Source organism: Luteibacter mycovicinus (assembly GCF_000745235.1).
GTDB lineage: Bacteria > Pseudomonadota > Gammaproteobacteria > Xanthomonadales > Rhodanobacteraceae > Luteibacter > Luteibacter mycovicinus.
In genome coordinates this window covers 3,889,295-3,942,722 of the sequence record NZ_JQNL01000001.1, presented here as the reverse complement: position 1 = coordinate 3,942,722, position 53,428 = coordinate 3,889,295, and the positions used below count along the sequence as shown (strand labels likewise).

The following is a 53,428-nucleotide window of genomic DNA, read 5'->3' as shown; positions in this document are numbered from 1 at the left end:
ACGCAGCCAGACGCAGCCAAAGGCAGGCAAATGGTCGCGACGTTGCCGTCAAATCGCCTCGAGATGCGTCACCAGCAACCGAACACTCTCCCTGCCCTGCCAGTCGTTGACGGACAGTTCGTAGGCGACACGCATCCGCGCGGGTGGCGGCGTACCGTCATAGCAGTTGAACATCACCGCATCCAGCGGTGCACCGCCCTGCGTGTGGCGCAGCTGCAAACGCAGATGCCGGCTGCCCATCGGCTTCCATGACGCGCATTCGAAGCGCGCCTCGAACACCGGCGGCGGAAACGCCTGCCCCCACGGCCCGGCGTGCCGAAGCTGCTTCGCCAGATCGAGTGTGTGGTCACGGTAGTCGAGTTCACCATCGGTGTGCACGAGTGCCTGCAGATGATCGTCGTCGAGATGCTTGCGGGCGATCGCGTCGAACGCGGCGGCGAAGCGCTCGAAGTCGCGCGCCTGCATGCTCAGGCCTGCCGCCATCGCATGGCCGCCGAAGCGCAGGATCAGACCCGGATGCTTCGCGTCGATCTCGGCCAGCGCATCGCGGATGTGGAACCCGGGAATCGATCGTGCCGAACCGCGCAGCTCATCCGTGTCGTCGCCGGCCGGCGCGAACGCCAGCACGGGGCGATGCAGCTTCTCTTTCAACTTCGAGGCGACGAGACCGACGATGCCGGGATGCCAGCCTTCGTCGAACAACGCCACGCCCACCGCATCGACATGTTTCGCCAGCGAGACCATGCGCTCGGCTTCGTCGACCATGCCCGCCTGCATCTCGCGGCGTTCCTGATTGATGGCCGAAAGCTGTTCCGCGTAACGACGCGCGATGCCGACGTCATCGGTGAGCAGACAGGCGACGCCTAGCGACATGTCTTCCAGTCGGCCGGCGGCGTTGAGGCGCGGGCCGATGGCGAACGCGAGATCGGTCGCGGCGATGGTGGACAGCGATCGGCCACTGGCTTCGATCAACGCGGTGACACCCGCGCATGCCTTGCCCGCGCGCATGCGCTTCAGGCCGGCTTCGACCAGTACGCGGTTATTGAAATCCAGCGGCACCAGATCGGCCACCGTGCCGAGCGCGACCAGATCGAGCAGCGCGCTGAGGTCGGGTTCGCCGTTCGGAAACTGCCCGGCGTCACGCATCGATGCGCGTAACGCCAGCAGCAGGTAGAACATGACGCCGACGCCCGCCAGGGCCTTGCTCGGAAAACCATCGCCATCGAGGTTCGGATTCACCATCGCATCGGCATCGGGCAAGGTATCGCCCGGCAGGTGATGGTCGGTGATCAGTACGCCGATACCACGCGCTCGCGCGGCCGCGACACCGGCGACACTGGCCACGCCGTTATCGACGGTAACGATCAGGTCCGGTGACGGTTGCAACGATTCGACCAGCGCTTCGCTGAGGCCATAACCGTGGACGAAGCGATTGGGCACGACATGGGCGACGTGTTTCGCACCGAGCAGGTGGAGGCCGCGCACGGCGACCGCCGTGCCCGTCGCGCCATCGCAGTCGTAATCGCCGGCGACGACAATGCGCTTGTCGCTGGCGATGGCGTCCATCAGTACGGCGACGGCGCGATCCATGCCACCGAGCAGGCTGGGCGACAGGAGCCGCGCGAGGCGATGCTCGGCGCCGTCAGGGGTGCTTACGCCGCGTGCGGCGTAGATACGCTGGATCACGGGATGGATGTGCGCGGGCCAGCCGCTGGGTGCGGCGGTGGCGATGCGTTGTCGCCAGACGCGGGTCGTCATGCCTTGCGCCAGAAGCGCAGGCGGTGGTTCTTCTTCAGGACCACGCGGAGGCCGTCGGCGAAGGCGAGGCGGAGTTCGGTGCCTTCGGTCAGGTGGGTTTCCAGGGCGGGCCACCAGGTCTGGTCGAAGTCGTGGGGCTGGGTGTCCTGGAGGTCCAGCAGGGTATAGGGGGAAAGTGCTGCGTGGGTTGTGCCGTCGCCAGCACCCTTCGCCAGCAGGCTGGCTCCTGCAGGAGCGGGCCCGGGACCTGCAGGAAAGGCAGTGCGGGCCTGGACGTCGACGTTGGCTTTGTGGCCGAGGGCCCAGGGCAGGAGGTCGTCGCTGTAGATGCGGCTGAGGCCGCATTCGACCCAGTCGGGGAGGACGCCGGCGCCCCACAGCCAGACGCTGTTGACGGGCGGCAGGTGGCGCGAGGCACGCGACCGGTTGACCGGGTGGTTGTGCAGGACGACCTGCGCTTCGTTGATCAGGGCGCGCCAGCGACGACCAGCCTCGCCTTTGGGCAGTTGCTCGAACAGGTCGGCGCCGAGGGCTTCTTCCGGCTCGGGGAAGGCGGGTACGTCGATATAGCTGGGCAGACGCAGCTGCCAGTGCTGTGCGTCACCGACGTGCAGGCTCATGCCTTCCGCTTCGAAGGTCTCGGCCAGCGCGGCGACGAGGCTCGCGGACTCCTCCACCGTGAGGCCGAGGTTGCCGCAGGCGAGCAGCCGCGCCCCGCTCAGTTCGGGCTGCACCCAGGCGGGATCGGCGGACAACCACAGCGCGTCGCCCGAGTCGCCCGCGACCGACTGACGGATGACCGCCGCAGCCGGAAGTGCGCCGCCGGGCCAGCGGAAGTGCTCGGCCATCGCGACCATATAACCGGGCAACGCCGCCGGCAACGTCGTGCCGCGCGCCATCCAGGCGGCGAACGGCGCGATGTGGGCGAGTTTGTCGCGTCCCGGCAACAGGACGTTGAGGACGGCGGCCATGCTTACTCCTCGATCTGTTCCAGGATGCCGAGCCATTCGAGCTCGAGGGTTTCCTTTTCGCCGCGCAACGCGGACTGCCGCTGGCTGAGCTTCATCATCTCCGCGGTCGGGCCGTCGTAGACCCTGGGGTCGGCGAGCTGGCTTTCGATCGCGGTGAGCTCCTTGTCCATCGTGGCGATGAGGGTCTCGATCTTCTTCACCCGGGCGCGCAGCGGCTTTTCCTTCTCGCGCTCTTCGGCGCTGAGCTTGCGCTTTTCCTTGGCCGAGGCCTGGATCGGCGCTTCCGGTGCGGCCGAGGCGACGGCGGCGGTCTTGCGCGTGGTGGCGCGCGTGCGCAACCATTTGGCGTAATCGTCGAGATCGCCATCGAAGGCTTCGACGTCGCCGTCGGCCACGCGCCAGAACTCGTCGCAGACCATGCCGAGCAGATGGCGGTCATGGGACACCAGCACCAGCGCACCGTCGAAGCCAGACAGCGCATCGGCCAGCGCTTCGCGCATGTCGAGGTCGAGATGGTTGGTCGGTTCGTCGAGCAGCAGCAGGTTCGGCTTGTCCCACGCGATCAGCGCAAGCGCGAGACGCGCGCGCTCGCCACCGGAGAACGCATCTACCGGCTCGAAGACGCGGTCGGCGGGGAAGTTCCACGTACCCAGGTAATCGCGCAATGCCTGCTGACCGGCAGTGGGTGCCTTTTCCTGCAGGTGATCGAACGCGCTCCAGCCTTCGTGCAGGCTTTCGACCGTGTGCTGGGCGAAGTAGCCGATCTTCATGTCCTTGTGGAAGGACCGCTCGCCCTTCAACGGTTCCAGTTCGCCGACCAGCGACTTCACCATCGTGGATTTACCGGCGCCGTTCGGACCGAGCAGGCCGATGCGGTCGCCCGACTCGAGACCGAAGGCGACGTCGCGCAACACCACGTGATCGCCGTAGCCTGCGTCGATGTGATCGAGCTGAAGCATCGACGTGGGCAGACGATCCGGCGCCGGGAACGAGAAGCTGAAGCTGCGCTCGGCGCGCACCGCTTCGGTACCGGCCAGCTTTTCAAGGCGCTTCATGCGCGACTGCGCCTGCTTGGCCTTGCTGGCCTTGGCCTTGAAGCGGTCGATGAAGGATTGCAGGTGAGCGCGCTCGGCCTGTTCGCGCACATGCGCGATCTGCTGCTGACGCAGATGCTCGGCACGCTGGCGTTCGAACGCGGTGTAGTTGCCGGTGTAGAGCTTGGCCGTGCCGTCATGCAGATGCATGGTGTGCGAGATCACGCCGTCGAGGAATTCGCGATCGTGCGAGATGATCAGCAGCGTGCCCGGGTAGCGGCGCAGCCATTCTTCCAGCCACAGCACCGCGTCCAGATCCAGATGGTTGGTCGGCTCATCGAGCAGCAGCAGGTCGGACGGCGCCATCAGCGCGCGAGCCAGGTTGAGGCGCACGCGCCAGCCGCCGGAGAAGGAGGACACGGCGCGCTCGTGGGTTTCCGGACTGAAACCCAGGCCATGCATAAGGCGACCGGCGCGGGCACGTGCGTCGTAGCCGTTGAGTTCCTCGATACGGTGGTTGGCCACGGCGGCGGCCTCGTAGTCTTCGCGGTCATAGGCCTCGGCTTCGGCCTTGAGTGCCGCGGCGACCTCGACGTCGCCACCCAGCACGTAGTCGATGGCGGGATCGGGCAGCGACGGAGTCTCCTGCGAGACGGACGCCAGCCGGACCCTGGAAGGCATGTCCAGCTCGCCCACCTCCGGCTCCAGCTCGCCCTTGAGGGCGGCGAACAGGGTGGATTTGCCACAGCCGTTACGGCCGATGACACCCAGGCTCCATCCACTCTGGATGGTGAGGTCCATCTGCGACAGCAGGGTGCGGCTGCCCCGGCGAAGGGCAAGATTGCGAAACGAGATCATGGATTGGGAAGACTGGCGGCTAGCGACCGTCCATGATAACTGCCCCGCCCTGCCCGCGTCCGGAAACGCGACGCAGCACACAGCCGTGAAGGCGGCGCGGCGCGCCCCATGGCGTGGGTGAAGGCGATCTGTTAAAACGACGTCCTGCGCCGCATGGGGAGCGCGACGGAGCCATCATGAACACCTTCAAGCCTGTTTTCACCGCGATCGCCCTGGCGCTCGTGTCCGCCGCCATGGTCCCGGCCGCTCACGCGGGCGACAGCCTGCTGGTCAACCGCGTCCAGCAGGAGCAGGCCATGAACCTGCCCAGGAAGGGCATGAGCATGGCCCAGGTGGAACGCCAGTTCGGCGCGCCGACGTCCAGACTCGACTCGCGCGGCGGCGGCAGTGCGAAGCAGCCGGTCATCAACCGCTGGATGTACCCGGGCTACATCGTCTATTTCGAGCGCAGCCACGTGGTCCACACGGTGCTCAATACGCCTGCCGGCAACAACCTGAATCCGCAAGCCGCCAGGTAACCGGCGGATTACAGCAGCGGTAACGAGGAAGCCCTACAATAGCCGGCTTCCTTTGCTGCCCCGTTGTCCGCCATGACCGACCGCACTTCGTATCGCCTGCCCGCCGAATGGGAGCCGCAGGCCGGCGTTCTGATCGCCTGGCCGCACGCGGATACCGACTGGGCCGACCGTCTGGCCGAGGTCGAGAGCACCTATGTGGCGCTGGCCGCCGCCGTGACCCGCTTCGAACCGCTGCACGTCATCGTCGCCGATGACGAGCTGCGTGAACGCGCACGGCTGCTCACCGGGCAGGCCGGCGCCGACATGTCGCGCCTGCACTTCATCGAACTGCCCTACGACGATACCTGGCTGCGCGACTCCGGCCCGATCACGCTGACCGGCCCCGACGGTGTGCTGCTCAACGATTACCGTTTCACCGGCTGGGGCGGCAAGTTCGGCGCCGAGCAGGACGACGCGCTGATCTCCGGCCTGCTCGAGCGTGGCGTGCTGTCCGGTCTGCCGCACAAGCGGATCGACTGGGCGCTGGAAGGCGGCGGCATCGAGAGCGACGGTCGCGGCACCATCCTCACCACGTGGAAGTGCCTCAACCAGCGTCACCCGGACCTGTCGCGCGAAACCATGACCGAAACGCTGGCCACCACGCTGCACGCCAACCGCGTGCTCTGGCTGGACCACGGTTACCTTGAAGGCGACGACACCGACGCCCATATCGACACGCTGGCCCGCTTCTCCGAAGACGGCGGCATCGTGTATCAGGCGTGCGACGACGCCAGCGACCCGCACTTCGAGGAACTGGGCCAGATGGCCTCGGAACTCGCCGAACTGCGCACTCCGGATGGCAAGCCGTACCCGTTGCACCCGCTGCCCTGGGCGCAGCCGATCCTCGACGATGGTCGTCGACTGGCCGCGTCCTATGCGAACTACCTGATCGTCAACGGCGCGGTGCTCGTGCCGGCGTATGGCGATCCGGTGGACGCGGAAGCGGCACGGATCATCGGCCTCGCCCATCCGGGCCGCGAGATCGTCCAGGTACCTTGCCGTCCGTTGATCTGGCAGAACGGAAGCCTGCATTGCATCACCATGCAGCTGCCCGCCGCCATCGCCAAGTAAGGAAGAAGTCATGTCCCGCAAGACTCTCAAGGTCGCCCTCCTCCAGGAAACCGACCGCGGCAGCCGCGACGCCAACCTCGACGCGATCGAGCAGGCCCTGCGCGACGCGGCCGGAGCCGGCGTCGAGCTGGTGCTGCTGCAGGAACTGCACAACGGCCCGTACTTCTGCCAGCACGAAAGCGTCGACCTGTTCGACCTCGCCGAGACCATTCCCGGCCCGAGCACCGAGCGCCTGGGCAAGCTTGCTGAAGAGCTCAGGCTCGTCGTCGTCGCCTCGATCTTCGAGAAGCGCGCCACCGGCCTGTATCACAACACCGCGGTGGTCTTCGATCGCTCGGCCGCCATCGCGGGCAAGTACCGCAAGATGCACATCCCCGACGATCCGGCGTTCTACGAGAAGTTCTACTTCACGCCGGGCGACCTGGGCTTCGATCCGATCCAGACGTCGGTCGGCAAGCTCGGCGTGCTCGTCTGCTGGGACCAGTGGTATCCCGAAGCCGCGCGCCTGATGGCGCTGGCCGGCGCCGATATCCTGTTCTACCCGACTGCGATCGGCTGGGATCCGAAGGACTCCGACGAAGAAAAAGCGCGTCAGCGCGAGGCATGGATCACCGTGCAGCGCGGCCATGCCGTCGCCAACGGCCTGCCCCTGCTCTCGTGCAACCGCACGGGCTACGAGGCGGACCCGACCAGCGTCGGCAACGGCATCCAGTTCTGGGGCTCCAGCTTCGTCGCCGGTCCGCAGGGGGAGTTCCTCGCCCAGGCCGGTACGGACGGTCGTGAACTGCTGATCGTCGATGTCGACATGGAACGCAGCGAGCACGTGCGCCGCATCTGGCCGTTCCTGCGCGACCGTCGTATCGACGCCTATGCCGATCTCACCAAGCGCTTTCGCGATTAAGACATCCAACGGACACCCGAGCGCATGATTCCTGCCGAGAACGACGTCACCCTGCCCGCCGCCCTGGAAGGCCAACCCATCGAGCGCATGACGCGCGACGGCGTCGACTACGTCATTCTCGGCACGGCGCACGTGTCACGCGCCAGCGTGCAGGCGGTGGATGCGCTACTGGAAACGGAGCACTTCGACGCGGTGGCGGTGGAACTGTGCGCCAGTCGTGCGCATGGCATCCGCGATCCGGAAGCGTTCAAGCAGATGGATCTGTTCCAGGTCATCCGTCAGGGCAAGGCCGGCATGGTCGCCGCGAGCCTCGTGCTCGGCGGCTTCCAGAAACGTCTCGCCGCGCAATACGGCATCGAGCCGGGCGCGGAAATGAAGGCCGCGATGGACGGCGCCGACGCGCGCAACCTTCCGGTGTGGCTGGTGGATCGCGAAGTCGGCACCACGCTCAAGCGCGCCTGGCGCAGCGTCGGTTTCTTCCAGCGCTTCGGCCTGATGGCCGGCATGCTCGGCAGCGTGTTCGAGCGTGAGGAGATCCCCGAGGAAGACATCGAGAAACTGAAGCAGGCGGATCTGCTCGAAAGCGCCTTCAGCGATTTCGCCCAGGGCTCGGCACCGCTTTACCGCGCACTGATCGCCGAGCGCGACGAATACATGGCCGCGCGCCTGCGCGAAAACGGCCAGCGGATGGATGCTGCCGCGCCATCGCGCAAGGTGCTCGTCGTCATCGGTGCCGGCCACCTGAAGGGCATGAGCAGGCAGCTTGCCGATCAGCAGGGCGATGCCCGTTCGACGGCGGATGACCTCGCTGTCACGCCACCCGCCTCGCACTGGCCGAAGATCGTCGCCGTAGGCGTGGTGCTCGCGATCTTCGCCGCCATCGGCTTCGCCTTCTACCGCAGCCCGAGCCTGGGCGCCGACGCCGTGAAGAGCTGGATTCTGCTGACAGGCGGCCTTTCCGCGCTCGGCGCCCTGATCGCGGGCGGTCATCCGCTGTCGATCATCGCCGCGTTCATCGCCGGTCCGCTCAAGCCTTTCCGGCCCGGCATCCCGTCCGGCGCCTTCAGCGCCATGGCCGAAGCGTGGGTCCGCAAGCCGCGCGTGCTCGACTTCGAACACCTGCGTGACGACATCACGCACTGGACCGGATGGTGGAAGAATCGGGTGGCCCGCACCCTGCTCAACTTCTTCCTGGTCTGCGTCGGCACCATCGCCGGCGAGTACATCGCGGGCTTCCACATCATCAAAAGTCTTCTCTGACGCGGACTTACGCCTGAGTTGTTCCCCGTTGCGACAGCCCTCTATACTTCGACGGCTGTTCAACCCCGGCCCCGCCCGGCACCCAGGGAACTCTTAATGAAGCGTCTGCATCTGGTTGGTCTGATCGCTGTAGCTCTGTGTGCCGCATCCGCGGCGCATGCCGAAGGGGATAAGGCCCGGGGACGGACGCTCGTCTACACCTGCAATGGCTGCCACGGCGTGCCCGGCTATGCCAACGCCTACCCCGAATACCATGTGCCGCACATCGTCGGCCAGAACGAGCAGTACATCGTCAACGCCCTGAAGGCGTACAAGAGTGGCGAGCGCACGCACCCGACGATGGGCGCCCAGGCGCAGAGCATGTCCGATCAGGAAATCGAGGACATCGCCGCCTACCTCTCCAGTATCGCCAAGTAAGCCGCCGAGGACGAATGATGATCCGTGGTTTCTCCCTGATTGCCATGGGCGCGCTGCTCGCGCTGACCGCCACCCAGACCTTCGCCGCCGGTGACCCGGCGCGCGGCAAAACCAAGATCGCCACCTGCGTCGCCTGCCATGGGCAGGACGGCAATTCCGTCGACCCGCAGTATCCCCGCCTGGCCGGCCAGTACGCCGACTACCTCGCGCAGGCCCTGCACGAGTACAAGGACGGACGCCGCGGCAACGCCATCATGAAGGGCTTCGCGGCCACGTTGTCCGATCAGGACATCGACGACGTGTCGGCGTATTTCGCGACGATGCCGTCGAAACTGCAGGGGCTCGAGCACCACATCCAGGGCGACTGACCGCCCTGCAGGAGCGCGCCCTGCGCGCGATGTTTTTCATTCTCGCGCGTCATTCGCGCGCGGGGCGCGCTCCTACATTTAGCCCGCTGCTTTGGCGAAATAGGGGGCGTCGCCGGTTTCGTGATCGGTGACGTCGCGCACTTCCGTAATCTCCGGCACGCGCTCGCGCAGGGTCTTCTCCACGCCGTTCTTCAGCGTGACGTCGACCATGCCGCAGCCGTGGCAACCGCCACCGAAACGCAGCACGACGATGCCGTCGGCGGTGACCTCGACGAGCGAGATGCGACCGCCGTGCGAGGCGATCTGCGGGGCGACTTCGGACTCGAGGACGTATTTGACCCGTTCGACCACGCCAGCACCCTCACCCGGGGCGTCGCCCTTGATGCGCGGCGCACGGATGTTGAGCTGGCTGCCGGTAGGCGTCATCTCGTAGTCGATGTTGGCTGGATCGAGCCAGCGCATGCTCTCGCCGTCGACGTAGAGATTGAAGCCGGTGCACTCGATCGTCCACTCGTCGCCGGTCAGCTCCGAGGCTTCGCAGAATTCGAGTTCGCACTGGGCGGCAGGCGTCCCGGCCTCGACGACGCGCAAGCGAACGCCGAGGCCATCATCACCCTGCTGGGCGATCAGGCGCTGGAAATGCGCCTGCGCGCGTTCCGTGATGTCGATCATGGGGGCTCCGGTATCGGGTCCGGCGTGGGGAGCGCCGGAATACAGCACCATTCTAGTACTGTTTCCTCCGGGATGCCGCCTTTTGACAATTCAGGCGGAAGCGTCGACGCTTCGCGCTTTCCTCTGCCGGATGCCCGCCATGACCCTCTCCCCGCTCGCGACCCAGCATTGCCAGCCACGCAAAGGCCCGGAGAATGCGCTCGACCGGGCGACGCTCGACCAGCACCTTGCCGGTCTGCCGGGCTGGACGGTGACCGCGGACGGCAAGGCCATCGTGAAGGACTTTTCCTTCAGGGACTTCCATCACACGCTGGGCTTCATCAATGCGGTCGGCTTCATGGCTAACCAGGAAGATCATCATCCGGATCTCGAAGCCGGCTACGGCCATTGCCAGGTGCTCTGGTCCACGCATGACGTCGGCGGCCTCTCACTCAACGACGTGATCTGCGCCGCACGCGTCGAGGCCCTGCTCGATCGCTGACGTGTCACCCCGCGCCTCCCGCTGGATGGTCGCGGCGACGCTCGCCGCGGCGGTCGCCTTGCTGTTCGCCCTCCCCCGGTTCGCCGCCACGGTGGTGCAGGGTGCGATCGAGCGTGAAAGCGCAAACGATCGCGTCGCGTTCGCCGAAGGCCGCTCGCCGTGGTCGTGGCGCTTCTCTGACGTCGAGGACGTGGTGGCCGGTCGTGCGTTTGGCGGCGGCCGACTCGCGACGTCGCCTCCTGGACTGAGCGTCCAGGCGACAGACGCGGGCGGCTTCGAGATCGGCCTGGTGTTGCGGCGTGATGCCGACCTCGTCCGCCTCGACACGTTCTATCTGGACGCCACGGCATCGGCGACGGGACGCTACGCGCTTGCGGTGAGGGAAACGCTGACGAGTCCGGGACGACATGCCGACCTAGGTACGCTGACGCCCGCGGAGGTTGGCCGGCCCGTAAGGCTCGACAGGCTGTCCTGGACCGACGATCAGGGCCGCGCCGTCGATCCACCGCGTCGGGCCGCCATGCTGCGCATTCGGGCTGTGTTGCCGGTGGGCGCGACGCTGAGTCTACGCAGCGCGCGGCTGGCGTTGGCGGAGGGGGCCTCCTTGCCACCTCCGGTGATGCTGCCCGATGGCCTGTCGGCGGAGGGCCTGCTGGCACTCCGGGACCGGGAGCGTGCGGCGGATCCGCTGGTGGCGTTCGGTGAGGCTCCGGGGCGGGTACGTGCCACGTCGGTGGAGTCTTACCCTTCACCGGCCTGGCCTGGCTGGGTGGAGGCCGGGGTTTATCTGGCTCTGGTGTCGGTCGTCAGGTGGCGCCGCCAGGGCGATCGCGCACGTCGACCTGTCGACGAAGGGACCGGCTCCCACGCGGGCTGGCGAGCTCTGGCCGGCGCCGGACTCGACGTGGCGCTCGTCCTGGCGGGCCCGTTGTGGTTCATCGCGGGGCTGGGGCTCTCGTTGCGGCCGGCGCCGCCTGGCATCGCGGCGTTCGTTATCGGCGTGGGCTACGCGGTGACGCTGGGCGCGCGGCGGCAGTTGCCGTCGTGGCACTGGGCAGGCGCGTGGCGCCAGGCGGGCTGGCCCTTGCTGGCTGTCGCAGTCGCCGGCGGCATCGCCCTCGCGGCGGGGCATTCGCCCGCATGGCCTCCTGCCGGGCGCACCGTCCTCTATATAGGGTGGGCGCTTTTTCAGCAGTGGCTGATTCTGGCCGTCGTGGCCGCCCTGCTCGACCGGGCGGTCCCCCGAGCGGTCGCCGTCCTGCTGGCCGCCCTCGCCTTCGCGCTGCTGCACACACCCAACGGGCTGCTGATGCAGCTCTGCTTCGTCGCCGAACTGGGCTGGGCCTGGTGGTACCTGCGCCACCGTGCCCTGTTGCCCGTGGCCGTGGCACACGCGCTAAGCGCCGTGATCCTCCAGGCCTGTGTCGCGAGCGGCCTGTTGCGTTCGCTCGAGGTCAGCGCGAGGTTCCTCGTCTGATCAATCGCGCAGTTTGTCGAGGAACGCCTTCAGATCGTCGGGCAACGGCGCCGAAAAGTCGTAGTTCTTGCCGCCAAGATCGAAGCTCATTCGGGCCGCGTGCAGGAACATCCGCTTCAGGCCCTTTGCGCGGAACCGCTTGTTGGCCTCCTCATCGCCGTATTTCGGGTCGCCCGCGAGCGGATGGCCGACATACTGAGCGTGAACGCGGATCTGGTGGGTACGACCCGTACCCAGTGTCGCCTGCATCAGGCGGGAGGCCGGGTACTGCTCCAGTTCCTGGAAGAACGTAAGCGAGGGCTTGCCTGCGTCGTCGACACGTACCATCCGCTCGCCGCCGTGCATCACCGACTTCAGCAGCGGCTGATTGACGTCGAACTTCGCCTTACGCGGCGTACCGGTCATCAGGCAGAGGTATTGCTTGACCACCTCGTTGTCGCGGATCAAGGCCTGCAGGCCGGTCAGACCCGGACGCGAGCGAGCCAGGACCAGGACGCCGCTGGTGTCGCGATCCAGCCGGTGGACCAGTTCGAGGTGCTCGTTCGGACGCGCCGCGCGCAGCAGCTCGATGGCGCCGTGGCTCACGCCGCTGCCGCCATGCGCCGCGATGCCCACGGGTTTGTCGATTACCAGAAAGTGCTTGTCTTCGAAAATGACCGAGTCGGCTACCGCACGGACCATACCCGAGGGTGCCACCGTCTCATCGCGCTCCGCGACGCGTACCGGTGGAATCCGCAGCATATCGCCGGCGGCGAGGCGCGTTTCCGGCTTGGCCCGTTTGCCATTGATGCGAACCTGTCCGGTTCTCAGGATGCGGTAGACCAGGCTGCGCGGCACTCCCTTCAGGAGGGTCATCAGAGCGTTGTCCACGCGCTGACCGTCCCTTTCGGGTCCGATTTCGACGATGCGCACACCTTGGCCGCCGTCGAGGGAAGTTGCCGTCTGCATTGATAAAACTCGAAATTGATAGGATACTCGGCCAGCGCCAGGCTCCGCTGAAGACTTATCTCTCGCGGGGTGCCTGTACCGTCACGTAAGGCGAGTGTCGCGCGGGTCCGTCCGAGGGGACGGAACGCGAAGACACCCCACATCGTAACGGTTCGGGTTGCGGTTGTCCGGCTAATCCGTAGGGACGCGGACCGGTTGCAAGGCGCTTATCACGAATCACGCCGGGTCCAGGTATCGGTCCCGGATCCCATGCCGCTTGAAGCCTCACCGCTGCGGCGCGATCCCCGGCAGGCCGCCAATCAGGCGCCACCGCGGCCCGCGGCCGCGCGGCAAGGCCGAGGAAATTACAATGAAGCGTATGCTTATCAACGCGACTCAGCGCGAAGAGTTGCGTGTGGCCATCGTCGATGGTCAGAACCTTTACGATCTCGATATCGAAATCCCGTCCCGCGAGCAGAAAAAGGCCAATATCTACAAAGGCCGTATCACTCGCGTCGAGCCCTCCCTCGAAGCCTGCTTCGTCGACTACGGCGCCGAGCGCCACGGGTTCCTTCCCCTGAAGGAAATCTCCCGCGACTACTTCAATCCGAATGCGGAAGGTAAGTCGAACATCCGCGATCTCCTCAAGGAAGGCCAGGAGATCATCGTCCAGGTCGAGAAGGAAGAACGCGGTAACAAGGGCGCCGCCCTCACCACGTTCATCAGCCTCGCCGGCCGGTACATGGTCCTGATGCCGAACAACCCCCGTGCCGGCGGCGTCTCGCGCCGCATCGAGGGTGAGGACCGCCAGGCCCTGAAGGAAGCCATGGAGCACCTGGAGGTGCCCGACGAAATGGGTCTCATCGTGCGCACCGCCGGCATGGGCCGCGACGCCGAAGAACTCCAGTGGGATCTGGACTACCTCCTGCAGCTCTGGAAGTCGATCTCCGGCGCCGCCAACTCGCAGAAGGCGCCGTTCCTGATCTACCAGGAATCGAAGCTGTTCATCCGCGCCCTGCGCGATTACCTGCGTAACGACATCGGCGAAATCCTCATCGACGAGGAGTCGCTGTACCAGGACGCCCGCGATTTCGTCCAGCAGGTGATGCCGAACAACCTGCGCAAGCTCAAGCTTTACCAGGATCCGACCCCGCTGTTCTCGCGGTACCAGATCGAAACCCAGATCGAGAGCATCTTCGAGCGTAACGTGCGCCTGCCCTCGGGCGGCTCCATCGTCATCGACCAGACCGAAGCCCTGACCGCCATCGACATCAACTCTTCGAAGGCCACCAAGGGCAGCGACATCGAAGAGACGGCGTTCAACACCAACCTCGAAGCCGCCACCGAGATCGCCCGTCAGCTGCGCATCCGCGATGCCGGCGGACTGATCGTCATCGACTTCATCGACATGGACAGCCCGCGCCATCAGCGCGAGGTCGAAGAGCGCCTGAAGGACGCCCTGAAGGCGGACCGCGCCCGCGTCCAGATCGGTCGTATCTCGCGCTTCGGCCTGCTGGAGATGTCCCGCCAGCGCCTGCGCCCGAGCCTCGGCGAAGCCACCCAGAACGTTTGCCCGCGTTGCGAAGGCCACGGCCACATCCGCAGCGTGGAGTCGCTGGCGCTGTCGACCCTGCGCCTGATCGAAGAACACGCGATGAAGGAAAACACCGGGCAGGTCCTGGTGCAGGCGCCGTCCGCGGTCGCCAACTTCATGCTCAACGAGAAGCGCGCCAGCGTCGTCGAGATCGAGCTGCGCCATAGCGTTCACGTGGTCGTGGTCGCCGACGAGAAACTGGAAACGCCTCACCTCGAGATCACCCGCATCCGCGAAGCGGACATGGGCGAGCACAGCAAGCCGAGCTACGAGCGCACCACCCCGGTGGTCGCCCAGGCCCTGCCGAAGATGGGCCAGGCCCTTGGCAGTGGCGAGCAGCCGCTGGTGACCGGCGTCGTGCCGGCGTCGCCCGCTCCCATCCGTGAGGAAGTGGCCGAGCCGGTCGCCGTCGCGGCACCCGCGCCGCGCGTTTCCGCCCCGGCCGCTCCCACCGGCGGCTTCTTCTCGCGCCTCTTCGGCAGCCTGTTCGGCGGCGGCAACGCCCAGCCGGCAGCGGCGCCGCAGCCGGCCGCACCCGCACGTCGCGAGGAATCGCGCTCCGGCGGCCGCAACGACCGCAACGATCGCGGCAACCGCCGTGACCGCGACGATCGTCGTGGCAACGAGGGCCGTGGTCGCAACAACGAGCAGCGCCAGCCGCAGGGCCAGCGCAAGGACCGCGATGCCTTGCCCGCGCAGGGCAAGGGTCAGCAGCAGCCCAAGGGCGGCAAGCAGGCCCAGGTCCGCGACGAGAAAGCTCCGCGCCAGAAAGACAACGCCCAGCAGCAGGGTCGCCAGGGTGGCCGTCAGGAACAGCCGCAGGGCGGCGAGAGCACCGGCCGCCGCGAGAGGCAGCCGCGTGGCGAGCGCCAGCCGCAGGGCGAGAAGGTCGAGAAGGCGGCGAACGTCAACGTCGCTCCGGTCGCCGCTCCGCGCAATCCGGCTGAGAAGCCGGTGACTGCGCCGGTCCTCAGCGATGACGAGAAGCTGATTCTCGACGCCGAGGCACTGGGTGTCGACGCGACCGCCACGGGTGAAGTCAACGGCGACGCGCCGTCGACCGATGCCGGCAAGGACACCGAAGGTGGCCAGCGCCGCCGTCGCGGCCGTCGTGGTGGCCGCCGCCGTCGTCGCCAGGAAGAAGGCACGGCAGCCGGTGGCGTCGAAGGTGCCGCGGGTGCCGACGACCTCGACGACGAAGACGGTGACGACGAGGGCCAGGCCGATACCAGCCGTTCCAGCCCCAGCGTCCCGCCGATGCTCGACACCGCCGCGGCCGCCGAGAACGCGTTCGCGGTCGAGGCTCCCCGCCACGAGGCGACTCGCCCTGCTCCGTCTGCTCCGTCTGCTCCGGCAGCCTCGGCTGCGGGCAACGCGGACGATGAGAACGTGCCGTCGGCACTGACGCTGTCGTCGCTGCCGAAGTTGCCGCCGATCCCGGGTCAGTCCCCGGCACCCGCGCCGTCGCGCTCCGTCGTCGACCCGGCCACGCCGGCCGACTCGGCACAGACCCGGACGACCGAGCGTCGCCAGACCGAGTCGGATGCTCCGCTGAGCTCCGCCCCGGCCACGGGCTCGGCTTCGGTGCCCGCTGCGGTGCGGGCTCAGCCCGCCGCTCCGGTCGTCACAGCGGAAGACGCCATCCAGCCCGCGGCCTCGCCCGCGAGCCAGCCGTCTGTGCTCGACGCCCCGGCACGCGGCATGCTGCCGACCGAAACTGACGAGGCCCGCGCAGGCGTCAAGGCGACGACGCCGGCCCCGGCGGCTGTGACTGAGGCCGCCGTATCGGCTCCGGCTAAGGCTCCGGCTCCGGCAGAAACGCCAGCCTCGTCTCCTGTGAAGACGTCGGTCGAAGCTGCTGCCCCGGCGGAAGTTCTGGCTCCTGCTCCTGCTCCCGCGCCGGTCGCGGCACCGGCGCCTGCTCCGGTTCCGACGCCAGCTCCGGCCGCGACGCCTGTTCCGGCTCCGGCTCCGGCGCCAGCTCAGGCTCCGACGCCAGCCCCCACCCCTGCCCCGACGGCCAGCGCACCGGTCGTCGAGAGCCCGGCGGTCAAGGCCGACGAGGATGCGATCGAGCACGGAAAAGCGTCTTCGGCACTGCCTGCGGATCCGACGGCGGTAACCCCGAAGTCGCCTGAGGCTTCCAACGTGTCGCCGGTGTCGCACACCCCGCCTGCCGCACCCAGGCCTGCGTCGACGCCGCTGCCGGCCCAGGGCGACCTGCTGACGCGTCCGCGTCAGGAGCCGTCCTCCGGCGATACGCCACGCGACGACGCGTAAGCCTGCGGGGAGGCTTCGGCCTCCCCGAAAGCTGACTGACTCGTCGTTCCAAACGAAAAAACGCCGGGCTGAGAAGCCCGGCGTTTTTCGTTACAGCGAGCCGGTCGTGGGACCGATCAGGTGCCGACCTGGTGATTGTGCGTATCGAGCAGGCCGTGAACGGTCATGAGGTGGGCCAACCCGACCACGTGCTCCACGTGCAGCTTCTCCATCAGGCGCTGCTTATAGGTCGATACGGTCTTCGGACTGAGATTCAGACGCTCGCCGATGGACGTGAGCGGCATGCCGCGCACCAGCATCATCGATACCTCCATCTCACGCGTAGACAGCGTATCGAACGGCGAATCCGAGCCGTCGAGGGTCGCGAGGGCCAGCTGCTGCGCCACCGTGGGCGCGAGGTATCGCCGGCCGGATGCGACCTGACGCACGGCGCTGAGCAGCTCGTCCGACGAGCAACCCTTGGTGAGATAGCCCAGCGCACCCGCGTCGAGCAGGCGCTTGGGAAAGCGCGCGTCGTCCACCACCGTGAGAATCACGATGTTGGTGCGCAATTTCGCACGGATCACCCGTTCCGTCAGTTCCACGCCACTCATACCTGGCATGTGGACGTCGACAAGCGCGATATCCGGCGACTGGGAACGGATAAGACGCAGGCCTTCCTCCGCTGAACCGGCTTCACCCCTGATACGGATGTCCGCCTGCTGCTGCAGGATCATCCGAAAGCCGGTCCTGACCAGTTCGTGGTCGTCGACCAAAACAACATTAATCATTCTTTGCCCTCCCTGGGCCGACTGTACTTCTATGCGCGCGGTGTGGCCCGCACGCTGCCTGCGAATGCATACAATGCCAGATGTGCAGGCGAGACAACCAGCGTGACGGTATGATCATGGAATGCCTTCGAGGCCTGTAGCGGTAATCTCCCACCGTCGTGAGGCGATGCGACCCGATGGTCGTGTAGGCGCCGTCCGCGCTGATCTATAGGGTTTCCCCTACACTCAAAGATGGACGATAGGGATGACGCGGTTATTGCCGGAAGAAGCGCACTGGGACGGAATGGACGTGGCCGCCCCTGGCTCCGCTTATCCGAGGCGACATACCCGTCACGCAGGGGGCACGCCACCGTCAACGGGATGGCGCGAAGCTGGTCGCTCACTCGAGGAGATGACCATGGCTAATGAGAAAAATCGCCCGCCGCAGCATCCTGGACAGAACGATGCGCCGTCAGAGAAGCGCGGTCCGACGGAGCAGCCCGAAACGAATTCTTCCGGCGACCCGGTCGATGACACGGGCGAAGACAATCAGAGCAGTAAGTAGTCGCTCTTAGCGCAGCGCGTCGATGCGGTGATCGCTGGACTTCAGATCAGCCCGCAACCGGCGCGCCGCGCGATTGGCGGCACGCTTCCTCAACAGGACAATGCCCGCAAGAATGAGAATAACCGGGCCCCATCGCCCTCCGGCTGCCTGCGCGAGCAACCTGCCTGCCGCCAGTGAACCGATCGTATTGACGTGTGAACCCGTCGTGCTGGCCATGATGCCTTCCCCGTTTCATCGGTGCGATGACTGCGCTGAAACACAGACTTACCGCTGCGACATGGCAGGCGCGTGAAGCCAGCGACTAGGCGGTATTTACCTCTGCATTCAGCCTGGCGGCGTGGCGATGCCAGCTGACAATACGGCGATCGCATGACGGGTAATGACCTCGGCGTCGATGTGCCCGCGCAGCGGATCGTCTTTCCATTTGCGAATCGCGGACATCGGCAGCACGGTCAGGCTCAGCACCGTGGTCATCAGCAACGCCGGATCGAGCCCCTTGCTCAGACGGCCCTCTTCCTGCCAGCGTCGAATCGTGTCGATCACGACGATCTGGCGCGAGTCGCCCAGACGTTTCTGCATGTGTTGCTTGAACAGATCGTTGTCGCTCAGCATCTCGCCGAAAAACACGGGGCCCATCCACGGCGAGTCGCCGGCGATCGTGACGAAGCGCCGGGCTAGTTCACTGAATGCGGCGACCGGATCCTCCGCGTTGTCGAGGAAAATGCCTTCGAGTCGCTTCCGCATCGGAGCGATGCGCTCGTCGAACAGGACGTCGAACAACTGCTCACGGGTCTTGAAGTAGTAATGCACCGCGGCCGAGGTCATGCCCGCCGCCCGTGCGATGCCGGCCAACGTGGTTTCTGCGTAACCCTTACGGGCGATCAGCTCCAGCGCGATGTCGACCAGACGCTGACGCTGATCGGGTCCATCGGGCTGTAGGGGTGGCCGGCCGGGCCGACGGCCACGGCGGGGAGCGGAAGTAACCAAGCAAACTCCTGACAGCGTCGAAGACGACGACCTGAATACCACGACCGCCGGACCGATTGACCGGCCACGGTGTCGCATTTATATTAACTTACCCATTAATTAAATTCATTGGACGCCTCGTGACCGCCTCCTCCCCTCCGGAAACGGCCAGCTCACCCACTTCATCGCCGTCCCTGCGCGTCCTGTTCCCCGCCCTGATGCTGGTCATGCTGCTGGCGGCGCTGGACCAGACCATCGTATCGACGGCGCTACCGACCATCGTCACGGAACTGGGCGGTTTCAACCAGCTGTCCTGGGTGGTCACCGCTTATCTGCTGAGTTCGACCGTCGTGGTCCCGCTCTACGGTAAATTCGGCGACCTGTTCGGGCGCAAGATCGTCCTGCAGACAGCCATCGCCCTCTTCCTGCTGGGCTCGGTACTGTGCGGGCTCGCCCAGAATATGGATCAGCTGATCGCCATGCGCGCTCTGCAGGGCCTCGGCGGTGGCGGATTACTGGTGGTCGCCATGGCGTCGATCGGCGATGTCATCCCACCGGCCGAGCGCGGCAAGTACCAGGGCCTCTTCGGTGGCGTATACGGGCTGGCCACCGTGCTCGGGCCTCTGGTCGGCGGCTTCATGGTCGACCACCTTTCGTGGCGCTGGATCTTCTACGTGAACCTGCCGCTGGGTCTGATCGCCGTTGCGGTGATCGCCGCGGCGTTTCATCCTCACGTTCGACACGTAAAGCACACCATCGACTACTGGGGCGCCGGCTGGCTCACCCTCGCATTGAGCTGTCTGATCCTGTTCACCACGGAGGGCGGCACGATCCTGCCCTGGAACGCGGCGGAACTGTGGTTCATCCTCACCTTTGCCGTCGTCGGCGTCATCGGCTTCATCTACGAAGAGTCGGTCGCCAGCGAACCGATCATCCCGCTCGGCCTGTTTCGTCACCGCACGTTCCTGCTCAGCTGCATCATCGCTCTCTTCGTGGGTGCCGCCCTGTTCGGGTCGACCACCTTCATGCCGCTGTACCTGCAGGTCGTGAAGGGGGTCTCACCCACCGGCGCGGGCATGCAGCTGCTTCCGCTGATGGGCGGCGTGCTGGTCAGCTCCATCGTCAGCGGGCGGGTGATCAGTCGTATCGGCCGCTACCGGATCTTTCCGATCGTCGGCACCTTCATCGCCACGGTCGCACTGACCCTGCTAGGCACCCTGCACAACGACAGCCCCATCGCCCTGCTCTATGCCTACGCCGGCCTGCTCGGTCTGGGCCTCGGCATGGTCCTCCAGGTCCTCATCCTCGCCACGCAGAACAGCGTCGACATGAAGCACATGGGCGTGGCGACGTCCGGCGTCACGCTGTTTCGGTCGATCGGCGGCTCTGTCGGCGTGTCCGTGTTCGGCGCGGTGTTCAGTAACGGGTTGCAGTCGCGGCTGGCCGACATGATGCCGGCCGGCGTGCCCGCGCCGCACTCGCTGCGCCCGGACGCCGTCAACGCATTGCCGCCGGACGTCCACGCCCGCTATCTCGAGGCGTTCGGCGCGTCGCTGCATACCGTGTACGACGTGGGCGCGTGCGTCATCGCGGTCGCGTTCTTCTTCGCCTGGTGGATGAAGGACATGCCGCTGCGTCGCGCCTCCCACCCGGCTGCGCCGGTCGTGACGGGCAAGCCGGTCGCCGCCGAGGAACGGGTGGCAGAAGCGGAAGCCTGAACATCAGCGTGCGCACATTCGGCATGGCCCATCAAGCGCGTGGCCGCTCGGCCGTTACATCAGGCGACCCTCCGGCTGGACATCATGTGAAACGCCATAGCGCACCGGGCATCGCCCTGCTTTCTCTGCTACTGCTCGCCGGCTGCGGGAGCAACGACCTCCATCTTGCCGGCAAGGGCGCCGATCCGGCGGACATCACGTTGTCCGGGAAACGCGGAACCGTCACCTGGCAGTGGGGACCGAAGTCGTTTGCGGAAGCCGTCACGGCGATCAGCCGAACGACCACGCATGGGCCCACGGGGGTGTCCGGCACCGTCGACCTGACCCTTGCGGGTGGCAAGCACGTATTCCTCGTCGGGGACCACAGCACCTTCGCCTGCCGGCATGGCTGCACGGAACTGCACATGCCGGCCCTGTGGGTCGTGGCCGAGGACTAGCTCCCCCTTCCGGATCGGACACAAAAAAAGCCCCGGTTTTCACCGGGGCTTTAAAAATCTGGAGCGGGAAACGAGACTCGAACTCGCGACCCCGACCTTGGCAAGGTCGTGCTCTACCAACTGAGCTATTCCCGCATCGAGCCGGCAATTCTATGGAAGATGCCGGGGCATTGCAAGCCCTTCGATCAGGAGACGCGCACGGACATCCACGATCCGGAAATCTTCTCCTGCAGCACTTCGACCGGGCGACCATGGCCGCTCAGTTCGCGAGCACGCGTGAACGCGAAATCGACCGCCGCGCCTTCGGAGCCGAACACTTGTTTCACGGAGCCCGGGAGCAAGACCCACCACGAGCGGTGATTGATCGAAGGGTAGAAGACGTAGACACGTAGCGGTTTGACGTGTTCCGTCACCGGTCCTTTCTGCGCGGTACGGTTGGAACCGGGCATGGGCTACCTCCGGAATTCCTACGTGTCGCACATGGGGAGTTATGCGTATGTGACATGCCGAACTTTCCTGCGCGCTCCCGGTCGAGAACTCATGCATGGCAAGGGAGCATCAGGTGAAGCCGATCGAATGGCGTCGCGTTTTCAGGAACGGAATCAGCCTGGGCCTGGTATTCGCCGGACACCTCATGCTGCTGCTCTGCCTGATTGCATATCGTGCTGAGCGCATCGAATCGAATGCGGTCACGGAAGACAAATCGTCTTCGGTCCTGCACGCGTCGCTGGACCTTCGGCGGGACCTTCCCGTCCCTCCGCCGAGCATGCATATCGCCGCCCCGCTACCCGTCAAGCGCATGTCGCGCCACGCGCCCGCGGTGCACGTGAACCGCGAAGACGCGCCAGTCCTTTCTGCCGAAACCGACCTGCCTGGGGAGCACGAGATGGAAGCGGACGCGCGGTCGGGTACAAGCACGGGCAGTCAGCCTTATGGCGATCCGGACATCACGCATGCCTTGTCTTCCGACAGCACGAAACATGCGGCCACCTTGCCCGGCTATGCGAACGGCTCGAAAGTACGCGGCGTCGATCTTGCGCCCCCATCCAGCATCCGGAAGTCCATCGAACGTATCGGCGACTTCCTGACATGCAGCCAGATCCAGATGAAGCGGCAGACGGCCGGCTACGGATTGGATCGACGGTTGGCGCAGGCTTATGAGGCGATGGGGTGCACGCTTTGAAGCGCCGACCGCTGATAGCGTGACGTGGTCGCACAAACGAACCGATGCCACTACTGGCGAGCTTCACAGCGCAATTTCGGGTCGGCACAATGCGTTCGATATGCGACTATCAGACGAAAAAGTGCTCACCCTCGCGGACCTGGCGAACGACGCACTAGCCCTGAACAAGGCGGCCCTTGCTGGCGACTACGACGAGGCGCGCTTTCGCGCTCAGATGATTACCGAGAAGGCCATGACAGCGGGTTACGACGCGCTTGCGTCGGCGGCGGCCACGGCACACCGAAGTCTGGGCGCGGTGGGCACTACGCCGGAAGCCGGCTTCGGCTACGGCATTCTCAATATCGCGGAGCAGATCGGCGCTCTGGTCGAAAGGCAATCCGCCAGGCGCCTGCCGTGACGTTTACGAGTCGGATGCACTGACGTCGTTGCGACGCACGAAAGCCGTCGGTATCCCTGGTGCCCGGAGTCGGACTCGAACCGACATACCCTTGCGGATGAGGGATTTTAAGTCCCTTGCACCGTGCTTTAAGATCAATGCCTTAGGTTAATTGATTTTACGGAAGTGCTGCCTGTAACTTACTGGCGGTCCTAATATCCTTCCGCTAATTTTACGGGGCAGAACCGAGGTCTTGCATGGATGATCCGATGAAATTGTCAGGTGCGGAAGACGTCCCGCGCATGGAGGCTCCGGACCCGACTAGCTTCTTGGCCATGCACATCATGACGGGGGCGGCCAAGAACGCCAGCGCTACTCTAGACTCGCTTTCGGGCTGGATGCTCGCTGGCTTCGGGGCGGTTCTTGGCCTGACAATTAGTCAGCTTCAGGGCCTTTCGTCAATTCTTCCGCCCAGCACGGTCAGATGGGCCGGGATCATCTACGTGACGTCCGTAATCCCGGCTTTTGTAGCCAAGGTAATCGCCGCCGCTGTGGCCGCCAGCGCTGCAGGAGCGACCGATGGAATGGCGATCGGGGAGAAAATCGGTGCATGGGGGCCAGTCGATACAGAGCGGCTTCACCGGGAGATCAGCGGAGGCACGCGGTGGCCCCTGACCTGGGTAAATCATAAGTCCATGGTCTTGGCCCGAGAAGGCGATACTTCCGGTCTAGGCCGCATTGCCCGAGATCGTGCAACGATGCAGATGCGCCTCGTGCTCCTGCAGACCTTGCTGACAGCGATCGCCGGACTCGTCCTGATCCTCGGGCTGAAAAGCTCCTGATCCACACGAGCACTTGACTGTTAATCAGGGGGTCGTTGGTTCGAGTCCAACTTCGGGCGCCAGGTTTTGAAAGGGTCTGCAGCGATGCAGGCCCTTTTCTTTTGTCTAATATTTTCCGGGTTGTCTAAAATAATCCGGTCGTTTGCCGTCGCGGCTGGTGAGATGTCGAGCCGCGAAAATGGACGCATGACGTCCTTCCGCAAGCTCATGCGCGACTCGACAGAGGAACGCCGCGCGCTTCGTTCGCGCAATTCCCCCGCCGGCACCGGCTACCTCTTCTGCAACCGCCACCAGCACAGATTCGCGATTGCGGTCGGTTGCCCGGTGTGCTCGCCTCGCCGAGTCGTTCGGAGGGTCCGCTGATGCCCTACCCGCGCGATCGCCGCTCGCGACAGGAATCGCGAGACTCCCAGAACCGACTGGCCAACGAATGGTTGATTTGCCCGAAGCATGGCGGCTACAGCCCGAACGTGCGGGGTCGGTTCGGATGGACGCGGCAGGGCTGTCCCAGGTGCGCCCAGGCCGCTTACGAGGCTAGCTTTACGACGCCCGCCGCCGGCCCGTAGCCGGCCGACGTGTGTGCAAAACCGGCAGGCTTTGCGCTTGGGCGCATCTCTCGAAATTTGATGTTCGTAGTCCGGTAAGGCCACATGAGGACCGGACATGACGACCCAACTCCACAGGCACGCGAACCTGCGCACAATTCTGACGGAACTCGAGCGCGAGGGTTACACGACTCGCGAAGCCCAGGCGCTTTACCTGGGCCGCGTCGTCACTCCCGCCCGACTGGATTCCATGCTGGCGGGCGCCGACATACCTACCCTAGTCGCCGCGCATATTGAGCACGTGCTCTTCAAGCCGCGAGGGTGGATGAGCGAGTCGCATGCAAAGCTGTCTGCGCCGCGGGAGTTCCACGCGTGTTCCGATGAGTAGACATACACGCCGGGCAGTCAGCCAGTCACGAGCGGTCCTCGGCTCCCTTCGGCTTCCGGGGTTTGAGCTCGCCCTCGTGGGGCATGCGCTTCCGCTCTGGGACCGGATAGCTGATCGTCCGCTTCGCCGCCCACCGCTCGACCCAGCGCTTCGCCTGCCGCTCGGACCCGGCGACCACCTCGATCGCCTTGTCCTGGTTGCCATGGGGGAACACGCTGACCCGCCAGGTGCCCCGCCCGCAGGCATGCTCGCGAACCATCACGAACCGCTGACCGTGCTCGGTCGCGCCGTACTGCTGCGGCAGTGGCGCGCCCATCACATTGTCTCGTTCGAGCCAGATCACGGTGGTCATAGGCCGCGGACGATACGCGGGCCGGATCTCAGATTTGTGGACGGACCTTGCGTCGATCCAGAGGCCTAGCGGGCAACGCCTTGATTCTAGACGACTGGTATCGACTCAGCGATGACCGCCATGGCCGCATCGGCCAGGCTTCTGGCATGAGCAAGCGCCTTGGATGCGGTAGCATGATGAGCGCCGTCCTCGCCGGACTGTACGACCGCGCCGTCGCGCCCGACGATTTCGAACGATGATCTGAATCCGCCATCCGGAAGCGCATGGACATCCAGATTAGCTGTGCATTCGCGCTTCGCCATGGGAGCCCCTGGCCGATAGCCGTGTTATGGACTCTGGATGTTATGACCGCGGCTGCTAAAGAAACATGAACCAGTTGGAAAAATCTGGCCTCGCTATCGCCGAAATGGCTCAAGATTCGGCCGCCATGGTTGATGCTGCTCTGGCCGGGGACTTCGACGAGGCGCGCTTTCGGGCGCAGCTGATCGTTGCGAAGGCTGATGCCGCCGGACTGCTTAACCTAACCCTGGCCGCAGCCTATATCTGTGACCGGTTGGGGCCGATAGACAGCGTGCCCAAGGACGGATACGGCGCCGGCATGCTCCGCGTGGCTGACGAACTCGACAGGATTGGCTTCAAACCAATTTGATCAGGCGCGGTACGCTTCCCACGTGCCGTCTGGACGTTCCAACTTCACGACGGCCGTGGCACCGCTGGCCTCGGCGGCCTGTGCGTACTTCGCAGCCAGCTTAAGCGCCTCTTGCTCGGTGGCCCTTTCGTCTGCCTGACGGTGCCCCCACCGGATGCGCCATGGTCCACGGTCGGTCGAGGGCGGTGACACGTAGATTACGACTTCGTCCGTCATCCTTTGCGCAGCTCCTTACGCACGTCGGCGGCCATCACGCCGACTTTCTTCACGATCTCGCGCAGCTTTTCCTCGGACACCCCGAGGGTCTCGGTCCAATACCGAACCTCGTAGTCCTCGTTCACATTGATGCGCTGCGCATCCGCCGGGCCACGATTTTTCTTGTCGTCGCTCATGGTTGCTTCCCTCCAGGTGAACCTTGAGGGTGCCGAGGGGAATGTCGACTCACCGTCGAAATCAGGCGAGGGTGATAGGCTCGACCAGCTCCGGGCCCTTGTTCCTCGGCGACCCCACAGCCTTCGGTACGGGGTGATAGACCAGGTCCGCCTCCGGGATGACGCCAAGCGCGGCTACGGCCTCCTCAGGCATGCCATCGCACCAGACGGCCCAGAGGTCGGGCGGAACGATGACGGGCTGCCGGTCGTGGATGTCGCCGGAGACCTTGCCAGGCTCGCCAGTGACGATGGTGAAGGTCCGCACCCACTCGTCGTCCGGCGACGGCCGCCAGGCCTCCCAGAGCCCGGCGAACATGAGCAGGTGCCCGGCGGGGTCGTGGATGAAGTACGGCTGCTTGGCACCGGCCTCGCCTTTCCACTCGAAGTAGCCGGACGCCGGCACCAGGCAGCGGCGCTTCTTGAACGCCCCGGCGTAGGCCTTCGTCGTCCCTTCGATCAGGCCCTCGGCCCGGGCGTTGATCATCCGCGAGCCGATCTTCGGGTCTTTCGCCCAGGACGGGATCAGGCCCCACTGGTACGGCTTGATGGCGTAGCCGTGCTCGCCGCTGGCCATGACAAGCGCCTTCTGGGTCGGCGCGATATTGAACTGGTCGTCCCGCTGATGGATCTCGCTGACGATGTCGATCTCGAGCTGGTCGAGCACATCCCTGGCCTCGCGGCTCAGGGAGACAGGTCCGAAGGTGGCATAGCGTCCGCACATGGACGCAGGATAGCGCCGCCGCGTGACGTGGGCGTCAGCGGCTCTCTAGTGCCGCGATACGGTCTGTGAGCGCTGCAAGCGCAGCCTTTGCCTCAACCAGCTCCGTTTGTGTGGCCGTGAGCTGGGCATCCATCCACTTCCATGCCGCCGTCAGATAAACGACCTGGCGATCGTAAGCGACGCTCTGCAGGACCGGCGTGACGGCCGTAACGGGGATCAGCGGCGGCCACGACCCATCCTCCTGAGCCTCCCCGTTGGGATCAGTCTCCCAAGACGTCGTTTCCTGCGTTGCGTCCTTTTGGCCCTGCACGAGCAGAGGAAGATGTTCCTGTAGTTCGTGCGCGATGAAACCAGCAAGCCGCCCATTTGTGGGCATCCGGTTGTCCGTGTACTCCACCGGTCGCACTTGCCTGAGAGCCTCGGCCGCCGTGGCGGCGTCAATCTCTACGACATCGTCCTTGATCCGATAATCCGAGTTTTGCGTTAGCGTGCCGGACAGAACAGCGTTGCCGGTGCTCCCTGACATCGTGAACGACCCGGCGACGGAATTCAGAAGGATCGTGCCGGCGTTGGTGCCGTCGCCCATCTGGAGGAAACCGAAGCCGGTGGCATCTACCACGCGCTGCTGCCGCCAGAATGCGCTGGCGAAATTTGTTCCAGTAGGACCTCGGTAGAGAACCGATGTCACGCGATCGACATTCGAGTCGTTTGCTGTGATGGTGAACGGGGAGAGAGAGGATCCTGCCGCCGTGCCCAAGCTGCCAGCAGTAACGGATAGACTGCCCGTCACACCGACCGATCCCGTGAATGTGCCACCTGTCTTCGGCATAGCGGCATTTGCCGTGTTGGCCGCGTTGCCAGCAGCTGTACTGGCGTTACCCGCCGCTGTCTGAGCGTTGTCGGCAGCCGTCTTCGCCGCGGTCACCCGGGTATCGAGGTCCTTATCGTTGCCATCCAGCTTTACGAAAGCGGCAGTCGGGTTATCGCCGCCCTGGGCGACGGGGCGGAAATCGAGTGGGCTCTGAGCCATGAGAGTTCCTACAGGTTGGTGACGTCGATCAGCATCGCCTTGCCAATCGGCGACTGCGGGTACTGCGGTAATTGCGATCCCTGGAATGACGTGCGCGCGCAGTTCATGGAGGTGCAGGTAAAGCCATCGCTATTTGCGACCAAGCCACCGAGCACCATTACCGCGTCCCAGTGCCAGTTCTGGCCTGCCGGAGGTGGGTTGGGAGGCGTGGTGAAGTAAGGCGTCGCCACGCCGGTTTGCACCATCGCAACCGCGTAGGTAGCCGCCGGATATCCGTTGATCGTCTTGTTCGTATTCGCGTCGAAGTCGTGGATGCCGCGGACGCGCATGTACGGCCAGCCGAGATCGAACGTCAGCCGACCTTGGTCATCGAAGAGCTGCATGCCGAGGTTCGAGACGGCGGTCGGCCGGTCGAAGACGTACCAGGTGAATGGCGTGCCGGCGTTGCCGGAGGTCGACAAGAAGTGGAACGTCCAGGTATTACCGCTTCGCTCTACGAACCATAGCGCGAGCGGTACCGGCGACCGGTAGGCGATAAAGGGAAACTCCCCCTGCACTGTCACCGACGCGGAAGTTGCTTGGTTTGGTGGGGCGACGCTGTCCTGTCCCAGCGTGGCGGTTCCTCGTTTCACCAGGGCCAGGCTGGCGAAGTTTGTATCGGCGATCAGCTGGCCGGCGTCGTTGTAGATCTCGGCTCCTAGGCCCATCAGTAAGTTCCGTAAACGATGAGGAAAGGCAAGTTCGAGGCGGTGTAGCTGATCGTGGTCCCGTTGATGGTCACCTGCGGGCACTGGCTGGCCAGCGTGATGGACCCCGTCATCATCACGAAGGCAAATGGCGTGCCCTGCGCCAGCGACGGGTCGGTGATACTGCCGCCGGCCTGGTTGCCAGCGACCAGGCCCATGACTCTCCCGATTCGGTCCGTGAAGGAGATGACCGGCACGCCCGTCGCACTGTAGGTCTCAAATCCGACTGGCATTACCAGGCGCCCCAGCGCATGCGAAGGACACCGTTCGCGCCGTACAGCCGCGCTCCGGTGGAGTCGCGCTCAATTCTCCAGCCATTGCCTGAGCCGCGCATGATGAGCTGGCCATTAGGATCGATCTCCCACAGCGGGTTGCCTGACGAGTCAGTTGCGGCCGATCGAAGGTACGCAATCTTCGCAGTTGTGATCGATGCGTTTCGGATAAAAGCATCGTCGATGAAGGCCTGTCCGCCGGTAATGACGAACGGGATGCGCGCGCTCGACGAGCCGCTCGTTGCGTCGAATACTGCGAATGTCCCGGCGTTGACCAGGACCTGCGAGTTCACTACGCCACCAGCGTAGTCGACGCCAATGGCGATACCGGCGAGATAACGCTGGCCGTTGGCAGCGACCTCCGTTTTGATCGAGTAGCTCGCCGACACCTTTCCGTCCAGCGTCGCCGTGGCCTGAGCGATCGTCTGGATCTGCGCCGTGTACCCGCCGATTGTCGCGCTGACCGTATCGATCCGGTCCCCGAGAGCACGATCGTTCTGAACCTGCGCGATGACATAGCTGTAGTACCCGGCGCTCGGCATGGTCGTCATGTTGCCGGCATAGCCGTCCGATGCGTCCGTGAGCTCGCCAATCGACTTCGGGTTGAGCTGGGCAAACACGGCATCGGTGCGCGACGCCGTAGCCTGCACGGTGGTGCCAAGGTTCTGCACCTGCAGATTCGTGTCGTAGATCGAGCCGACCAACCCCGCCGCCGTCTGAACTCGCGCGCCAATGTCTCGCCAGTAGGTAGGGTCGGTGCCTGGCTCGGGACCGTTCGCGGGCACCGCCTGGACGGCGCGATACAGGCGATCGCCATGACCGACGATCTTGGCGATGGCATACGCCGTGCCAGAGGCCCACTCCGGCGCCTGGATGAAGGCCTGCAGCTGGTCGAGCGAATCGAATTTAGCGAGAAGATCCTGCGCCAGCTGCGAGCTGGTGATCTTTCCCGTCAGGTAGTCGAGGATCTGCGCGGCATCGCTGCTACTCTCGCCGTGAATCGGTCCTATTTCCGGACCGTAGTTGCCGGTGTCGCTGCCGCGAACCCTAGCCCAGAAATATAGCTCGACGCCTGCCTTGAGGTTGTTCAGCGTGTAGCTGTTGGTTGGGATGGCGACCGTAGCCAGGGGCGCCGCCTGTGCGCGGTTGGGACTGGTCCCGAAATAAATCTCGACGGCGTCGGCGCCAATGAGATTCAAGCGGTCGGGCAGCTGCCAAGTGAGCAGAATCGACATGACCATGGGCGTCGCGACGAAGTTCGTCAGCGTGCCGAGGACGGGAGGCAGCCCCGGGACGTTCACCGGGCTCTGATTCCACGGTCCACCGATCCCGCCTGCGCCGTAGGCTCGCGCCCTGACGATCCATGTACCGCCCGGGATGCGTGCCTGGATGCTGTTGGTCCTGACGATACCGACGCTGATCCAGGTCAACCCGTTGTCGTACGAAACCTGGAACTCGTAGATCACGGCGCCTGGCACTGGGTCGACGTACAGCCATACCAGCTGCGTATCGGGGTCCTGCTTGACGCCCACGCCACCGACAGCTGGAGCAGCAGGCTGGTCGAGCAGGAGCGAGCCGGATCCCGGCGGCGGCACGTTCACGTCGTTCTCGGCGACGTGAACGCTGTACGCGTAGTTCACCAGCGACAGCTGGACCTTACCGGTGCCGTCTGGCCGGGACTTGATGACCAGGCACTCCTGGCTCTCCTTACTCGCGGGTCCGAACTGATACGTCGTGCGGTCTTCGCTGAAGCCGTCACCAACCCACAATGCAGCCTTCTGCGCGTCCGTGAGGCCGTGCAGCACGAGCGCGAAGTCGTCGGCGCCCTTGGTGACCAGGTATGGCCCGTCCTGTGACCCGTTGCGCCGTGCCAGGCGCACATAGTGCTGCTGTCCCACGAACCACTGCGTGGGCTCGCTCGTGGTCAGCGTGAGGGTATCGGGATCGTAGGCCTCGATCACGCCCGACTCCCCCCAGGCGGGGACGTCATGGGCTACGCTGACAAGGTCGCCGTACTTGGCAATGTAGCCTTCCATCTCGGTGCTGAGTGAAGGGAATTTCCGCTGGTCGCGATTGCACGCGGCCATGTAGATGCCTTCTCGGAACGCCTGATCACGCGAGGTCACGCCCATCAACGTGACGTTTTTCGGTTTTAGCTTAGGGCTGCCGCCGAGCGCGCACACCACGGTCTGCGCCTGCCAGGTCTGGTCGTCAATGTAGGTGACGACCACGTGGTCTGGCGTGTCTTGCGTCGGGAAAGCGTAATCGATCGAGAAGCTGCCGGCGACGATCTTGTCCGGGGTAATGACCAGCGGCACCTCGTCTCGCGGCTCATCGCGGATAATGTCCACGACACCGGCGTAGTACATGGGCACGGCGCGGCCGACACGCGCGACCGCCGACAGCGCGTCCCAAAGCGACGTCTTGGTATCGAACACGCCGTTGAAGGTGTCGCCGCGAGCGGCCCACACGCCAGCCAGCCTGGTGAGCTCAACGAGGTTCAGCCGATTGTCGGCCCAGCCGCGTCCGTAGCTGGTGTTTCGCAGGATATCGGCAATGGCCCACGCCGGGCTCTGCGTTGCCTGCGGCGCGGTCCACGCAGCACCCGTCCACACCGGAAGCATGCGGGTCGCCGTGACGTTGATCGCCTTGGCCGTGGTCGAGTTGAGGTTGTTGGTGGCCTTGATCCGAACGGCAAGAAGCGTGATGTCCCCATAGGTCCGCTTGCTGGGGAGGTAGGCGCGCAGGCCCACCCACGACACTGCGTTGACGACCGTTCCGCCGCCCTGGTCAGTGTCATAGGAACGCGCGCGGACTTGGTATCGCCCCTCCGGAACGGTAAGCGGGTAGCTGTCGAAGAGGCCCGGCGTTCGGTCATCCCTTTCCACCGTTCGGCTGAGCACGGATGTCCATGCGCCGACCGCGTTGCCGTTGTCGTCGATCTGCTGATATTGAACCTCGAACCGGGCGAGCGCCGTTCTTTCCTTGCCGTCGCTGTTGATCCGATAGAGTCCGCTGGCAAACCCGATATCGACGGCGAGCTGCCGAGTAACCGTTCCAGCCGGGTTGGTGACGTACGGGCCCATCCAGTCGCCGCCCTCGCTGGGCCGCTTCAGCTCCAGGCCCTGCACCGCGTCGCTGGTCACCACGTTGTCGGGGAACAGGGTCACGGTCCCGCCAGGCGGGATGATCTCGTAGGCGACCTCGTCGAAGCTATCGATCGGCGTGTCGCCGATGCGAATCTGCGGGTCTGCGATCTGACCCTGCGTGATGGCAAGAAGGGAATAGAGGGTCTGGTTGTTGCCCTGGAACTCGGTGTAGGGCAACGCCGCATAGTCAGGCGTCACGTTAAAGCGACCGTACATGACCGGGATGCTTTGAAGAAGGCGAGCGGAGTTGTTCTTTGCGCCGATGCCGTAGGCACCGCTCTTGTTGTCGGTGGTTCCCGCCGGAGGCTTGGGCAGAGGCAGGACCGCGTTCACGAGCACCGCGCCCGCGATGGTTACAAACGCACCCGCTGCAATCGCGCCCGCGCCGCCAGCGGCAAAAGCTGAGCCGAAAGTTCCAGCCAGCGCGCCGCCGCTGACATACGTGGCCACGATCGCGACGACGACAAGCGCGACTGTCCGGAGCGCGCTTCCGCCTTTCGGCAAAGCCACCACGGTAATCAGTTCCCCGTCAGCGATGCACCGGCTCCACTCCTTCTCGAGCAAGAAATCGCTCGAGCCGCTCGCCACGACGAAGGGCGAGATACGGCGCATATTCCGACCGCGACCCACGATCAGCCCCTGCTGACGCAGAAGCGTGTCGATGCGCGTACGCCGACTCACCCGGTGCGCGTGACGATTCACGTGGTGCCGGAACGGATCGCGAACGTGGACGAACGTTGCGTGCATCGAAACTCCAAAAGAAAAGGCCCGCACATGGCGGGCCTCAATTTCAAAAACTGCTTGTTTTGTTATCCGCAGGAAGCCAGCTTCCTGACCACGCCGTTAGATTTCCCAGGCCCCCATCGGACCTCCACCATCGTTCCTACCGGGGACGCGTACACGTCAGCGACCGCGGGGACGGGACCGAAACCCTCCCCTTCCGCAACGATCCGCTTTCCATCGCGGATATCTTCGATATGCATTTTCGGCCAGACATCGACGAGCTTCGGGATCGCGCATGCGACGAACTCATCGACGGACCGCTGTACCAGGATGACGCCGCCTGGATCAGTCCTCGCCACCTTTTCAGGCGTCGCGCAGGCTGTGCACACGATGGAAAGGCCAACAACCGTGATTATGCGCATGAAACTCCCCTGTTTCTGTCGCGAGATTATGCCACGGTCGCGTGACACCGGACGAAGGAAAGGCGCGAGAACCCGAGCAGCCGTAGCCGGTCCATGGGCGTCCAAACAACCTGGCCAGCCGCCTCGAAAGCGTGGAGAACACCAGCGCGGCCGGCCTCGATGTAGATGCCTACGTGAGGATCATCCCCGCCGCGCATGACGACGGCATCGCCAGACTGCGGGGTGTGGACGGTCTCCCATTCGCCAGAGGCCACCGAGACCGCCCACAGCGCGCCGAGATCGCCACCGACGGGCAAGGCTGGCACGTCCTTGCCGAAATGCTCCCGGAGGACCGCACGCACGAGCCCACGGCAGTCGTAGTCGTCTGGGCCGTCCGCTCCCGCCAGATAGGGCAAGCCGACATATCGGCGTACCTCTGCCGGCGTCATCGCACTAGCCCCGGAAAGTCGTCGGGCGTGTACAGGCGCCGCGGGAATGGCACGTTGGTCACGTCGTCCAAGGTGGCGGTGAAGCTGACCTTCATCAGGTCGGCCGTGGCCTTCAGGACGGTCATCTGTATCGGCGGATCCATCTGTGGTCCGGACAGGTCGGTCAGGAGATAGGGACGGTAGATCACGATGATCGGGTCGGACGATTGCGTGGCGGCCTCCAGCTGCGCCGTCATCTCGCGACCGACATTGTCGACAGTGATGGTAAGGGTCGGGGTCTGCCCTTCCTCGAACCCGGGCAGCACGACGTCGAAAGGGAAGGCCGTGAACTGGACGGTCTGTCCTGCCTGGACGGGCGCGGTAGCTTCAAGCGCTGCGAACAGGTCGGAGCCGTCACGCACGAAGCGTATCGCAGTCGGGCTGCTGTCGTCGTCGACGAACGACGGATGCACGAACTCGATGGTTTCGAGAATCACCTCGCCGCGCGGGTTGGAGGCGAACGCCTCCTTCATGGCTTCGGAGAAATCAGCCATTGGGCACCAGCTTCGCGTAGGTCGACAAGGAGAGCGTCACGTCGTGCAACTTCGAGCCAGGGACGGCCGCGCGCTGGTAGGTGTCGGTGAAATCGCACTGCACCATGATCTTGCCCTGCCCAGTGATAACCGGCATCAAGACCGAGGCCGCGCCGCCGAATGCCTCGTTTTCGAACCATGCCTCGAAGATTGCCAGTTGATCCTGAGTCATCCGGAACCGCTGTTGGAACTCAGTAGTGCCCGTCACGAAGCGGCGCCGATTGCGCGCGCGGCCGCTGTCCATGTCCGTCCGAATGAAGGTCGGCTTCGGCTTGGCGCTATAGCCGTCGATCGCTGGAGCCGGCAGCGTCGCCGGCCATGAGGGAATGGTTGCCATCAAAGACCCGCCGCCAAACTAGTGTTCATGCGCGTAGCCAGTGCGTTACCCGTTCGACTGCGCCCGCTCGCTACACGGTCGGCCATGCCAGCGTCCACCGCGTCGATGATGAATTCCATGTTCAAGCCTCCGCCTGGTCCGCTGGACTGCCGCGGCGTCACCTTCACGCCTACGTTGTCCACAAAGGTGAAGTTCATTACCGGGGCAGCCGCTGCAGACGACGAAGCGCCCGAGGCCGAGCCAGCCGGAGTGACGTGGCCATCTTGACCGGACAGGAGATAAGTGCGGCCGCCCGACTGGTAAATTTCAGGGCGGCCGTTTTCCGCCACCTCGTACAGCGTACCGCCGGCTGTCGGTCCGCCGGTCGCGCGCCCACCGCCAAACGCCACGTGTGTCACGGCGCCGATTGCGTTGTAGCTCGACTGTCCTGCGCCACCCGAGGCGTCGTACCCGAAGAGTGAACCCAGCGCCTGGGTTCCGTACTGAGCGAGTTGGCCGAGTCCTCCGCGCACCTGGATGCGCAAAATGTCCTCGATCACCGAGTTTGTGAAACTGGTGAAGTTTAGCTTGCCCTTGACGAGGTCATCTTCCAGCGAGCCGAAGGCATTGGAGAATGCCTGTTGCGTCTGGCCGGCAGCGTTTTCGGCGGATGCGGCGTAGTCCTCCAACGCCGCCTGAGCACCGTTGCGCCAGTCGTGCTCAGCGTCCAGTCGCTGCTGGACACCGGCGCGGTAGATCGCCAGCTCTTGCAGCTGACTGGCCTGCATGCGTGCAATGTCGTTGTCGTACTGGCTCGAACCGATCGCGCCTGCCGTGCCCGCCGGGAGACGTCCGGCCTCCTTGTCGTACTGCTGCCGCTGCCGGTCGTATTCCTGCCGGATGCGGAGCTCGTCTTGCAACTGCTGGGTGAGTTCCTGACCATGGCCAACGCTCGTCGAGGCGACGTCGTTGGCCTCGGTCTGTCGCTGGATACGCGCCGCCAGCTGCTCCTGCAACGCTGTGCTGCGTGCCGTAGCCGCCGCCTCCTGCTGCTGAAGCACGATTGACTTGGACAGCTCGGCGTTGGCCTGGGCCTGCGCCAGCATCTTCGCCTTGAGCGCGGCGCCAGCGTGGTTGTATGCGTCGCTCGTGCCGCCAACGATGTCCTGCAACTGCTTCTCGGCCGGGGTCAGGCGCTGCGTGCTGCCGAGCTGGGCCGTCAGCTCGTTGTGGGTCTGCTGCAGCGACTGATTGAGGCTATCCGCCTGCGTCTTCCACTGGCGTGCCTGCGCTTCGGCTGCTGCCGCTGCCTTCTTCGCGGCGTCGGCGGCGTCTAACTGCTGTGCTGCCTGTACGTTGGTCGCGTAGGCAGACGTCAGCTCCGCCCGGTTCTTGTCCTGCAACCCCGCCGGCAGCTTCGCGATGTCGGCCAGACGCTGCCGGTACTCGTATTGCGCCTTCTGGACGTTGTTGAGCCCATCGGTCGCGGCCTTGTCCGTCAGCGCTTTGGTGCCCGTCTGGAACTGGGCGATGCCAGCGCGGACGCTGGCCAGCGCCGTATCGGCCGCGGCAATGCCCTTGTCGGCGCCGGCCGACAGGTCGAAGATCACGTCCAGCAGCGGCTTCCCTTTCGCGAGCTGGTCGATCGCGTGCTTCACCGAGTCGATGGACGGCGCGAGCACCCCGGACATCTTGTTTCCGAGCGCGTCGACGGCGGACGCAGCTGGGCCAATCTGGCCCTGTAGTTGCGAGATGCGGTCGGTGACCTGCTCGAGCTCGCGCTGGTCGAAAAGGTTAGCGAACGCGCCGCCGGCCGTGCCGTTGCTTCGGCTGGCAATCCGGGCGCGAATTGCATCGGCCTGCTCGCCCAGGGCCTCCAGTTCCTTCCTCTGGCCCGCGATCGCCTGGCTGTCCTGCTGATACTGCTCAATGCCTTGGCGAATGGTCATGGAACTGTCGAGGGTGCCAAACGACTTGGCCGCCTGCTCGGCTTGCTCGCGCAGCTGCTGAAGCGACTGCACCTGCTCCTGCGTTTCCCGGCGGTAGTCCTCCGACCGCTTCTGGGTGTCGTAGATGGCATAACCGACGGCACCGATGGCCAGCGCGGCGGCACCCCACGGCCCTCCCACGAGGCCCAGGGCGACGCTCCCAAGGCCCGCAGCCCCACGCGCGAGAAGCCCTCCAGCGCCCGTTGCGGCAAGCTGCCGCTCGGCGGCCACCTCGGCCTCGGTGGCGATCGTCGCCGCGCCACGTGCGCGGAACAGAGCCCCCTCAAGGGCGATCTGCTGATCCTTCAGGGCGATGCTGGCCTGCGCCGATGCGTTGTACTGCACCTGCGCTCGCGTAAGCGCCGCCTGCGCTGCAGCGGCATCCGCAGTGGCGATGCGTTGGGCCCGAAGGTTGGCCGAAAGCGTTGCCGCCGTGCGCTGGTGGTTGAGCGTGGCCTGCGCGGCCTCGTTGTCAGCGATCGCTTTTTGCAGGGCGGCCGACGCCGCGTCTCGTGCGGCAAGGGCTTGCTCCCGCGCCACGGTGACGCCGCGAAGCGCGACTTCGTTCTGCTTGATCTCGGCCCCGGCCGCTTCCGTCTCGGCGGCAGCCAGTTCTGTGGCGGCGAGCGCCGCAGCGCGCGCCTCCTGCTGTTGCTGCACGAGCGCCGAGGCGCCTGCCGCGGCCTTGCCTAGGCCTCCACCGGCCAAGCGAGCGACGATCACGCCGCCAGTGATCCCGGCGATATCCGCCAAGTTCTCCAGGTTATGCGCGACGAGGTCGATGCTGCCGATGGCCACGTCGGAGAAAAGCCCGCCGGACAGGTCGGTCTTCAGCTTGAACCATTCGGTCGAGAGGCGGTTGATCGACGCGTTGAGCCCGCCGGCCGCCTGCTCGGCGCCCTTCCCCGTGTCGTTGAGAGCCTGCACGAGCGCCGGCAGGAACCGTTGCACGGTCAGATCGCCGGACTGCAGCAACTGGTCGAACGACTTGCCCGCCAGGTCCGTGCCCTTCGTCATCGCCAGCACGGCGGCCTGGAAACGCGGAACTACGCCGGGAATGGCGTCACCCAACTGCTGACGGAGCTCTTCGGCCTGGATCTTGCCCTTGCCGAAAATCTGGCTCAGCGCGGTGATCGCGCGACCCGTCTGATCCGACGACAGGTGCAGGACGGTGGACGAGCGGGCCAAGCCGTCGAACAGCGCAACCTGATCCTTCATGGCGACGCCATTGGCACTCGCCGCTGCCGACATGGAGCTGAAGCCCAGCGCCGAGGATTGCAGGTCCAGGCCCAGGTGTTCGACCGTCGCCGCAACCTGCTGGTACGCGGCATCGGCCGCCGTCGTGGAACCGGTGGCGCTCAAGAGCGAATAATGGATCTGCTGAGCAGCCTTCTGCGCGTCCAGAAGGTTCTGTACGCCCGCCTTGATGGCCTCGAAGCCCACGAAGCCGGCCGCCGCCTTATTCAGGGTCAGCAGGCTATCTGCCGTCGCCTTCACGTCAGTGCGGATTGCGGCCAGCGACTGGTTGGCCTGCCGCTGGCCGGCGATCATCTCCGCACGAAAGCTTGCACTCGAGCCGACCAGGTCGGCACGGATTTGCGCGATGGTCGCCAAGGTCAGTTCTCGTTGGGGTACTTACGGATGAGATGGTCCGCGAAGGGGATGGGCTCGTCGCCCACCTTCACGCCGCCGGCAATCGCCGACACCTGGACTACCCGGGCCAGCATCTTTTCGAGGCCGGGTGAAACGGGATGGAGCTCGCTGTAGGCGATCAACTCCGACAGCTCGCTCGATGTGAGCTGTCGGAGAAGGATCGAGGGGTGAGCTACGCCGAAGCGCTCGCAGAGGTCGAAGAGCCGCCTGCGCTCGGGGCGGCTTCGGAGTTTCCCTCCAGTTCCTTCATATCCTCGGCGCTGATAGCGTTCAGCTTGCGCGCCTTGTTGAACAGCTTTTGCATCGTCGACGCGGCCAGGCTGCCGAGCGATGCAACCTCATCGTCCTTGAAAAGCCGGAGCCCGTTTTCATCCACCAGGGACCGAACGACAAGGCGGGCGCGAGCATGCTTCGGATTGAACTTCGCGCCGGCACCGTCGGCGCTGACGATGATCTGCTCGGCCTCCCATTGATCGCGGTCGCTCGCCGACAGCTCCTGCAGGCGAACGGTGCCGCCCCATTCCTTCACTTCGACGTCCTCGAACTTCTTCCGGTCGGCCGTGAGGATCTGGTCTTTCGTGAGCAGCTTTCCCATTACGGCGTCACCGGTCCGGTCCAGACGATGTTGCGCGGGCGCACGGTGAACTGGCCGGTTTCGACCGTGTTCGCGGCGCCGCCGACCTGCCATCCGCCGACCTCGCTCTCGAAGGTCATCACTTCGCCCTGGCCGGTGGTCAAGCGGAAATACAGCGTCGGGCGCGGGCGCTCGAACGACGCGTCGCGCGCCATGTTCTGGCCCTCATCGTCGACCACGCGCTGGAATGGGATATTCAGGTCGCCAACGTCGTCGAGGCCGGCGATGTATTCCTTCGTCGTGCTGTCGTAGTTGGTGGCGTCCAGGAACTGCGCGGAGCCGGTCGAAAGGGTCACGTCGCTGGTCTGGCTGATCTTCGTCCAGGTGCCCTGCGCGGTGCCCGTCTCACTCACCTCGACCTTGCGGAACTGGGTGCTCTTGGCCTTATTGACTGCCATGTTGGTCTCCAAAAAGAAGAAGCCACCCGGAGGTGGCTTCAAAGTACCGGCATGGCCGGCGAGGTCCCGCGGTAGCGGTGGTTATTCCCAGGCTTCGACGTCGAACGACGCCCGGTGCAATTTGGTGTCCGACTCGTAATCGGACGGGTTGTCTGTGACCTGCCCAACGGCCAGCGCCGCATACAGGGCGGCGCGCGCCTGATCAGAGAGCTTCCTGGCAGCCGGGTAGTCGGATGCCCACACGTCGACCTGCACGCGCACGTTCGTCGCGCCCATACCGTCGCCCGCATAGGTGCTAGCGTCACCGCCGGCTACGCGCTGATAGGTGATCCGGGGAAGCGCTGTCGTGCCCTGCGGTGCGAGGGTCGGAAAAGTCGGCGCGAGGTTTTTGAGCGCGGCGTAAAGCGCGGTTTCGACACTCATTTCCGCGATGCCTCGATCTCGATCGCCGCAAGGGTCACGTCACGCATGATCTGAACGGCCAACTGAGCCGAAGCCTCCGTCGCCGGCCTGAGAAATGGGTAGGCCGGCATCTGTGAGGTACCCAGCTCGAGGAAGCGGCCGACGTAATTAGTGGTCACCGAATAAGTGATGTCCTGACCCTGCTGACCTTGGCTCTTCGTGCGCGTGGCCTTCGCCGTAGCGCCGGTCTTCTTACGAACCCGACGCCGGGCCTCCTTCAGGACGACGTTGGTCCCCTGCCGAAGACCCTTCGAGAGGGCCCGGCGAGCGCCCGGGCCTGCGATCTCGGTGAGGCGACGTTCGAGGTCGGCGAGTCCGTCGATTTCGAGATCAAGGTCAGCCATTGGACGCTCCAGATGTGCAGAGCACGGCCATCTCGCTGCGGTCGTTGCTGATACCGATGTTCTGGATGTCGTAGATCACACCGTCGTGGTCGCCCTTGACTCCCACCAGGCGCATCGCGGCAGTGAGGCGACGCGTGCGCATGTCGAACCGGACCTGCACGGGCGCGATGGTCGTGCCGCTGGCCAGCGCCTCCGCTGTGGCGCGAAGCGTGTTCGTGCGCTTCGCCCACACCTCGGCGACCAGCGTCCATTCGGGATTGCCAACACGGCCGCCGTAGTCCGGATCGGTCGCCTGTACAAGCTCCTCGACACGGAGCCGATGCACCATTTCCCCAGCGGCCAGGCTCATACGCCAAGGCCCACGCGATGGGGCCACAGGAGTGTGCGCGAGCCCATCGGAATGACGACTGCCGCCGCGGAGGCGCCGGTGATGACGTCTTCGCGGTTGCGGTACAGGTGGCCGAAGATCAGCAGCACGGCCGCCTTGATCGCGTCATTGACCACCATGGGATCGTCGCCCGACGTGCCGGCCAGAACGGCGGCAGCCATGTCCTCAGGCGTCGGGTAAACCTGCCGCCCGAGGAAGTCCGCCGCGGCCTGCTCGGCGGCGCCGAGGTAGACCGCGACGTCCTCGTCGCTGCTGGCCCGAACATGTGCCCGGGCCTGGTCATCGGTGAGCAGCACGTCAGGCTTCCAAGGCTGCCGTCAGTGCTTCGACGACGCCCTTGCGCTGCTTGTCGCCCTTGGCCTTCTCGGCCTCCAGCGCCTCCGTCAGCAGTTCCTTGTCGGTGCCTTCGATCGAGGCGATGACGTCGGTCGCCTTGCCCGCGACGAACTTCTCGCCGGGCTTCAGTTCGGCCTCGCCATTACCAACCGGCGGTGCGGCAGTGGTCGCGCCCTTGAGCGCGGCGTAGCCCTTGTCGATCAGCTCCTTGCCGTGCTGGTCGTGGGTCTCGAAGCTCTCGCCGTCCGAGATAACGTTCTTGCCGAGCAGGATCGGCTTCTTCGCAATCAGTTCCATGGTGTCCTCGCGGAGCGGTCAGCGCGATGGCCGACCGCTCATGGTGGGTGAAGGGTTAAGCGCCAGCAGCGGCCGACTGGGTCAGCGCGCCGTAGATGAAGGCCTCGGGGCGCTTGACCGCGAAGCCGAGCCGCTCTTCGCAACGGACGGCGATCAGGTTGTTGACGAAGTCGTCTTCGTTCTCGGTCGCGATCACCACGTTGGCGTCCTCGCGGTCATAGATCTGCGCACCGCCCTGGAAGGCGCCGGTGAGGAACTTGCCGACGAAAGCGGCGATCTCGGTGGCAACCACCGGCACGCCCCACAGGACCGGGCCGAGCAGGCCCAGCGGATTGGCCAGGATGTAGCGTCCGAGGCTGTCCTTGGTCAGCTCGATCTTCGCCCAGTCGATGAAGTGGAGCACCGTGCCGCTGGCCGGCAGGCGGGCCAGCTGGGCCTGCAGCATCGCCAGGCGGATGTCATCGATCGGGGTCTGCTCGGCCACGGTGAAGCCGGGCGCAAACGCGGTGGCCTGCGGCACGATGCCGTGCAGATTGGCCCCGGTGCCGTCGCCGAACAGCAGCTGCTGCTCCTCCGCGTACTTCAGCCCGTAACGCATCTCGACGTCGATGTCGCTGGCGAGCTGCGGCAGGTCGTCCATTACCTGCTTGGCGGCCTTGAAGATGTGCGCGATCGTAGCCACCGGTGTCATCTTCAGGGCGTAATTGATCGTCGACGTCGGCTTGCGCGTGCTCTCGACGACCACTCCAGCGTTGTTGACGAACCCGGTCTGCTGGATCCAGCTGATCGCGTTCGACGTCGTGCGGCCGCTGGACACCAAGTCACGCAGGAACAGGCGCTGCTTGGGCGTGGCCAGCGTGCCGGACTGGCGATCGGGCTCGATCACGCCGGCACCGAGGCCGCCGGTCAGCAACGCGGCCCGCACGGGCACGCTCACACGGCATCGCTCGTTGCTCTTCACCCGCGCGGCGAAGTCGGCCAGGCCGTCGTAGGCCAGCACCTGCTCGCCGAAGCTCTTCACCTTCTTCTCGCCGCCACCGTTCTGGCTGCGCACGATGTTCTGCTCGACCTGCGACAGCTGCTCGGTGAGCGCGTTCTGAGCGGTGGTCAGCGTGCCGATCTCGGTCAGCGCCTTGTCGACGGCGTCCTTGGTGGACTGGGACAGGCTACCGGCGTTTTTGGCTTCCTTCAGGGCGTTTTCGGCCTGGCTCTGGAAGCCGGTGGTCGCCGTCGTCAGGGCGGCGGTCACCTTTTCGAGCAGCTGCTCGTTGGTCATGGTGGTCATGCGTGGGTCTCTCCGGTGTGGACGGTGCTGGGCGCCACGACGAGGCCGAACAAAGCGGCTTCGAAACTGGCTTGCTGGTTGGGCGAATGCCCCGGTTGATCGGTAGCGCTCGGCGTACCGGAGACGACAGCGCCAGGCGTGTCATCCGATCCGGCAGCGCTGGGCATGCCGGACTTGAACTCGTTGATCAGGCTGCGGCGCTCGGCCCGCGAAAGGCCGGCGCTGATCAGGGCGGCGTCGATCCGGTGCAGCGCCATGCGCGCCGAAGCCTTCGTCTTGTCGCCAGTCTTCGCGGCATCCGAAGCGAGCAGGTCGTCGGCGAATCGCTGGGACACAGCATCGCTGCCGCCGATCCAGGTCTCGTTGTCCAGGAGCTTCTGGATGGCCTTGATGTCCTGACCCGTGCGCGCGGCGTAAATGTCCGCCATGGCCCGGTCGAAGGGCTCGAGGGTGTCGGCCATATCCCGCAGGTCGTTGCGGTTGCCGACGGCCACGACCCAGGCGTTGTGGATCATCAGGAAGGCCGAGCGGGCGATCTGCACTTCGTCGCCGGCCATGGTGATGATGGAAGCCGCCGAGGCGGCCACACCCAGCACCTTCATGGTCACCTGGCCCTCGTACTCGCGGAACAGGTTGTAGATCGCCAGGCCTTCGAACATGTCGCCACCGGGCGAGTTGACGCTTACCGTCACGTCGGCGCCGTTGAGGCTGCGCAGGGCCGCGGAGATCCGCTTGGCCGTGACGCCGTCGCCCGTCCACGGGTCGTAGCCGATGGGGTCGAAGATAGAAATGGTGTTGGCGTCGTCGGACGCGGCGAACACCCGGGCGTTCCAACGCTCGAGCGCGAGGGGCGACAGCTCGCTTCGGACGCCCGAGCGCACGGCGCCCTCCGGCGCGGCCGGAAGGTGGCGGTTCTTCATGGTGTCTCCGGTCAGTGAAGCGACGAGACGTCGCGGTGAGTCGAGTCAGCGGCCGCGGTTAGCTTGGCCAGCGCACTCTCGATGCGGTCCATGCCCAGCCATGACGCGACGGCGCCGCGGGCCTGCTCGCTGCCGCTGGGCTGCTTGCCGAGCTGGTCTAGCGGAACAAGGTTCGCTGCCACCGTGTAGATCTCACCGCCTGGCGGCTTCGGCAGGTTTTCCTTCGTGCACACCGTGTCGCGGTTCATCCAGCCGTCGTTGAGCCCGGCGTGGTAGTAGGCCGCGCGGCCGGCGCTGTCGGCTCGGAGCAGTCCCTCGACCGAGAATTCGACGTAGTAGACGCCCTGGTCTGCCGGCGTCATCAGACACCGTTGGACCTCCTGCTCGATGTTCTCCAGCACCGGACGGAGGCAGTCGGTCAGAAACAACAAGTTCTGCGCTTCCGAACTGCTGGCCCAGCTGGACGCCTTGTCCATGTGCCCGACCTTGAAGGGCGGAACACGGAACCAGCGGCAGATTTCCTCGACGTTGAAGCCGCGGGTCTGCAGCATCTGCGCCGCTTCCGGGTTCATCGTGATGCCCTGGTACTTCATCCCCGCTTCCAGAACCATCAGCTTGCCGGCGCTTTTGGAGCCGACGAACTTCGCCAGGCTGTCGCGGATCTGCTCGCGTTGCTCCTTCCCCAGCGCGTTCTCGGCGCTCAGGAAGCCGGACGCCTGCATGCCCTGGGCGAAGATCGCCGCGGCGGCGTTGTTGGCCGAGGCGGCGGAGCCGAAGATTTCGCGCCCCTGCTGGATGGGCTGCAAGCCACAGATACCGTCCAGCCCGAAGCCGCGGATATGCATGAGCGTGCGCTCGGGAATGACGCGCTGCTTACCGGCCGCGGTGTAGGTGTATTCCAGCGAGCCGTCGGCCAGGCGCTTGACCGTCATGTTCTGTGGCAGCAGTGGATCGAGTGCCACCAGCCGGGTGCCGATATAGCGCTTTTCGACGAATGCGTTGCCCCAGAGGCAAATGCTCGCCACCACCAGCAGCATGAAGCGCGCCGGTGTCATCTCCGCGTTCGGCGACAGGCTGAGTAGGCGGTAGAGCGGGTGCGACGTCGCCGGCTGCCGCGTGCCATCCGGCATGCGCTGGTAGACCCGCAACGGCAGCGTCGACACCGTCTCGGAGATCAGCCGCACGCAGGCCCACACCGTGGACAGCTGCAGCGATCGATTGATCGTCACCGGCTCGCCACTGGCCGACGTCCCGGCCCACTCGCGCCAGAACGCCGTGTCGGACAGACCAATGCTCTTGCCGAGCCAGTCGCTCAGCGCGGCGAAGATGCCGCGCTTGGGACGTTGATCGACAAGGTCGGTATGGCTGAACGGCGTCGGCGCGGCGCCGCGCGCCAGCGCGCCCAGGAAGGAACCATCAGCCATCGCTTACGTCCCCATACCGCGGCGAAGCACGCCAGCGATGCCGAGGAGGCCCACAGCCATCGTGATCAGCGCCCAACCCGCACCGGCCAGCAGGAAAACCCCGCCGACGAGGCACGCCAGGGCCGCTACCACCAAAATGAGGAAGGCCACGACTGCGTGCATTACGTACCCACCATGATCGGGTTGCTGAAAAAGCCATCGAGGTCGCCATCGTCGGCAAGATCCTCGGCAGCGCCGCGCGCCATCGCCAGCGCGACCACGCCGTCGATGCGGCCGGTTGCCTTCTTCTTGGCGAAGATGCGGTTGTCTTTGTTGTCGGCTTCGAGGACCGCGCTCGCGGCGTTCCAGCGAAGGCACGGGTTCGGCTTGATCTGGATATCTTTGTCGCCCAGGTCGCTTTCCAGCGTTTCGATGCTGTGCGGCATCCACAGGCCGGACTCGCTGGACTTGGCGAAGCCCTGCCCGTGCGAAACCAGCTTCACGTCGATGCCCAGACGCTCCAGCTCAGGCTCGAGGTACTTGATGCGGTACGGATCGAACGCGATCGCCTTGATGTCGAACAGCGCCGCCAACTCACCCAGGCGCTCAGCGACTACGGTGTAATCAACGGCCTTGCCACGCGGCGCATGCAGGTGTCCCTGGTCACGCCAGAGCCCGTAATTCACCCGGTCCCGCTTCGCGCGCTCCTCCAGCGTGTCGCCTGGCGTCCAGAACTCGACGGCCGCCCGCCTCATGCGTGGGAAGTACAGCGCCAGTGCCGTGAGGTCGCGCGTGCCGGAAAGATCGAGTCCGCCGTAGCACTCCTCGCCCCGCATGGCCTCGACGGCAAAATCCTTTTCGCAGGCCAGCCATGCGTCCGCGCCGATCCACGGCGTGTCCGATTCGACCCACTGGCAGAAGTTGAGCCGACGGACCACGCTCTCTTGTGAGGGCATGCCGCGGGCCTTGACCACCAGCTCGCGCAGGTACTGCGGCGAGAAGGTCTCACCCAGCGAAGGGTTCGCCTTGCCCCAGCAACTTTCATCCTTGAACGGATCGTCACCCTCGTCCAGGGAGCAGATAAACGCGAAAAACGCGTCGTCCTCGGCTAGGCCAGCGCATACCTTGCGGCCGTAGTCGTGGTAGTCGTAGCAGACCGACGTCCGGTCGTGGCCCGAGTTGGTGATCATGAACATGAGCGCCTGTCGGCGCCCCTTCGTACCGGCACGCATCATCTTGATGACGTTGCCGTTCTTGTGCTCGTGCACCTCGTCGATCAGGCTGCAGTGCGGGCGAGGACCGGACTGCCCATCGTCGGCCGAGATGGGCCGGAAGAACGCGCCGGCCGCCTCGTACGAGAGATTCCAGACCTTCTCGCCCGTGCCCGACGGCTTGAGCCGCGTGCGCAGGTCCGGCGACAGCTCCCGCATCGCGACAGCGTCGCGGAACAAGATCATGGCCTGGTCTTTCTTCGTCGCCGCCGCATACACCTCGGCGCGCGGCTCGTTGTCCGCCGTCAGGCAGTACATGCCCACGCCAGCGGCCAGTGGCGACTTGCCCGAGCCCTTGCCGGACTCGACATAGACCTCGCGGAACCGGCGAAAGCCGTTCGCGCCCATCCAGCCAAAGATGCTGCCGACGATGAATGCCTGCCAGGCCAGCAGGATGAAGGGCTTGCCCTCGAACTCGCCGCCGTTGAGCTTCAGCACCTTCTCGAAGTAACGGATTGCGCGCCCGGCCTTCTCCGCGTCCCATGTGAGGCCGCGTTTCGCGCCGCTCTTCAGGTCGCGCAGGTGCCTCGCGCAGGCGTTGCGGATGTCGGGCCCGGCCAGAATCTTACCGGCGGCGACCTTCTTCGCGTACTCGGTCGCCCGGTCAGTGGACGCCGCCGAAGAACTCGTCGTTGGGGTTCTTTTCTTCACCATCGCCAGTGGGCGCGACCTTTGATCGGGCCGCTGGAGTCATTCCGAAGTTGGTGAGATAGGCCAGCAGGCGTCGGTCGGCGTCGGCCAGCATGGCAACCGCGGGGTTGGCCTTGATCAGCCCGTTCTCGGTCATGTACGTGCGGCCGGACTTCTTCACGTCGGCGGTCAGTTCGCGCACCTCAGCCGAGCATTCGCATAAGCGCTCCAGCGTCAGCAGGTCGCCCTGCGTGAGCACGCGCATGCTGGTGGCCAGCGGGCAGTAAACCTGCCAGGCCGCGGCGGCGAGCTTGCTCAAATGCTTCGGCGGCGGCTGGCTCCCGGCTACCGGCAGCGCTGGTACGGCAGCCTTCGCCCGACTCTTGCGCGCGGTGCCGCGAGCCTTCTTCAAGGCATCGGGTGTGGCGGTTCGACCCCTCACAAAAAAAGTCCTGAATTCTGGCTCGCTGCGGAAAAAGGAGGGCAGGCGGTCAGCAGCGAGGTCGTCTGAACTTTCGGACCCCCTACCCCACCCCGGGCGTCGGTCGGCGGCCGAACCTGAACGGAGCTTAACATTTCATTCAGTTTCGCGCCCGGGCTGATGCAGGGCGTCATCGATTCCAATGGTGCCCAGGATCGAGTGGCAGACCGTCGTCGCGTGCGCCTACCTCGTAGCCCCGGCTCTCCATCCTCTGCTTCGTCGCGTTGTGGTGCGTCTCGCACAGCGGCTGCCAGTTCGACCTCGACCACATGAGGTGCTGGGCCTGCGCGATGCGTGCCGGGTCGCCACTCTCCTGTGCAGCACGCAGGCCGTGACGCTTGATGTGATCGACCACCGTTGCCTCAACCACGTGGCCCCGCTCAATGTCCTCGGTCGTCGGTGCGCCGGTTGGGTGGCACATCACGCAGAAGCGATGGGTCGCGAGGAACGCCGCTCGCGCCGTCTGCCACTTCGCACCGTAGCCACGTGAGGCCGTGGCCGGTCTTCGCGTGCCGCCCATCAGTCGGTCCGGCACTCGACTGGTGCGGTCTCGCGGTTTGCAGTCGTGATCCACCACACCAAGCAGCGGAAGCGCGCCGCACACTTATCGAATGCCACGCCCTTCGCGGTGCTGTTGTCCGTGATGTCCCGCACGCTGCGTGAGGGAACCAGCACGGGCGCATCGCAGAGCTTCAGGAGCTCGTCAGCGGGGCGGGCCTGCTGCACCACCGTTCGGCTTGTCACTACCGGAGCCGGGGCACGGGGTGCCATCGAGCACGCAGCCAAGAGCAGGAGGCACGGCAGTGTCCAGAAGGGCTTTCGCATCAGCATTCGTTTTCTCCAGCTGCCGCACCTTCTGGCGCAACGTGTCACCCTTGGTGTCGGCCTTGTCCAGTTCCTGATGCAGGCCTTCGAGCGCCTGGCTGTCGATCTTGCGCAGGCGTGCCAGGTCGGCGATGGCAACGTCCTGGTCGGCATTGGCTTGCACCTGCTGGTCGAGCGTCCCGCTCACCCTCCCAAGCTTCTCGCTGAGAGACAGCGTGGACTCGGTGAGCGCCTTGGTACGGAAATACGCGACCGTGCCATACACGCCCAGCACGATGATGAAGAGGATCAGCACGTACTCGATGATCAGACGAGCCTTGTCCTTGACGATCGACCATCCGCTACTCAGCAGGTTTGTCATCTTGCGAACTCCGGTTGAGCCCGAGCTTCTGCCAGACGAATCGCTGCATCACCTGGATGGTTGCCCGGGCGCCCAGCATGCCGAAGGTGCCGGCGATGAAGGCGGTCCACACGATGCTCAGTCCCCACGCCGAGCAGAGAAGGCCGCTCAGGGCTCCAACGAACCCCGCTGCCATAAATTCGATGAGAGCGCCTGTGATCGAGATCGGCTGTTTTGCATCCATGGCACGCAGCACCGCGCCGGTGACACCGCCGACGGCAGCGAATGCCGATACGGCCAGCAGCCTGATCCATTCGATCGCCGACTGGGCCGGCGGCATCTCGTTCACTGCACACCCAGTTCGCGCTTCGCGATCGTCCAGCGGCGCTGCCGATCCTCCCATCCGTTCGGCAAGCCATCCTTATTTTTTCCGTTGATACGGATGGACAGCGCCAGAAAGTCGCCGCGGTCGGCAAGGGCGTTGCAGCCGTTCGCCTTCCACCACCAAGCGGCGGAGAGCGCGGCGTAGTCCTCGCGCTCCAGCAGCGCCGGGTTCGACAGCAAATCGGCACCAAGCCCACGGCCAACGGCGGCGTAATTGCCGCGTCCGGTAATCTGAATCAGCCCTCGCCCACGGAACAGCGAGCCGTCGCCCTTCTTCGTATTGCCAAGGTCGGCGCGACCTTCGTAGCCAGCCTGCGCCTTCGTCGGTCCCCACACCTCACGGGTGTACATGTAGCCGGCCGACTCGTGACCGCATTCGGCGATGAAGGCGGCCTGGCGGGTGGGCGTCGTGATATCGAAGCGTGCCATGGCTGCCAACACCGGCGGTGCCCACACATTGGCCCTTACGAGCGGAATACCCGCTGCACGGCTGAAGGTGGCGACGTCCATGGGATGCTCCGGAATAGGTTGGCCGAAACGCTGAGGGGAGGCAGCGTTCCGGCCGATCGTCCCCGCGGCGGGACGAAAACGAAAAAGCCCCAGCGGGTGCCAGGGCTTCGTGTGATAGTTGATGTTCGACGCTTACATAAAAATCGAATTTTGTTAATTAATCAAGAGCCCGTTTGCACGATGTACTCGAGCATGTCGATCGCATCCTCATCCGCGAGCATCTCATCGAACGGCAGCCTCAGCCGTCCAGCAACGTATACCTTGGCCGTGCGCAGATGCTGGCAATATCTTGCCTCTCGCCCGCGCCCCGTGCCCGTGATCCGGCACCCGACGCGAGCAAGCCGCTGAATACGAACCTCGCGACCAACTTCTCTGGCGTTGTACTCGCAGCGCAACACAGCGGCGGGAATGACGCCTGATCGCTGCGACCCAAGGGCGCGCACAGCTTCCTCGACCTCATCGGCTGCGCCATTCGTTACCACGCGCGCCGGGTTTAGTCCCTCAGGAGCTCGACCGTGATACTTGATGACGCTGGCGAGCGGCGAGACTCCCTGCCAGCCGATGTTCTCGTGGCGTCCACCGCCGTACTCATTTGCCCACTCGGTGAGCCTTGCCTCAAGGTCGCTACTGCGTCGCATGGTGTTCCCCTTCGTTACTTCCGCGTGTCGTGCACGGCGCCAGCGGCACCGCTCTTTTTCTGTTGCCTGATCAGTCGGTCCAGCCGATGGATCGCACCGTTAAGGTCTGACGCACCGGCCTTCAGCAGGAGTGCGTAGGCTTCCAGCTCCTGCAGGCTCATGCGGTGGATCGTGGGCGCACGCACGGCGAGCACGGCCAGGCCGAGGATTGAATCTCGCGCCTGCTCCGCCAGCGGGCGATCGTCCTTCATGCCGGCGATACCTCGATCCGGATGCCGTATTCGTGCGGAGCGCCGCGCTCCTGGTCGTACTCGAAGCGGATCACCGTCTTGTCGTTGTCGGCAATCCCGTAGGCATCAGCTACGCCGTCACGGATGGCCTTGAACGCGCCAGATAGGTTGTCGTCGTCAAACTTACGCGGAGCGATGCGCACCAGACGCACCACGACCGGGAGCGCCGGCCGCCGTGCAACTACGAGCATCAACTTTGCCGCGTCCCGCTCTCGCTTTGTGCGACTCGCGCGGGCTCGCCAGTGCTCGCGCGCGTTTTGCCCACCCTTGAGACGCATCCCGTCCAACGTCACCAGTACAACGCCATCGCGCTGGTCGATGCGGCCGCCCCGGCGCATGTATGCCTGGACGCGAGCGGCGTCGGAGAGTCGTTTCACCATGACGCCTCCGGCCCGAACACAGGCGCGCGCTCGAGCATGACCTGCTGGTATGCCAGCAGCTGGTCGTCAGTCCCGTAGAACTGACGGTAGCGGCGCGGCTCGCGGCCAAAGCTCGGGCCGAACACCTTGGCGTGTTCCTCATACCCGTGATCGGCATAAGGCATGCGCTTGCCCTGGTGGTGGTAGTGACAGAGGCACACGGTGAAGTCGTGCCCGCGGCGACGGCCACCGGACAGTAGGTGGTGGATCTCCAGGTCGTTCGCGTAGCTCGCGCGGGCCATGCCGTGGTCGACGGTGTTCAGGTGGCAGGCCACGCAGCCTCGGGTGCGCATGTCATCCCAGCGGGCTTTCTGGGCCTTCGTGGGCGTGCCGGTGCTGCGGCCGCGCTTCAGTGCGGGCTTGATGGCCACGGCCTTTCCATTCTCCTGCGCGGCCTTGGCGGCCTGGCGGACAGTGGACATCGCCGCGAAGCGGCGTGCTGGGAAAGGTGTCCTGCGGAGCGGCGTCGTGCGCTTCACGAGGACGCACTCGAATCGGCGAGCAGAGAGTGGAGCGATGCGGCGTCGGAGACGGCGGCGCGCGCATCGGTAATGCACAGGCAGCCCTCAAGGTCGTGCCGTTCGATCCAGCCGCGAATGACCCCATCGGAGATGCGAGCACGGGCCGATAGGACGGCGTCCATGGCCAGGCGCATCGTCCTCCGCACCGGCTTCTTGCGCGCGGTAATGATCGCCTGCGTGGTGATACCCAGGGCGGACGCGGCGGCTGCCCAGCTCGTGAAGCCACACAAGGCTCCCCAGACGTCCCACTCGGCGTTGGCCGACGGGGCGAGCGACTTCGCGTTGTTCTTCTTTGCCATGGATTCAGTGATCTCCCATTCCGGGTTTGATGGCGCGCTGCATGCGCTCGCGGTATGCGGCTGGGCTGTCCTTCTGCTTGCCGTAGAAACGCCGCCAGAAGGCTTCGTATTCGGGGAGGCGCGCCAGCTTGTCGCCGTCCACGGGCAGGCCGATGGGCTTCGGCGGCGCGCCGATCTCTTCGCCGGCAGCGTTCACGGCATGCTTCAACTTCGGCGAAAGCCCTGCCTCGCGCAGCGGATCGACCATCGACATCGCAAACGGAAAGCGGGCACGGTTGTCCTCGCGCTCCCTGTCATAGCGCCGGCGGTCGGCCTCGATGCGCGCGAGCAGCGGGTCAGTCATCCCAGCCCCCGTACGGCGCGAAGTCGCGGAAGCGCATCGTCTCGGCCTGCCACGCGGCCTTTATGAAGCCGGTCGGGCCGTGGCGGTTCTTCTCGACGCTGATCTCGGCGATGCCCTTGTCTTGCGAGTTGGGGTGGTAAACCTCGTCGCGGTACAGCATCAGGACCTGGTCGGCTTCCTTCTCGATCTCGCTGGAGTTGGCCAGATCGCCCATATTGGGACGCTTGTTCTCGCGCTTCTCCACTTCACGGTTCACCTGAGCCAGCGCCACGACAGGGATATTCAGCTCCCGCGCAATGTCTTTCAGGCCGACGGCAACCTCGCCCACCTGGTCGATGCGAGACATGCGCGGGTCGTTGCCCTTCACGCGCTGCACGTAATCGACCAGCAGGCGCTTGATGCCGTACTTCTGTTTCCATCGGCGGGCCGTGCGCTGCAGCTCGCCGATGGTCAGTCCGGCGCGGTCGCAGATCAGCAGCTCGCGCTCAACCAGACGGCCCACCGCGTTCGCCATGCGGCCGAGGTCTTCCTCGTCGTGGGAGCCGTTGCGCAGCCGTGAGGCATTGACGCCACCCTCGATCGCAAGGATGCGCGAGCCGATCTGCACCACCGGCTGCTCGGTCGAGAACAGGCCCGCACCGCTGGAATCGCCCAGGCCGATGTTCAGCAGAAGCGCGGTCTTGCCCATCGACGGCCGCGCGCCGATCACGATCAGGTCGGAGTTGTGCAGGCCGCCGAGCACGTCGTCGAGCTCGGTAAGGCCGGTCGGGATACCGGGGATCTTGCCGCCGCGCGCCTTGGCCGCTTCCGCCGCCTCGTAGGCGATCGTCAGGGCCTGACGCAGCGTGTACTCGGTGTTCTGCTCGATGTGCTGCATGCCCATCAGCTGAGCGATGCCACCGTCCACGAGCTCGGTCGCGTCCTGCTCGACACCGAAGGCCTGCTCGACCATCTGGGTGGCCACGTCGATCACGCGGCGGCGCATGGACTTCTCGCGAACGATGCGGGCATACGCCTCGATGTTCGCCGCGCTCGGCGTGTCGTTCGCCAGCGTCATGAGGTACGACGGGTCGACCGAGTCGAAGTTGTTCCGGACGAACCACTCACCCAGGGTGATCGCGTCGCACGGCGTGCCACGGGCGGCCAGCTGGACCATGGCGCGGTAGATCATCCGGTGGTCGCGGCGGTAGAAGTCGTCCTCCTCGAGCCGCGCCGACACGGCGTCGATGCGATCCGGGGCCAGCATCAGGCCACCCAGCACGCTCTGCTCGGCTTCCACGGAGGAAGGCGGAACGCGTAGGCCCGTCGCGATGGATTCGCGCATGTTCATCGGCGCAGCTCCTGGCGATGGCGCTCAGGCTCATTGCGCTGCCCGAACCCGTTGGGCTTCCGGGCGTTGCGAATCCAGTTCCGGTAGGTCGCGTCCCAGTCGAGCTTCGTCGCATCCTTTCCTGCCTTCGCGTGCCAGTGGTCGCGGAACTTCGCCGTCTCGGTGCGCAGGTCTACATCGGGACGCTCCTCGCGGACAGCGGCGACCAGGTCCTGGCTCGGACGCCAGTCGTCCGGCAAGCGCGTGCCCTGACGACGAGGAGCTTTGCCCGTGCCCTGCTCGACCGGAGCAACTGCCGGTGCAGCGGCCGACGGCGAAGCTGGCGGCACCTGCTCTTGCTCTTTCTCTTCTTCTCTCCTCTCCTCTCCTCTGTCGTGACTTGCCGTGACAAGTCGTGACTCAATCGCTCGCGCCGTATCGTCATGTGACTTATCTCGCTCGCGCTGAGCGCGCTTACGTGCAGCGGCAGAAGCGTCTTCGGCCTTGGGCTGCCTACGTTTCCACGCCATCAGCTCATCGCCATCGAGCGTCTTTCCCTGCATCGAATCGAAGATTGCTTTGACCTCATCCTCCGGGATGTCCAGGGCGACGCCGACGTCTTCGTCCGACCAGTTGGACAGCTCGCCGCGAGGCGAAGCCTGTGACGCGTTCTCCATCATCGCCGCCCATACGGCGACGACGTGACCGACCGTGACATTGCGTGACAAGCGCGCAGATGCACGAGAAGCGATGGTGCGCAGCTTGGGATCTGTGACCGTGCTGTGGTGCCAGCGGAACCAGTGTTCGGTTGCCATACGTCCTCTACAGGCCTACAGAAGCCGTCTCCGCCAACC

65 protein-coding genes and 2 tRNA genes (1 of these 67 only partly in view) are annotated in these 53,428 nt (G+C 65.2%); 17 read left to right on the top strand and 50 right to left on the bottom strand.

Annotated features, from left to right (window positions below):
• Nucleotides 1–48: 48 nt before the first annotated feature.
• The 3 genes from recJ to FA85_RS17540 are packed head-to-tail and all read right to left on the bottom strand — an operon-like array spanning nucleotide 49 to nucleotide 4,621.
• Nucleotides 49–1,758, bottom strand: coding sequence for a single-stranded-DNA-specific exonuclease RecJ (gene recJ, locus FA85_RS17550; RefSeq protein ID WP_036114391.1), 1,710 nt, complete (start codon nucleotides 1,756–1,758; stop codon nucleotides 49–51).
• Complete coding sequence (locus FA85_RS17545; protein ID WP_051943767.1) at nucleotides 1,755–2,729, bottom strand: hypothetical protein; 975 nt, start codon at nucleotides 2,727–2,729, stop codon at nucleotides 1,755–1,757. The genes recJ and FA85_RS17545 overlap by 4 nt, the downstream gene beginning before the upstream one ends.
• Nucleotides 2,730–2,731: 2 nt before the next feature.
• Nucleotides 2,732–4,621 (bottom strand): ABC-F family ATP-binding cassette domain-containing protein, encoded by a 1,890-nt coding sequence (locus tag FA85_RS17540; RefSeq protein ID WP_036114395.1) that lies wholly within the window; start codon nucleotides 4,619–4,621, stop codon nucleotides 2,732–2,734.
• Nucleotides 4,622–4,797: 176 nt separating this feature from the next.
• Between FA85_RS17540 and FA85_RS17535 the strand changes: the two genes are divergently transcribed.
• The 6 genes from FA85_RS17535 (at nucleotide 4,798) to FA85_RS17510 (ending at nucleotide 9,195) form a co-directional block, all read left to right on the top strand.
• Nucleotides 4,798–5,139: a hypothetical protein gene (locus tag FA85_RS17535; RefSeq protein ID WP_036114398.1), complete on the top strand. Its 342-nt coding sequence runs from the start codon at nucleotides 4,798–4,800 to the stop codon at nucleotides 5,137–5,139.
• A gap of 72 nt (nucleotides 5,140–5,211) precedes the next feature.
• Complete coding sequence (locus tag FA85_RS17530) at nucleotides 5,212–6,249, top strand: agmatine deiminase family protein (protein WP_036117916.1); 1,038 nt, start codon at nucleotides 5,212–5,214, stop codon at nucleotides 6,247–6,249.
• A 10-nt stretch (nucleotides 6,250–6,259) separates the two neighbouring features.
• Nucleotides 6,260–7,150 (top strand): carbon-nitrogen hydrolase, encoded by an 891-nt coding sequence (locus FA85_RS17525; protein ID WP_036114401.1) that lies wholly within the window; start codon nucleotides 6,260–6,262, stop codon nucleotides 7,148–7,150.
• Between the two features lie 24 nt (nucleotides 7,151–7,174).
• On the top strand, nucleotides 7,175–8,410 hold the full coding sequence (locus FA85_RS17520) for a TraB/GumN family protein (protein WP_036114404.1): 1,236 nt from the start codon (nucleotides 7,175–7,177) through the stop codon (nucleotides 8,408–8,410).
• Between the two features lie 96 nt (nucleotides 8,411–8,506).
• Nucleotides 8,507–8,827, top strand: a complete 321-nt coding sequence (locus tag FA85_RS17515; protein WP_036114406.1) for a c-type cytochrome — start codon at nucleotides 8,507–8,509, stop codon at nucleotides 8,825–8,827.
• A 17-nt stretch (nucleotides 8,828–8,844) separates the two neighbouring features.
• Complete coding sequence (locus FA85_RS17510) at nucleotides 8,845–9,195, top strand: c-type cytochrome (protein WP_036114408.1); 351 nt, start codon at nucleotides 8,845–8,847, stop codon at nucleotides 9,193–9,195.
• A gap of 78 nt (nucleotides 9,196–9,273) precedes the next feature.
• Here FA85_RS17510 and FA85_RS17505 read toward each other — a convergent pair whose 3' ends face one another.
• Entirely contained in the window at nucleotides 9,274–9,867 is a 594-nt protein-coding gene (locus FA85_RS17505) for an NfuA family Fe-S biogenesis protein (protein ID WP_036114409.1), read from the bottom strand.
• Nucleotides 9,868–10,006: 139 nt separating this feature from the next.
• Here FA85_RS17505 and FA85_RS17500 point away from each other — a divergent pair, with 139 nt between their 5' ends.
• Together FA85_RS17500 and FA85_RS17495 are read left to right on the top strand one after the other, a co-directional pair.
• Complete coding sequence (locus tag FA85_RS17500) at nucleotides 10,007–10,348, top strand: 4a-hydroxytetrahydrobiopterin dehydratase (protein ID WP_036114410.1); 342 nt, start codon at nucleotides 10,007–10,009, stop codon at nucleotides 10,346–10,348.
• 1 nt (nucleotide 10,349) lies between these two features.
• Nucleotides 10,350–11,825: a CPBP family glutamic-type intramembrane protease gene (locus FA85_RS17495; protein WP_156108763.1), complete on the top strand. Its 1,476-nt coding sequence runs from the start codon at nucleotides 10,350–10,352 to the stop codon at nucleotides 11,823–11,825.
• Here the strand turns inward: FA85_RS17495 and FA85_RS17490 are convergent, their stop codons facing one another.
• Nucleotides 11,826–12,773 (bottom strand): RluA family pseudouridine synthase, encoded by a 948-nt coding sequence (locus FA85_RS17490; RefSeq protein ID WP_079522942.1) that lies wholly within the window; start codon nucleotides 12,771–12,773, stop codon nucleotides 11,826–11,828.
• A gap of 349 nt (nucleotides 12,774–13,122) precedes the next feature.
• On the opposite strand from FA85_RS17490, the gene FA85_RS17485 reads away from it, so the two are divergent.
• Entirely contained in the window at nucleotides 13,123–16,626 is a 3,504-nt protein-coding gene (locus tag FA85_RS17485) for an Rne/Rng family ribonuclease (RefSeq protein ID WP_081907525.1), read from the top strand.
• 116 nt (nucleotides 16,627–16,742) lie between these two features.
• Here FA85_RS17485 and FA85_RS17480 read toward each other — a convergent pair whose 3' ends face one another.
• From FA85_RS17480 to FA85_RS17470, 3 genes are all read right to left on the bottom strand, one after another.
• On the bottom strand, nucleotides 16,743–17,396 hold the full coding sequence (locus tag FA85_RS17480; protein ID WP_036114414.1) for a response regulator: 654 nt from the start codon (nucleotides 17,394–17,396) through the stop codon (nucleotides 16,743–16,745).
• 550 nt (nucleotides 17,397–17,946) lie between these two features.
• Complete coding sequence (locus FA85_RS17475; protein WP_036114417.1) at nucleotides 17,947–18,156, bottom strand: hypothetical protein; 210 nt, start codon at nucleotides 18,154–18,156, stop codon at nucleotides 17,947–17,949.
• Between the two features lie 108 nt (nucleotides 18,157–18,264).
• A complete protein-coding gene (locus FA85_RS17470) occupies nucleotides 18,265–18,927 on the bottom strand; it encodes a TetR/AcrR family transcriptional regulator (RefSeq protein WP_051943770.1) in 663 nt (220 codons plus the stop codon).
• 119 nt (nucleotides 18,928–19,046) lie between these two features.
• On the opposite strand from FA85_RS17470, the gene FA85_RS17465 reads away from it, so the two are divergent.
• Together FA85_RS17465 and FA85_RS17460 are read left to right on the top strand one after the other, a co-directional pair.
• The gene (locus tag FA85_RS17465; RefSeq protein WP_197056583.1) at nucleotides 19,047–20,624 is read left to right on the top strand and encodes an MDR family MFS transporter; all 1,578 of its coding nucleotides are present in this window, start codon (nucleotides 19,047–19,049) and stop codon (nucleotides 20,622–20,624) included.
• Nucleotides 20,625–20,710: 86 nt separating this feature from the next.
• Complete coding sequence (locus FA85_RS17460; RefSeq protein WP_036114420.1) at nucleotides 20,711–21,061, top strand: hypothetical protein; 351 nt, start codon at nucleotides 20,711–20,713, stop codon at nucleotides 21,059–21,061.
• 59 nt (nucleotides 21,062–21,120) lie between these two features.
• On the opposite strand, the gene FA85_RS17455 is transcribed toward FA85_RS17460, so the two are convergent.
• Both FA85_RS17455 and FA85_RS17450 read right to left on the bottom strand, forming a co-directional pair.
• Nucleotides 21,121–21,196, bottom strand: a tRNA-Gly gene (locus FA85_RS17455).
• A 50-nt stretch (nucleotides 21,197–21,246) separates the two neighbouring features.
• Complete coding sequence (locus tag FA85_RS17450; RefSeq protein WP_036114422.1) at nucleotides 21,247–21,510, bottom strand: hypothetical protein; 264 nt, start codon at nucleotides 21,508–21,510, stop codon at nucleotides 21,247–21,249.
• A 185-nt stretch (nucleotides 21,511–21,695) separates the two neighbouring features.
• Between FA85_RS17450 and FA85_RS17445 the strand changes: the two genes are divergently transcribed.
• From FA85_RS17445 to FA85_RS17425, 5 genes are all read left to right on the top strand, one after another.
• Nucleotides 21,696–22,244, top strand: coding sequence for a hypothetical protein (locus FA85_RS17445; protein WP_197056580.1), 549 nt, complete (start codon nucleotides 21,696–21,698; stop codon nucleotides 22,242–22,244).
• A gap of 100 nt (nucleotides 22,245–22,344) precedes the next feature.
• The gene (locus FA85_RS17440; RefSeq protein WP_036114428.1) at nucleotides 22,345–22,641 is read left to right on the top strand and encodes a hypothetical protein; all 297 of its coding nucleotides are present in this window, start codon (nucleotides 22,345–22,347) and stop codon (nucleotides 22,639–22,641) included.
• A gap of 236 nt (nucleotides 22,642–22,877) precedes the next feature.
• Nucleotides 22,878–23,462: a hypothetical protein gene (locus FA85_RS21610; RefSeq protein ID WP_156108764.1), complete on the top strand. Its 585-nt coding sequence runs from the start codon at nucleotides 22,878–22,880 to the stop codon at nucleotides 23,460–23,462.
• A tRNA-Asn gene (locus tag FA85_RS17430) sits at nucleotides 23,446–23,524 on the top strand. The genes FA85_RS21610 and FA85_RS17430 overlap by 17 nt, the downstream gene beginning before the upstream one ends.
• 601 nt (nucleotides 23,525–24,125) lie before the next feature.
• Complete coding sequence (locus tag FA85_RS17425; protein ID WP_036114433.1) at nucleotides 24,126–24,395, top strand: hypothetical protein; 270 nt, start codon at nucleotides 24,126–24,128, stop codon at nucleotides 24,393–24,395.
• Between the two features lie 25 nt (nucleotides 24,396–24,420).
• Here FA85_RS17425 and FA85_RS17420 read toward each other — a convergent pair whose 3' ends face one another.
• Together FA85_RS17420 and FA85_RS17415 are read right to left on the bottom strand one after the other, a co-directional pair.
• On the bottom strand, nucleotides 24,421–24,747 hold the full coding sequence (locus FA85_RS17420; protein WP_036129181.1) for a hypothetical protein: 327 nt from the start codon (nucleotides 24,745–24,747) through the stop codon (nucleotides 24,421–24,423).
• An 86-nt stretch (nucleotides 24,748–24,833) separates the two neighbouring features.
• Nucleotides 24,834–25,049 (bottom strand): hypothetical protein, encoded by a 216-nt coding sequence (locus FA85_RS17415; protein ID WP_036114440.1) that lies wholly within the window; start codon nucleotides 25,047–25,049, stop codon nucleotides 24,834–24,836.
• Between the two features lie 65 nt (nucleotides 25,050–25,114).
• On the opposite strand from FA85_RS17415, the gene FA85_RS17410 reads away from it, so the two are divergent.
• Nucleotides 25,115–25,396, top strand: coding sequence for a hypothetical protein (locus tag FA85_RS17410; protein WP_036114444.1), 282 nt, complete (start codon nucleotides 25,115–25,117; stop codon nucleotides 25,394–25,396).
• Between the two features lie 212 nt (nucleotides 25,397–25,608).
• On the opposite strand, the gene FA85_RS17400 is transcribed toward FA85_RS17410, so the two are convergent.
• From FA85_RS17400 to FA85_RS17220, 38 genes are all read right to left on the bottom strand, one after another.
• The gene (locus FA85_RS17400) at nucleotides 25,609–25,788 is read right to left on the bottom strand and encodes a DUF3606 domain-containing protein (RefSeq protein ID WP_036114449.1); all 180 of its coding nucleotides are present in this window, start codon (nucleotides 25,786–25,788) and stop codon (nucleotides 25,609–25,611) included.
• Nucleotides 25,789–25,849: 61 nt separating this feature from the next.
• Nucleotides 25,850–26,548, bottom strand: coding sequence for an SOS response-associated peptidase (locus FA85_RS17395; RefSeq protein WP_036114450.1), 699 nt, complete (start codon nucleotides 26,546–26,548; stop codon nucleotides 25,850–25,852).
• A gap of 34 nt (nucleotides 26,549–26,582) precedes the next feature.
• Nucleotides 26,583–27,578, bottom strand: a complete 996-nt coding sequence (locus FA85_RS17390; RefSeq protein WP_036114452.1) for a tail fiber domain-containing protein — start codon at nucleotides 27,576–27,578, stop codon at nucleotides 26,583–26,585.
• Nucleotides 27,579–27,586: 8 nt separating this feature from the next.
• Nucleotides 27,587–28,285, bottom strand: coding sequence for a hypothetical protein (locus FA85_RS17385; protein ID WP_036114453.1), 699 nt, complete (start codon nucleotides 28,283–28,285; stop codon nucleotides 27,587–27,589).
• The gene (locus tag FA85_RS17380; protein WP_036114456.1) at nucleotides 28,285–28,482 is read right to left on the bottom strand and encodes a hypothetical protein; all 198 of its coding nucleotides are present in this window, start codon (nucleotides 28,480–28,482) and stop codon (nucleotides 28,285–28,287) included. Before FA85_RS17380 ends, FA85_RS17385 begins: the two co-directional genes overlap by 1 nt.
• Before the next feature lie 74 nt (nucleotides 28,483–28,556).
• Entirely contained in the window at nucleotides 28,557–32,357 is a 3,801-nt protein-coding gene (locus FA85_RS21190) for a phage tail protein (RefSeq protein ID WP_197056579.1), read from the bottom strand.
• Nucleotides 32,358–32,554: 197 nt separating this feature from the next.
• Nucleotides 32,555–32,890 (bottom strand): hypothetical protein, encoded by a 336-nt coding sequence (locus FA85_RS17370; protein WP_036114459.1) that lies wholly within the window; start codon nucleotides 32,888–32,890, stop codon nucleotides 32,555–32,557.
• 26 nt (nucleotides 32,891–32,916) lie between these two features.
• The gene (locus FA85_RS17365) at nucleotides 32,917–33,318 is read right to left on the bottom strand and encodes an NlpC/P60 family protein (RefSeq protein ID WP_036114463.1); all 402 of its coding nucleotides are present in this window, start codon (nucleotides 33,316–33,318) and stop codon (nucleotides 32,917–32,919) included.
• The gene (locus FA85_RS17360) at nucleotides 33,315–33,830 is read right to left on the bottom strand and encodes a DUF1833 family protein (RefSeq protein WP_197056578.1); all 516 of its coding nucleotides are present in this window, start codon (nucleotides 33,828–33,830) and stop codon (nucleotides 33,315–33,317) included. The genes FA85_RS17365 and FA85_RS17360 overlap by 4 nt, the downstream gene beginning before the upstream one ends.
• Nucleotides 33,831–33,843: 13 nt before the next feature.
• Nucleotides 33,844–34,227 carry a hypothetical protein gene (locus FA85_RS17355; RefSeq protein WP_051943774.1) on the bottom strand — a complete coding sequence of 128 codons (384 nt, stop codon included), beginning with the start codon at nucleotides 34,225–34,227 and terminating at the stop codon, nucleotides 33,844–33,846.
• Nucleotides 34,227–37,808 carry a phage tail tape measure protein gene (locus tag FA85_RS17350; RefSeq protein WP_036114467.1) on the bottom strand — a complete coding sequence of 1,194 codons (3,582 nt, stop codon included), beginning with the start codon at nucleotides 37,806–37,808 and terminating at the stop codon, nucleotides 34,227–34,229. Before FA85_RS17350 ends, FA85_RS17355 begins: the two co-directional genes overlap by 1 nt.
• A 2-nt stretch (nucleotides 37,809–37,810) precedes the next feature.
• Nucleotides 37,811–37,969 carry a hypothetical protein gene (locus FA85_RS22000; RefSeq protein WP_156108766.1) on the bottom strand — a complete coding sequence of 53 codons (159 nt, stop codon included), beginning with the start codon at nucleotides 37,967–37,969 and terminating at the stop codon, nucleotides 37,811–37,813.
• 50 nt (nucleotides 37,970–38,019) lie between these two features.
• Nucleotides 38,020–38,442: a phage tail assembly chaperone gene (locus FA85_RS17345; RefSeq protein ID WP_036114470.1), complete on the bottom strand. Its 423-nt coding sequence runs from the start codon at nucleotides 38,440–38,442 to the stop codon at nucleotides 38,020–38,022.
• Nucleotides 38,442–38,879 carry a phage tail protein gene (locus tag FA85_RS17340; RefSeq protein ID WP_036114473.1) on the bottom strand — a complete coding sequence of 146 codons (438 nt, stop codon included), beginning with the start codon at nucleotides 38,877–38,879 and terminating at the stop codon, nucleotides 38,442–38,444. The genes FA85_RS17345 and FA85_RS17340 overlap by 1 nt, the downstream gene beginning before the upstream one ends.
• A gap of 81 nt (nucleotides 38,880–38,960) precedes the next feature.
• Nucleotides 38,961–39,302 (bottom strand): tail completion protein gp17, encoded by a 342-nt coding sequence (gene gp17 / locus FA85_RS17335; RefSeq protein ID WP_036114475.1) that lies wholly within the window; start codon nucleotides 39,300–39,302, stop codon nucleotides 38,961–38,963.
• Nucleotides 39,299–39,685 carry an HK97-gp10 family putative phage morphogenesis protein gene (locus FA85_RS17330; protein WP_036114476.1) on the bottom strand — a complete coding sequence of 129 codons (387 nt, stop codon included), beginning with the start codon at nucleotides 39,683–39,685 and terminating at the stop codon, nucleotides 39,299–39,301. The genes gp17 and FA85_RS17330 overlap by 4 nt, the downstream gene beginning before the upstream one ends.
• On the bottom strand, nucleotides 39,678–40,013 hold the full coding sequence (locus FA85_RS17325) for a phage head completion protein (protein ID WP_036114478.1): 336 nt from the start codon (nucleotides 40,011–40,013) through the stop codon (nucleotides 39,678–39,680). Before FA85_RS17325 ends, FA85_RS17330 begins: the two co-directional genes overlap by 8 nt.
• Nucleotides 40,014–40,030: 17 nt before the next feature.
• Nucleotides 40,031–40,369: a head-tail connector protein gene (locus FA85_RS17320; protein ID WP_036114480.1), complete on the bottom strand. Its 339-nt coding sequence runs from the start codon at nucleotides 40,367–40,369 to the stop codon at nucleotides 40,031–40,033.
• Nucleotide 40,370: 1 nt separating this feature from the next.
• Entirely contained in the window at nucleotides 40,371–40,706 is a 336-nt protein-coding gene (locus FA85_RS17315; protein WP_036114482.1) for a hypothetical protein, read from the bottom strand.
• 55 nt (nucleotides 40,707–40,761) lie between these two features.
• On the bottom strand, nucleotides 40,762–41,991 hold the full coding sequence (locus FA85_RS17310) for a phage major capsid protein (RefSeq protein ID WP_239739835.1): 1,230 nt from the start codon (nucleotides 41,989–41,991) through the stop codon (nucleotides 40,762–40,764).
• Nucleotides 41,988–42,911, bottom strand: a complete 924-nt coding sequence (locus FA85_RS17305) for a head maturation protease, ClpP-related (protein ID WP_051943776.1) — start codon at nucleotides 42,909–42,911, stop codon at nucleotides 41,988–41,990. The genes FA85_RS17310 and FA85_RS17305 overlap by 4 nt, the downstream gene beginning before the upstream one ends.
• A gap of 11 nt (nucleotides 42,912–42,922) precedes the next feature.
• Nucleotides 42,923–44,335 (bottom strand): phage portal protein, encoded by a 1,413-nt coding sequence (locus FA85_RS17300; protein ID WP_081907530.1) that lies wholly within the window; start codon nucleotides 44,333–44,335, stop codon nucleotides 42,923–42,925.
• Between the two features lie 3 nt (nucleotides 44,336–44,338).
• On the bottom strand, nucleotides 44,339–44,497 hold the full coding sequence (locus FA85_RS22240) for a hypothetical protein (protein WP_197056577.1): 159 nt from the start codon (nucleotides 44,495–44,497) through the stop codon (nucleotides 44,339–44,341).
• Nucleotides 44,497–46,239 carry a terminase large subunit gene (locus FA85_RS17295; protein ID WP_036114484.1) on the bottom strand — a complete coding sequence of 581 codons (1,743 nt, stop codon included), beginning with the start codon at nucleotides 46,237–46,239 and terminating at the stop codon, nucleotides 44,497–44,499. Before FA85_RS17295 ends, FA85_RS22240 begins: the two co-directional genes overlap by 1 nt.
• Nucleotides 46,190–46,657: a phage terminase small subunit P27 family gene (locus FA85_RS21185; protein ID WP_051943778.1), complete on the bottom strand. Its 468-nt coding sequence runs from the start codon at nucleotides 46,655–46,657 to the stop codon at nucleotides 46,190–46,192. Before FA85_RS21185 ends, FA85_RS17295 begins: the two co-directional genes overlap by 50 nt.
• 169 nt (nucleotides 46,658–46,826) lie before the next feature.
• Nucleotides 46,827–47,216 carry a hypothetical protein gene (locus tag FA85_RS17285; RefSeq protein WP_036114485.1) on the bottom strand — a complete coding sequence of 130 codons (390 nt, stop codon included), beginning with the start codon at nucleotides 47,214–47,216 and terminating at the stop codon, nucleotides 46,827–46,829.
• Nucleotides 47,217–47,399: 183 nt separating this feature from the next.
• Nucleotides 47,400–47,882: a hypothetical protein gene (locus FA85_RS17275; protein ID WP_051943780.1), complete on the bottom strand. Its 483-nt coding sequence runs from the start codon at nucleotides 47,880–47,882 to the stop codon at nucleotides 47,400–47,402.
• Nucleotides 47,863–48,201 carry a phage holin family protein gene (locus FA85_RS21180; protein WP_239740002.1) on the bottom strand — a complete coding sequence of 113 codons (339 nt, stop codon included), beginning with the start codon at nucleotides 48,199–48,201 and terminating at the stop codon, nucleotides 47,863–47,865. The genes FA85_RS17275 and FA85_RS21180 overlap by 20 nt, the downstream gene beginning before the upstream one ends.
• A gap of 5 nt (nucleotides 48,202–48,206) precedes the next feature.
• Complete coding sequence (locus FA85_RS17265) at nucleotides 48,207–48,755, bottom strand: glycoside hydrolase family 19 protein (RefSeq protein ID WP_036114489.1); 549 nt, start codon at nucleotides 48,753–48,755, stop codon at nucleotides 48,207–48,209.
• A gap of 161 nt (nucleotides 48,756–48,916) precedes the next feature.
• Complete coding sequence (locus FA85_RS17260) at nucleotides 48,917–49,393, bottom strand: hypothetical protein (protein WP_036114492.1); 477 nt, start codon at nucleotides 49,391–49,393, stop codon at nucleotides 48,917–48,919.
• Nucleotides 49,394–49,407: 14 nt separating this feature from the next.
• Entirely contained in the window at nucleotides 49,408–49,644 is a 237-nt protein-coding gene (locus FA85_RS17255; RefSeq protein ID WP_036114494.1) for a hypothetical protein, read from the bottom strand.
• Complete coding sequence (locus tag FA85_RS22235; RefSeq protein WP_051943786.1) at nucleotides 49,641–50,063, bottom strand: hypothetical protein; 423 nt, start codon at nucleotides 50,061–50,063, stop codon at nucleotides 49,641–49,643. Before FA85_RS22235 ends, FA85_RS17255 begins: the two co-directional genes overlap by 4 nt.
• The gene (locus FA85_RS21175) at nucleotides 50,057–50,524 is read right to left on the bottom strand and encodes a Ref family recombination enhancement nuclease (protein ID WP_051943788.1); all 468 of its coding nucleotides are present in this window, start codon (nucleotides 50,522–50,524) and stop codon (nucleotides 50,057–50,059) included. The genes FA85_RS22235 and FA85_RS21175 overlap by 7 nt, the downstream gene beginning before the upstream one ends.
• Before the next feature lie 53 nt (nucleotides 50,525–50,577).
• Nucleotides 50,578–50,922 carry a hypothetical protein gene (locus tag FA85_RS17240; protein ID WP_036114495.1) on the bottom strand — a complete coding sequence of 115 codons (345 nt, stop codon included), beginning with the start codon at nucleotides 50,920–50,922 and terminating at the stop codon, nucleotides 50,578–50,580.
• A gap of 4 nt (nucleotides 50,923–50,926) precedes the next feature.
• A complete protein-coding gene (locus tag FA85_RS17235; RefSeq protein ID WP_036114499.1) occupies nucleotides 50,927–51,265 on the bottom strand; it encodes a hypothetical protein in 339 nt (112 codons plus the stop codon).
• Nucleotides 51,258–52,595: a replicative DNA helicase gene (dnaB, locus tag FA85_RS17230; RefSeq protein WP_036114501.1), complete on the bottom strand. Its 1,338-nt coding sequence runs from the start codon at nucleotides 52,593–52,595 to the stop codon at nucleotides 51,258–51,260. Before dnaB ends, FA85_RS17235 begins: the two co-directional genes overlap by 8 nt.
• Nucleotides 52,592–53,389, bottom strand: coding sequence for a hypothetical protein (locus tag FA85_RS21170; protein WP_051943789.1), 798 nt, complete (start codon nucleotides 53,387–53,389; stop codon nucleotides 52,592–52,594). Before FA85_RS21170 ends, dnaB begins: the two co-directional genes overlap by 4 nt.
• Before the next feature lie 7 nt (nucleotides 53,390–53,396).
• On the bottom strand, nucleotides 53,397–53,428 hold the end of the coding sequence (locus FA85_RS17220) for a hypothetical protein (protein WP_036114504.1). 199 nt of this gene lie beyond the right edge of the window; the window shows 32 of its 231 coding nt (coding positions 200–231); the start codon falls outside the window, past its right edge; the stop codon is at nucleotides 53,397–53,399.

Coding starts and splice junctions, on each gene's coding strand:
- recJ (WP_036114391.1), bottom strand. CDS start 1,758: ATGACGACCCGCGTCTGGCGACAACGCATCGCCACCGCCGCACCCAGC.
- FA85_RS17545 (WP_051943767.1), bottom strand. CDS start 2,729: ATGGCCGCCGTCCTCAACGTCCTGTTGCCGGGACGCGACAAACTCGCC.
- FA85_RS17540 (WP_036114395.1), bottom strand. CDS start 4,621: ATGATCTCGTTTCGCAATCTTGCCCTTCGCCGGGGCAGCCGCACCCTG.
- FA85_RS17535 (WP_036114398.1), top strand. CDS start 4,798: ATGAACACCTTCAAGCCTGTTTTCACCGCGATCGCCCTGGCGCTCGTG.
- FA85_RS17530 (WP_036117916.1), top strand. CDS start 5,212: ATGACCGACCGCACTTCGTATCGCCTGCCCGCCGAATGGGAGCCGCAG.
- FA85_RS17525 (WP_036114401.1), top strand. CDS start 6,260: ATGTCCCGCAAGACTCTCAAGGTCGCCCTCCTCCAGGAAACCGACCGC.
- FA85_RS17520 (WP_036114404.1), top strand. CDS start 7,175: ATGATTCCTGCCGAGAACGACGTCACCCTGCCCGCCGCCCTGGAAGGC.
- FA85_RS17515 (WP_036114406.1), top strand. CDS start 8,507: ATGAAGCGTCTGCATCTGGTTGGTCTGATCGCTGTAGCTCTGTGTGCC.
- FA85_RS17510 (WP_036114408.1), top strand. CDS start 8,845: ATGATCCGTGGTTTCTCCCTGATTGCCATGGGCGCGCTGCTCGCGCTG.
- FA85_RS17505 (WP_036114409.1), bottom strand. CDS start 9,867: ATGATCGACATCACGGAACGCGCGCAGGCGCATTTCCAGCGCCTGATC.
- FA85_RS17500 (WP_036114410.1), top strand. CDS start 10,007: ATGACCCTCTCCCCGCTCGCGACCCAGCATTGCCAGCCACGCAAAGGC.
- FA85_RS17490 (WP_079522942.1), bottom strand. CDS start 12,773: ATGCAGACGGCAACTTCCCTCGACGGCGGCCAAGGTGTGCGCATCGTC.
- FA85_RS17485 (WP_081907525.1), top strand. CDS start 13,123: ATGAAGCGTATGCTTATCAACGCGACTCAGCGCGAAGAGTTGCGTGTG.
- FA85_RS17480 (WP_036114414.1), bottom strand. CDS start 17,396: ATGATTAATGTTGTTTTGGTCGACGACCACGAACTGGTCAGGACCGGC.
- FA85_RS17475 (WP_036114417.1), bottom strand. CDS start 18,156: ATGGCCAGCACGACGGGTTCACACGTCAATACGATCGGTTCACTGGCG.
- FA85_RS17450 (WP_036114422.1), bottom strand. CDS start 21,510: ATGCCCGGTTCCAACCGTACCGCGCAGAAAGGACCGGTGACGGAACAC.
- FA85_RS17445 (WP_197056580.1), top strand. CDS start 21,696: ATGCTGCTGCTCTGCCTGATTGCATATCGTGCTGAGCGCATCGAATCG.
- FA85_RS17440 (WP_036114428.1), top strand. CDS start 22,345: ATGCGACTATCAGACGAAAAAGTGCTCACCCTCGCGGACCTGGCGAAC.
- FA85_RS21610 (WP_156108764.1), top strand. CDS start 22,878: ATGGATGATCCGATGAAATTGTCAGGTGCGGAAGACGTCCCGCGCATG.
- FA85_RS17425 (WP_036114433.1), top strand. CDS start 24,126: ATGACGACCCAACTCCACAGGCACGCGAACCTGCGCACAATTCTGACG.
- FA85_RS17420 (WP_036129181.1), bottom strand. CDS start 24,747: ATGACCACCGTGATCTGGCTCGAACGAGACAATGTGATGGGCGCGCCA.
- FA85_RS17415 (WP_036114440.1), bottom strand. CDS start 25,049: ATGGCGAAGCGCGAATGCACAGCTAATCTGGATGTCCATGCGCTTCCG.
- FA85_RS17410 (WP_036114444.1), top strand. CDS start 25,115: ATGAACCAGTTGGAAAAATCTGGCCTCGCTATCGCCGAAATGGCTCAA.
- FA85_RS17400 (WP_036114449.1), bottom strand. CDS start 25,788: ATGAGCGACGACAAGAAAAATCGTGGCCCGGCGGATGCGCAGCGCATC.
- FA85_RS17395 (WP_036114450.1), bottom strand. CDS start 26,548: ATGTGCGGACGCTATGCCACCTTCGGACCTGTCTCCCTGAGCCGCGAG.
- FA85_RS17390 (WP_036114452.1), bottom strand. CDS start 27,578: ATGGCTCAGAGCCCACTCGATTTCCGCCCCGTCGCCCAGGGCGGCGAT.
- FA85_RS17385 (WP_036114453.1), bottom strand. CDS start 28,285: ATGGGCCTAGGAGCCGAGATCTACAACGACGCCGGCCAGCTGATCGCC.
- FA85_RS17380 (WP_036114456.1), bottom strand. CDS start 28,482: ATGGGCCTGGTCGCTGGCAACCAGGCCGGCGGCAGTATCACCGACCCG.
- FA85_RS21190 (WP_197056579.1), bottom strand. CDS start 32,357: ATGCGCCGTATCTCGCCCTTCGTCGTGGCGAGCGGCTCGAGCGATTTC.
- FA85_RS17370 (WP_036114459.1), bottom strand. CDS start 32,890: ATGCGCATAATCACGGTTGTTGGCCTTTCCATCGTGTGCACAGCCTGC.
- FA85_RS17365 (WP_036114463.1), bottom strand. CDS start 33,318: ATGACGCCGGCAGAGGTACGCCGATATGTCGGCTTGCCCTATCTGGCG.
- FA85_RS17360 (WP_197056578.1), bottom strand. CDS start 33,830: ATGAAGGAGGCGTTCGCCTCCAACCCGCGCGGCGAGGTGATTCTCGAA.
- FA85_RS17355 (WP_051943774.1), bottom strand. CDS start 34,227: ATGGCAACCATTCCCTCATGGCCGGCGACGCTGCCGGCTCCAGCGATC.
- FA85_RS17345 (WP_036114470.1), bottom strand. CDS start 38,442: ATGGGAAAGCTGCTCACGAAAGACCAGATCCTCACGGCCGACCGGAAG.
- FA85_RS17340 (WP_036114473.1), bottom strand. CDS start 38,879: ATGGCAGTCAATAAGGCCAAGAGCACCCAGTTCCGCAAGGTCGAGGTG.
- gp17 (WP_036114475.1), bottom strand. CDS start 39,302: ATGAGTGTCGAAACCGCGCTTTACGCCGCGCTCAAAAACCTCGCGCCG.
- FA85_RS17330 (WP_036114476.1), bottom strand. CDS start 39,685: ATGGCTGACCTTGATCTCGAAATCGACGGACTCGCCGACCTCGAACGT.
- FA85_RS17325 (WP_036114478.1), bottom strand. CDS start 40,013: ATGGTGCATCGGCTCCGTGTCGAGGAGCTTGTACAGGCGACCGATCCG.
- FA85_RS17315 (WP_036114482.1), bottom strand. CDS start 40,706: ATGGAACTGATTGCGAAGAAGCCGATCCTGCTCGGCAAGAACGTTATC.
- FA85_RS17310 (WP_239739835.1), bottom strand. CDS start 41,991: ATGACCACCATGACCAACGAGCAGCTGCTCGAAAAGGTGACCGCCGCC.
- FA85_RS17305 (WP_051943776.1), bottom strand. CDS start 42,911: ATGAAGAACCGCCACCTTCCGGCCGCGCCGGAGGGCGCCGTGCGCTCG.
- FA85_RS17300 (WP_081907530.1), bottom strand. CDS start 44,335: ATGGCTGATGGTTCCTTCCTGGGCGCGCTGGCGCGCGGCGCCGCGCCG.
- FA85_RS22240 (WP_197056577.1), bottom strand. CDS start 44,497: ATGCACGCAGTCGTGGCCTTCCTCATTTTGGTGGTAGCGGCCCTGGCG.
- FA85_RS17295 (WP_036114484.1), bottom strand. CDS start 46,239: ATGGTGAAGAAAAGAACCCCAACGACGAGTTCTTCGGCGGCGTCCACT.
- FA85_RS17285 (WP_036114485.1), bottom strand. CDS start 47,216: ATGGGCGGCACGCGAAGACCGGCCACGGCCTCACGTGGCTACGGTGCG.
- FA85_RS17275 (WP_051943780.1), bottom strand. CDS start 47,882: ATGACAAACCTGCTGAGTAGCGGATGGTCGATCGTCAAGGACAAGGCT.
- FA85_RS21180 (WP_239740002.1), bottom strand. CDS start 48,201: ATGCCGCCGGCCCAGTCGGCGATCGAATGGATCAGGCTGCTGGCCGTA.
- FA85_RS17265 (WP_036114489.1), bottom strand. CDS start 48,755: ATGGACGTCGCCACCTTCAGCCGTGCAGCGGGTATTCCGCTCGTAAGG.
- FA85_RS17260 (WP_036114492.1), bottom strand. CDS start 49,393: ATGCGACGCAGTAGCGACCTTGAGGCAAGGCTCACCGAGTGGGCAAAT.
- FA85_RS17255 (WP_036114494.1), bottom strand. CDS start 49,644: ATGAAGGACGATCGCCCGCTGGCGGAGCAGGCGCGAGATTCAATCCTC.
- FA85_RS22235 (WP_051943786.1), bottom strand. CDS start 50,063: ATGGTGAAACGACTCTCCGACGCCGCTCGCGTCCAGGCATACATGCGC.
- FA85_RS21175 (WP_051943788.1), bottom strand. CDS start 50,524: ATGTCCACTGTCCGCCAGGCCGCCAAGGCCGCGCAGGAGAATGGAAAG.
- FA85_RS17240 (WP_036114495.1), bottom strand. CDS start 50,922: ATGGCAAAGAAGAACAACGCGAAGTCGCTCGCCCCGTCGGCCAACGCC.
- FA85_RS17235 (WP_036114499.1), bottom strand. CDS start 51,265: ATGACTGACCCGCTGCTCGCGCGCATCGAGGCCGACCGCCGGCGCTAT.
- dnaB (WP_036114501.1), bottom strand. CDS start 52,595: ATGAACATGCGCGAATCCATCGCGACGGGCCTACGCGTTCCGCCTTCC.
- FA85_RS21170 (WP_051943789.1), bottom strand. CDS start 53,389: ATGGCAACCGAACACTGGTTCCGCTGGCACCACAGCACGGTCACAGAT.